The following is a 55742-nucleotide window of genomic DNA, read 5'->3' on the forward strand; positions in this document are numbered from 1 at the left end:
ACTCCATACTCGCAAGCCATGCGATTTCTGCATGGGCAGCATGATTATATTGCACTGCAAAATACCAGTAAGACGATTTATATTACTAATCAGAAGGCAAGGGGACGGCGCCCTGCCCCGGGTTACCGGAAAAGCCTGCGAAGATGATCTTCGTAACGAAATTCGGAGCAGCGCACTCCTCCTCCCAGCGCCCTCCGATAGACTGACGACACTCCTCCTCCTCCCGGTTGTCAGTCACCCTAACGACGCCCACCGGATCCTCCCCCGGTGGGCGTTTGGTTTTCGACAATATCGCAGCGTGGTTTTCCAATGCCTGTTGGACAGCGGTGGCGGATGTGCCTCCCGCAGGTCGCGCCGGTCTAATGGCCTGGCAGCAGGCTCATCGGAGGCAGCAACGACCCCGCAGCCGCTGACCGCCGAACCAAATTTTGCTGCGACCTCCTTGTCGTAGCTGAATATGCCAACCGGCGGCCACTCTGCCTCGCAAGGAGAAAAGGCAACGCGGGCCGGCATACACCAACCATTCTGCCTAATGATTAACCACATAGGCGCGAAATCACGGCGATTAGCACTTGAGACTTGCGCTTAATGCATAGGTGATCTGAAATCTTGTCTCTGCTACGACTTCGCAGCGCAACATATATTGCAGTCATCAAATAGAGGTCAGCGCCGATCGGCGGCAGCTGGCAGATCGCAAGCCCTAGGAAAGGGGACAAAAATGAACTTCTCTCGCTCTTTCAACAACTGGCGCAAGTATCGTCAGACTGTTTCCGAACTCGGCCGCATGACCAACCGCGAATTGCACGACCTCGGTATCGACCGTTCTGACATCCATCGTGTTGCTCGCGAGGCTTCTGCCCGCTAATCCAAGCGACTTGCTATCCTCCCAAGCAAGATCGCCTTGATAAAACGCCCGCTGCCCCTAGCAACGGGCGTTTTCTTTTGCCTGGCTACCAGCTTCCGCGATAGTTGCAGTCAATTCCCCGTCCCTTTTGGCGTGGCTCAGAAAACAATCGCTGCATTCGGAATGAGCATCACATGCACAATTGCATAGCAGATGCCGCTTCTTTGCACTGCACAATATGACAGAGAAGACTTATATGGACGTCAACGATGAGACGGCGATGGGGCCGCTCTGACGATCATTCTGAGGAAAAGAACATGAACCCGATCCGCATTGCAAAGAACTGGATGAGCTATCGCCGCACGCTCAGCGAACTTGGCAGCCTCTCCAACCAGGCGCTCGCCGACATCGGCGTTACCCGCTACGACATCCGCAATATCGCTTCCCGCTCGTTCCGCTAATAGCGGCAAGCGTGAAGCTTCCAAGACGGCGCCTTTGGCGCCGTTTTTGATTCTGAGCCCCTTCACGGCGAGCGCGCCCGCCACGGGCATGGCTGTTAATACCGCACTTCCATCATCCTTTAGGATGGACTCATATTAGTCATTGTGAAAGTATCCGGCATTACCCAAGGGAGACATGCGTAATGTGCCGATATAATCTTCGCATGGAGGACGGACTCTGGACCGTTGTCGATGCCACGACACAACGGCCGGCGGAGTTGAACAACGTGCAGATGGCTCGGATGACGTGGCGCGAAGCATGCGACATGGTCGATATCCTGAACAACCTCGATCGTATAAGCTCCCTGTCCGAATGCTACGAAGCCTCGGCCAAGGCCATGGCATAAATGCCGCCTTTGCGGCACAGCGTATCGGGCTGATATCTACCTCGACATCGGTCTGCCTCTAGAGGCCGAGCGCCTTTATCTTCTGAACAGCAAAGTCCACGAAAGCACGTGTCTTGGCTGAGACGTGCCTGCCCTCTACGTGGACCACGTGGATCGGCAGTGGCTCTTCCTCGTACTGATCGAGCACCGTCCTCAACCGACCGGCAGCAAGATGCTCCGCCACCTGATAGGACAAGGTCCGCGTCAGGCCCCACCCCGTCAACGCCGCGGAGATCGATGCATCGACGGTGTTGCAGTACATGCGCGGGTGAAGCTTGACGGGCGTATGGTTGGGCGCGAAGTGCCAGTCCAACGGCGCCGATGATCCCGTATTGACGATGGTCACGTGCCGGGTGAGATCCGCCGGCGTTACCGGCTCGCCATGACGCGCGAAATAGGCCGGCGCGCCGCAGACAACGCGGCGCACGCCGCCGACTTTGTTCGCCTGCTGGTCCGAGTCCTGCAGGTGGCCGATACGAATGGCGACGTCGATGCCCTCCTCCACGAGATTGACCATCCTATCGAAGAACAGGACGCGCCCGGTGACCGCCGGGTGCGTGCTGAGAAACGCGGTCAAAATCGGGACGACATGGATCTGACCGAACAATACCGGCGCAGTGATGCTGAGGATTCCGGATGCCGTTGAATGGGATCCACCGGCAGAGGCTTCCGCCTCGTCGATATCACTGAGAATCCTTCGGCAGTCGTCGGCATATCGGCTGCCTGATGGCGTCAGCTTCACCGAGCGCGTTGAGCGCACGAACAGCCTAGCACCTGTAGTTTCCTCCAGATAGGCAACTGCGCGCGTAACGGCCGGAGCGCTCATGTGAAGTTGGCGTGCAGCCTGCGCAAAGCTTGCCGTCTCGGCGACCTTGACCAAAACCCTCATGCATTGAAGCCGATCCATAGGATATCCCGCAATATTCCACAAATTGAAATAGTGACTTTCATATTATCGCAATTCAACGCGCAGCAGGAAACAATTATTGTTTGTTCACCTCAATCGGAGATCAGATCGATGAAGCTGTACTCGCATCCTCTATCGGGCCATGCCCATCGCGCCCGCCTCTTTCTGTCGCTTATCGGCGTCGATGCCGAAATCGTGGAGGTCGACCTAGCGGCGGGAGAACACAAGAGCCCCGATTTCCTGGCGCTCAACCCATTCGGGCAGCTGCCGGTGCTTCAGGACGGCGACACCGTCGTCAGCGACTCCAACGCCATTCTTGTCTATGTCGCCAAGACGTATGCGCCGGAGGGATGGCTGCCGGAGGAGCCGGCAGCGGCGGCTGCGGTTCAGCGGTGGCTGTCGGTCGCGGCGGGCGAGATCGCCTATGGTCCATGCGCGGCCCGTCTTGTGACCTTATTCGGCGCGAAATTCGATACTGAAGAAGTGATCGCGAGAGCTCATCGCATTCTTGGCCTTGTCGATGCCCAACTGACCGGTCGTGAATGGATCGTCTCAACGAGACCGACGATCGCCGACATCGCCCTCTACAGCTACATCGCACGGGCGCCTGAGGGGAACGTCGACCGGTCTGCCTACCGTAGCGTAACGACCTGGCTCGAGCGCATAGAAGCTCTTCCCGGCTTTCAGCCTTTCCAGAAATCACCCGTCGGCATTGTCGAGGCCGCTTAGGGCGCCGCATCGCACCGCACCCGACCAAAAGCCGTGAAGGAGCCAGTTATGCCCACCGAGGCACAGAGCACCACCTCCTCTCCCTGGCATGCCGGAGAGATCGCACTGCAGGAGAAGGTCGGCGTCGCGAAGCGAATGGACGAAGTGGGCCGCCGCGTGCTGCGAGATCACCTGATCGATCAGCATCGGCAGTTCTACCCGCAGCTGCCCTTCATCGTACTTGGGACGGTAGATGAAGACGGCAACGCATGGGCGACACTCCGTGCCAATCGTCCGGGCTTCCTTCAGAGCCCGGACGTCCACACACTGAGTGTCGACCTTCCCCGTGAGCCGCTCGACCCGGCCGACGCGGGAATGGACGACGGCAAGGCCATTGCCATGTTGGGCATCGAGCTCCACACGCGCCGTCGCAACCGGCTGAATGGCACTATCCATCGAACCGGGCAGGACGGCTTCGATGTGCGTGTTGGGCAGGCCTACGGCAACTGCCCGCAATATATCCAGCTGCGCGATTTCGAGTTTACACGGGATCCAATGCAGCCCTCCGGGTACGACCCGGTCAGTTTTGGCAATCTGGAGGGTCGGCCTGCCGAAATGATCGCCAAGGCGGATACATTCTTCGTCGCCTCGTATGTCGGCCGCGACCATGAAGGGCGCCAAATCGATGTTTCGCATCGTGGCGGCCGGCCCGGCTTTGTCCGGATTGGCGAGGACAGTGTTCTGACGATCCCGGACTTTGCCGGCAATCTCTTCTTCAACACGCTCGGCAACATTCTTGCCAATCCGCGGGCGGGGTTGGTCTTCGCGGATTTCGAGAGCGGCGACCTGCTGCAGTTATCGGGCAGCGCCGAGGTCATTCTGGAATCGCCTGAGATAGCGGCGTTCCAGGGGGCGGAGCGTCTGTGGCGCTTTCGCCCGACACAGATCGTCTACCGGCAGGAAGCGTTGCCGCTGCGCGGGCGATCGCGCGCCAATGGTCCATCTCCCAACTCCCTGATGACCGGGAGTTGGGATGAGGCTGACGCGCGGCTTCAGGCGATTGCCCTCGCCAAGAGCTGGCGGCCCTTCCGCGTCACCCGGATCGTCGAAGAGAGCGCCAGCGTGCGCTCGTTCTATCTCGAACCGATAGACGAAGGCGGGATCATTCCGCATGTCTCCGGCCAGCACCTACCGATCCGCATCAAGCTCGAGGGATCGGATGTGCCGGCGGTGCGCACCTATACGATCTCCTCGGCCCCCTCCGACAGTATCTATCGCATCAGCGTCAAGCGCGAAGGGCTTGTCTCGGCGCATCTTCACGATGCCATCCGGCAAGGAGACATCATCGAGACACGCGCCCCGACAGGCGCGTTCACGATCGACCCCGGCGAGAGACGCCCTGCCGTCTTGCTGGCGGCGGGCATCGGGATCACCCCCCTGCTCGCGATGCTGCGGCATGTCGTCTACGAGGGGCTGCGAACCAGGCGGATACGACCGACCTGGCTGATCTATTCAGCGCACAACGCGTCGGAACGTGCATTCAATGCCGAGCTGCAGGCACTCGCCGCAGTGTCCGGCGGCGTCGTTAAGCTGGTCCGGTTGCTCAGCGATACTTCTGATACGGTCGCTGGTGAAGACTATGACAAGCAGGGGCGGGTCGACATGACCCTGCTCAGCAGCGTGTTGCCGTTCAACGACTACGACTTTTATCTGTGCGGTCCAGCCGGCTTCATGCAGTCGGTCTATGATGGCCTGCGTGGATTGAATATCTCCGATAGCCGCATCAATGCCGAAGCGTTTGGACCCGCGTCTCTCCAGCGATCGGGAGATGCGCTCCCGCGATCGCCCGCGCGCGCCGCCGCTGAAGAACCGCAGCCGGTCTATTTCATGCGCTCCGGTAAGGAAGCACGCTGGGAGCCAGGATCGGGCACGTTGCTCGAGCTTGCCGAAGCGCGCGGCTTGGCGCCCGAGTTCAGCTGTCGCCTTGGCAATTGCGGAAGTTGCAGGACGAAAATCCTGTCAGGCTCCGTCGCATACACGAAGGAGCCGACCGCCGACACCGCCGATGACGAAGCGCTGATTTGCTGCGCCGTGCCGGCGGCGAGCGACACGGGCGCTCGGCTGAAGCTGGATATTTGACGGCATCGGTGCCGGCATCGATCAGTCGCCAATTCTTCGGTTTCCTGCGCCAGCCCAGCGTGGTAATCAGCCGCGCATGAACAAGACCTTTTCCCATTCTCCCATCCATGTGGTCGGCGGCGGGCTCGCCGGCTCCGAGGCAGCCTGGCAGATCGCAAATGCCGGCGTGCCGGTTATCCTGCACGAGATGCGCGGCGTGCGTGGCACCGACGCCCACAAGACCGACGGCTTGGCCGAGCTCGTGTGCTCCAACTCCTTCCGCTCTGACGACGCGACCAGCAACGCGGTTGGCGTTATCCATGCCGAAATGCGCATGGCGGGATCGCTGATCATGGCGTGCGCCGACAAGCATCAGGTCCCCGCCGGTGGCGCGCTGGCCGTCGACCGCGACGGTTTCTCGGACGCCGTTACCAAAGCGATCCAAGAGCACCCGTTGATCACGGTCGTTCGTGAAGAAGTAACCGGCTTGCCGCCGACAGAATGGGATCTCGCCATCGTTGCCACCGGCCCGTTGACGGCACCTTCCCTTGCAAGCGCCATCCAGGCCGAGACGGGCGCGGACGCGCTGGCCTTCTTCGACGCAATCGCGCCGATCGTTCATCGGGACAGCATCGATATGGATATCTGCTGGTACCAGTCGCGCTATGACAAGGTCGGTCCCGGTGGCACCGGCAAGGATTACATCAACTGCCCGATGACCGAAGAGCAGTACAACGCTTTCGTCGATGCCCTGATTGCCGGCGATACTGTCGGATTCAAGGAGTGGGAAGGAACGCCTTACTTCGACGGCTGTCTTCCGATCGAGGTGATGGCAGAGCGCGGCCGCGAGACGCTGCGGCACGGCCCGATGAAGCCGATGGGCCTGACCAATGCGCACAACCCGACGGTCAAGGCCTATGCCGTCGTTCAGTTGCGCCAGGACAATGCGCTCGGCACGCTCTACAACATGGTCGGCTTCCAGACGAAGTTGAAATACGGGGCCCAGGCCGAGATCTTCCGCATGATCCCGGGGCTCCAGAAAGCCGAATTCGCTCGCCTCGGCGGCCTTCACCGTAATACCTACATCAATTCGCCCACGCTGCTCGACCCGTCGCTCACGCTCAAGTCCCGCCCGGGCCTGCGCTTTGCCGGGCAGATTACTGGCTGCGAAGGCTATGTCGAAAGCGCCAGCGTCGGCCTCATGGCTGGCCGGTTCGCCGCTGCCGAGCGAAAGGGAGAAGGAGTATCCCTGCCGCCGGCAACGACGGCGCTCGGCTCGCTGCTCGGCCACATCACGGGCGGACACATCGTCAACGACGAGGAGCCGGGCAAGCGGTCGTTTCAGCCGATGAACATCAATTTCGGCCTGTTCCCCGAGCTGGAGCCCGGCTCGATCGTCAAACCCGAAGGCGTGAAGCGTTTCCGCGGCAAGGACAAGACGATCATGAAGCGGCAGCTGATCGCCAAGCGGGCGCTTGCGGATTGTGCCACCTGGCTCGGGCAGGACGTCAAGCTCGCGGAGAGTGCGTAATCGAGCCGGGAGCCTACCGATCTAGCCATCGACAGGCGTCTCGTCGCTGTCGAAATTCTGTGTGGTGAGACCTCCTCGGGGGCGTGACATGGCAGCATTGTTTCAAGGCACGTCCATGCCGGACAGGGATTGGTGGTCTGTGCTGTGGCCTGATCCCCAAGGGCTGCTTCAACAGATTGGCATCCGGCGGGGCATGAGCGTTCTCGACCTTTGCTGCGGCGACGGTTACTTCACCGGCCCGCTCGCAGCACTGGTCGACGGACGGTTGGCGGCGCTCGATCTCGATCCCGCCATGATCGAGCTGGCAAAGGCCGAAGTTGAGCGCAGCGGCGCGTCAGTTCGCCAGTGGATTTGCGCGGACGCCACGTCGGCGCTGGCGAAACACCTTGACGAACCGGTCGATTTTGTCTTGATCGCCAATACCTTCCACGGCGTTCCTGACCAAATAGGTCTCGCATGTTCCGTAAGGGAAGTTCTGAAACCGGACGGCCTGTTCTGCATCGTCAACTGGCACCCGGCTCCGCGAGAGGAAACGGTGGTCCTAGGCAAGCCCCGGGGACCGCGAACCGAGATGCGCATGTCGCCCGAAGCGGTTCGTACCGTTGTTGAGACTGCTGGCTTTTCCATGCAGCGGGTCGTCGATCTGCCGCCCTATCACTACGCGGCCCTGTTCGAGGTGGCCTGACAACACCGCGAGATCGCGCGGGTTTGGATCGGCGGGCACGGAACCGACCCGTATGAGCAAAAGACGCAGCAATCGCCGTGCTTCGCCTTAAGCGTCGCGCCGCAGCCCTGGCATTCGTGGAACCAAACGCAGGCATCGACCGGCACCGTTTCCACTGATCGGTGCCCTCAGATCGGACAGGTCAGAATCGATTGCCGCTGCACCATTGCATCGCTTGCCATAGGGCGCTCGTTAATGCGCGATCGGTCCGTCCGCCTTCTTCCAGGCGTCGATGCCGCCTTGAATATGAAAGGCCAGCGGAAGACCGGCGTCATGCGCTGCCTGCACGGCCATTGCCGATCGTTCGCCGAACGCGCAATAGAAAAGCAGCCTCTTGCGGGTTGAAGTTGCCAGCTCATGCAGCGTACCGCCAGCGCCTATGCTTTCCTCGAGCGAGGGATAGGGGACGTGAAGAGAGCCCGGGATCGTGCCGTTTCGCTGCCGTTCGGCATTCTCGCGCAGATCGACCAAGGCGACGTCGCCGAGGCCGACGACGCCCAGCGCTTGCTGCGCCGTCAGCGCCCAGCCATGGCGCATTACGTTGTCCTGGTTCATCCCGACCTTCATGTTAGCCGGAACGGCTACGTCCATCATCTTCGGATTGGCCAGTTTCAGATTGTTCATCAGATCGGCATATTCATCGGCGGATCTTACCTGCAGGCGTGGATTGAAGGCCTTTTCCTCGCCGATGGTCGAGACCGTATCGCCCTTGTAGTCGTGTGCAGGGAAGACCATCGTCGATTCCGGAAGCTTCAGCAGTCGGCCAAAGATCGACTCGTATTGCGCCCGGGGATCTCCATTCTGGAAATCGGTGCGGCCGGTGCCGCGAATGAGCAGGGTGTCGCCGGTAAAAACGCGGTCGGGCAAAACGAAACTGTAGGAATCGTCGGTGTGTCCCGGCGTATAAATCACATCGAGGGCGAGTCCCTCGATGGTCAGCTTCTCATTGTCCGACAGACGCATCGAAACGACGTCGGCCTTTGTTTGCTCTCCCATCACGGTAATACAATGGGTCTTGTCGCGCAGCGCGCCAAGACCTGTGATGTGGTCGGCATGGAGATGGGTATCTACGGCCTTCACGAGCTTCAGATCGAGCTCGTGGATGAGCTGAAGATAGCGATCAACCCTTTCCAACACCGGATCGATGATCAGCGCCTCGCCGCCATTCCGGCTTGCCAGCAAATAGGAATAGGTGCTCGACACCGGATCGAACAGCTGCCGGAAGATCATCCCCACCTCCTTCGTGGCGGCTTGCTTTGCGATTGCCTATCCGTGCGGTTGCGGCACGATCCTGATATAGGGCTTCGGTGCTCGCCAACCTTGCGGGTACTGCTTCTTTGCGTCGTCGTCGGAGACTGAACCGGCGATGATCACGTCCTCGCCGTTCTTCCAGTTCACTGGCGTAGCGACCTTGTGCTTTGCGGTAAGCTGCAGGGAATCGATGACCCGCAGCACCTCATCAAAGTTGCGCCCCGTGGTCATCGGATAGACCATGACCAGTTTGATCTTCTTGTCAGGCCCTATCACGAAGACGTTGCGGACGGTCTGATTGTCGGCTGGAGTGCGCTCGGTCGGATCGCCGGATACGAGCGCGGGCAGCATGTTGTAACGCTTCGATACCGCGTAATCGACGTCCGCGATCATCGGATAGTTTGGACGATAGCCCTGCGTTTCCTCGATGTCTATCATCCAGCTGGTGTGGCGTTCGAGCGGATCAACGGAAAGACCGATAATCTTCACACCGCGCTTCTCGAATTCGGGTTTGATCCGCGCCATGTAGCCGAGTTCGGTCGTGCATACGGGGGTAAAGTCCTTCGGATGCGAAAACAGCACTGCCCAGGAGTTGCCGATCCACTGGTGAAAACTGATCACGCCTTCGGTTGTCTGAGCTTCGAAATCCGGAGCGGTATCATTGATTGCAAGCATCACGCACCTCCATCGCGTTTGTGAATACAAACTCAAACTAATGCCGGACAGCGTAAATCTTGCGCCTATTTCGGACCGTAGGCAACGGCAAAACGGCCGCGGCGACGCATCGCGCGGGCCGCGCCGACGAGGATCATTGTGAATGCGGGACGGCCGCAGCGAAGGGATATCCCGGTTCGCCAGGACCTTTGCTACTGGCCGTTTGCGACCGTGGGATTGTGCGACGGCAATGCCTTGTCAGGCTCGGCCACGTAGTTGCCGAGCAGCCAAAGTGCGACCTCCGACGCCACCCTGGCGGACGCGAATTCAAAGGTGCCGCTGTGATGTGGTGCGTCGAGGAACTCTATGTTGAGGCCTCGCCCGGTTTCGGAGCCGAGCACACGCGCCCTTCCCGGCTCAAGAACATGGCACGAATAGTGCCGCTGCATATTCCGCATGATGCCGGCCTTGTTGTCATGCAAACGCACGAACACCGCCTGCCCATCGGCAGTCGCCTGCAACTGGCGGATTGCTTCGTTGGGGAAAGCCCGGTTGAACTCGATGATCGCGAGCCCGGTATCGTGCAGGCCATCGTCCTTGTTCTGCGCCGCCATGCGCGTCGAAATGAAGGCGATGAAGATGACGATCGCGAATATAACGCACCAGACGATTATGCTCACATCGCTCTCCGATCAAATCGACAACGGCGTCTTTATAACGCACGAGCCTTGCGCGAGTTTAAACAGGGTCAGATTTTCTTGCGCATCAGCGCAAGCAGCATGCCGGCCTGGCGCCGAAACTGCGATCGCTGGATCTGCCGATCGAACAGTCCCGCGCCTACCTTCTGGGCGTTGGAAAGAACCGGCTCCGCCATGGTGACAGGCAAAAAGGCGGGAAACACCGACTGCGGTATTGCGACACGTCTCGCCTTGGCAAGATGGTCGCGTCCAAGGCCCGCAAAGGCTTCGATCGCGGCAGAGATTCGCGGCTTGTCCTCGCCGGCGAGAAACGCATCACGATCGAGCCCGGTAGCGGACAGGATTTCAAGGGGAAGGTAGAGCTGGCCGCGGTGGCGATGCAACGGCATCAGGAGCAGAAGACCGGCGATGGCCTGCGCAACGCCCGCGTGCCCAGCAGCCTCAGCAGATGCGGTGGCCGCCTCCGGCGCAAGCACGAGACTTGCCAGTTGGATCAGCGCAGACGCCGTCTCGCCGGCATACCCCTCAAGTGAGACCCGCGTCTCCATCGGATCGTCGTAGAGATCGAAGATGCGGGCATCGATCATGTTGACGAGGGTCTGCGATGGCAGGCGGTGGGTTTCAATCGCCGACAACAAGGCGGCGGCAATCGGGTTTGCCTGGGTGGAGCCGTGCGCGCCGCCCTCCAGCAGATCGCGCCAGTACTGCATGCGAACCTCCCCTGGAAGGGGATCGTGCACCAGATCGCGAATGCGCGCGAGCTCGGCGTTGAAAGCGTAGAGAGCTGCCAGAGCGCCCCGCCTTACTTCCGGCGCCAGCAGGCAAGCCAGATAGCGGTCGCGGTCGTTGTCACGCAGCGTCGCCAGGCAAATGTCCTGGTTCGTCAAAGACTGCTCCGCCATTGTCAAACCGCGATCAGTGCCGCGGCGACAGCGCGGGATTCCATGAGCATGATATTGAAGGTGCGGACGGCCGCGCCGGTGTTCATGGGATCCGAGGAAATACCTGCAGCCTTGAGCGCGGCCTTCAGATCAGGCGGGATCGGACGCATGTCGTCTCCCGTCCCGATCAGCAGAACCTCAATCTCGGCTGCTTCATCGAGCACCTTTTGAAAATTCTTGATCGACAGAGGCTTCGACATGTCCATGTCCCAGCCATAGATGCCGGACGGCAGGCAAAGGATCGACCCGCGATGAGACATGTCAGCGAAACGGAAGCCGCCATTGCCGTAGGTATCGATGGGCGCACGTCCAGGAAAATGCGCCTCGCGGATTTCTATGCCTCTTGCCATATTCTCACACTGCCGGATTGCCGGGGTTCGTATCCGGCTCGGCCACTTTCTTGTTCTGATCGTTGTCAATCGCGTCCGGGCGGAGCTTGAAGGCTATCAGCACGGGCGCGGCTATGTAGATGGAGGAAAAGGTGCCAATGGCAACGCCGAACAGCATCACAAAGGCGAACGGGCGGATCACGTCGCCACCGAAAAGGCAGAGCGCCAGCAGCGCCAGCAGCGTCGTTGCCGCCGTCAGAACGGTGCGCGACAGCGTTTGGTTGATGGAAGCATCGATCAGGATCGGCATAGGCATCTTGCGATAGCGCTTCAGATTCTCGCGCATCCTGTCGTAGACGACGACTGTATCGTTGAGCGAATAGCCGACGATCGTCAGGAGGGCCGCAACGCTTGTGAGATTGAATTCCATGCCGGTCAGTACGAAAAGGCCTAGCGTCAGGATGATATCGTGGAGCGTCGCGATAATCGCGCCGATCGCGAATTGCCATTCGAAGCGGAGCCAGATGTAAAGCAGGATGATAGCGAGCGAACCGAGTGTGCCCAACGTCGCGGCCCTGGTCAGTTCGCCTGATACGGCGGGGCCGACAACCTCGACACGCCGGATCTCATAGTCGTCGCTCAATTCATCACGCAGCAACGTCATGGCAGACTGTTCGGCATTCTCGCCGCCGCCTTGCGCCTGGATGCGGACCAATGCCGTCGACGGGTCGGAAAGGCGGCGAGCCTCAATGGCCCCGATGTTCAGATCACCGAGGCGAGCGCGGATATCATCACGATCGGCAGCACCTTGCTTCGCCTTGACTTCCACCAGCGACCCGCCCGCAAAGTCGACGCCAAGATTTGCACCGACTGTCGCGAAGCCGACCATGGCGAGAATGGAAAGCACGGCCGACACCGTGAAGGTGTAGCGCCTGATACCCATGAAACGGATGTTCGCGCGGTCGAAAATGCCCGTCTGAACATCCCTTGGCAGATGCCGCGGGTGCTTGCGATGCAGCCAGGTAACGACAATCCAGCGCGTCAGCGTGAAGGTAGTGAAGACCGTCGTCAGGATTCCCGCGGCCAGTGTCACTGCAAAACCGCGGACGGTATCGCTGCCGAGATAATAGAGAATGACGGCCGCAATGACGATCGTGACGTTGGCATCAAGGATCGTCATAAATGCCCGGGAGAAGCCGTTGTCGATCGCATCCGCGAAGGAGTGACCGGCTTTCGCCTCCTCGCGAATTCGCTCGTAGACAAGCACATTGGCGTCGACGGCCATGCCGATGATCAAGACGATACCTGCGAGGCCGGGCAGCGTGAGTGTCGCGCCGATCACGCTCAGCACAGCAAGAATCAAAAGCAGATTCAGGACCAGCGAAATGCCGGCAATGATGCCCAGCTTGCGATAGAAGGCAAACATCAATCCGGTGACAAGGATCGCAGCGACGAAGCCGGCGATCAGACCGGCGCGCTTTGATTCAGCGCCGAGGACGGGGCTGACGGTGCGCTCCTCTACGGTCGTCAACGTCGCCGGCAGAGCGCCGCTTCGCAAGATCAGCGCAAGATCGCGGGCTCCGTCCTCACTGAAGCTGACCGGCACCTTCCCGGTGCCGTCCAGGATCGGCGCATTGATCAGAGGCGCCGCCATGACCTGATCATCGAAAAGTATGGCAAGGTGCCGACCGATGTTCTGGCGAGTCTTCTGCGCGAGGCGTTCGGTCCCTTCAGCATCCAGCTTGTAACTGATTGCGACTGAATCCGTGTTCGCATCGGCGACGGCCTGAACGTCAACGAGATTGTTGCCCGTCACGAAATCAGTGCGGTCCACGAGATAGGGAACGGGCGGATCGTCGAGCGAGTAGAGAACCTCTGACGTCGCGGGCCAGCGACCGGCAAGGGCCTCCTGCCCCGACATGCTTTCATCGATCAGCCGGACGGAGAGCTGGGCCGGCTCGCTCAGAATATTCTTCAGGCGCTCGACGTCGACCGAACCCAGTGCCTTGACGTCGATACGATCGCGCCCGTCTCCGCGGACTGAAAAACTGCTAATCCCAATGCCGGCGATGCGACGCTCGACAACCTCGATGGACTGCGTCTGAGCGGCCGCGATACCTTGGTCGATGCTAGCGTTCGAAATTCGTAGCGTAAGCTGTCCGTCATTGCCCTTCTGCAGGGAAACATTCTGAACCGAGCCACCGAACCAGCCACTTTTCGTGCTCACGGTCAGCGCGCTCAACGCACTGACGGCAGCATCCACCTGGCTGGCAGCGGTAATCTTGACGGTGATCTCCTGATCGTTGCCGGTCAGGCCAGTGTAGCGAATATTGGCTTCGCGCAACTTACCGCGAACATCCGCGACTGTGCGTTCGAGCTGGTGCTTTACGATATCAGCGCGTTCTATCTGGAAAAGCAGATGGGAACCGCCCTGAACATCGGGGCCAGGAACAATGTGGCTATGAGCCAGCCACAGGGGCAGCCTCGAACGCTGCCCTTCAGACAACAGATTTGGGGCCGCGAGTATCACGGCCACCACCACCAAAACCCAGATCAGGACGGCCTTCAAGCGGGAAAAACGGTGCATTTTCTCTCGACTATTTCCGACCCGGCCCAATCCGGTTCACATCTTGGTTTGCAATACTATGCAGCGTCCGCCTTGACTGGCTCACCCTTGACGCGAACTTCCGAAATGCCGGTGCGGACGATGCGAACGCGAACGCCGTCTGCAATCTCCACTTCGAGTTCTTTGTCGTCAACAACCTTGGTGACCTTGCCGACGAGGCCACCGCCGGTCACAACCTGATCGCCACGACGGATCGCCTTCAGCGTTTCTTCCCGCTTTTTGGCCTGGGCGCGCTGCGGACGGATCAGCAAGAAATACCATACAACCATCAACGGCACGAAAAGAATGATCATTTCGAAGCCGGAACCGAACGGCGACGCCGCGGTATCGGTGGCAGCCTGGGCAAATGCCGGGGTGATGAACATGCTAAACTCCTCAAACTTTCCGGAGGCGGAACTCCGCCTTTTCTCGGGTGGCCGGACTATAATTGCGGTCTTTGCGAATGCAACAGAAACAGCTGGAAACCGTACCGATTCCGCTGCCTCATAACCTTTCCGCTCGTAAAAGGCCATGCTACGCCGCAGGCAAAAGACACAGTACACTGGTTGCAAGCAGAATTCAGGAGGAAGGCCCATGGCCGGAGACGTCAACAACGCCATTCTGACGGAGCTGCGCCGGCTCACAGATGCGATCGATCGGTTGGCGGGGCCGCCGCCCGCATTGAACGACTGGAACGCGGCCGACTGCTTCGTCTGGTCCCCTGCCCGTCAGCATCTTCAGCCGGTTGCACGGCCGAACCGCGTGGCGCTGAAGCTCATCCGCGGTGTCGACCACGTGCGCGATATCCTGCACGAGAATACGGTGCGCTTCGCCGAAGGCTTTCCGGCCAACAACGTTCTCCTCTGGGGTGCGCGCGGCATGGGCAAGTCGTCGCTGGTCAAGGCTGTTCACGAGGATGTGCGGCGCGAGAGCGGCGTGTCGATAAAGCTGGTGGAAGTGCATCGCGAGGATATTGCGAGCCTCCCGACGCTGCTCGATCTTCTCAAGGACACGCCGCACCGTGTCATCGTCTTCTGCGACGACCTTTCGTTCGACCATGATGACACGGCCTACAAATCGCTCAAGGCAGCCCTTGATGGCGGCGTGGAAGGTAGACCGGACAACGTCCTGTTCTATGCGACCTCGAACCGGCGCCACCTGCTTCCGCGCCACATGATGGAGAACGAGCAGTCGACGGCGATCAATCCTTCGGAGGCGGTCGAGGAAAAGGTTTCGCTGTCCGACCGGTTCGGCCTTTGGCTGGGTTTTCACAAATGCAGCCAGGACGACTATCTAACGATGATCGACGGCTATGCCGACCACTTCAGGCTGCCAATCGATCGCGAGAAGATGCATGCGGAGGCGCTAGAATGGGCCACGACGCGTGGCGCACGTTCGGGCCGTGTTGCCTGGCAGTACATTCAGGATCTCGCCGGTCGGATGCGCATTGCACTCGACCGTGCATAATGACAAAAGCCCGGCTTGAGGCCGGGCTTTTGAGCATCCTCGGACGCAATACCTATTCGAGGAAGGTAATCGGGTTGACCGGCGTCGCGTCCTTCCGAACTTCGAAATGGACCTGCGGCTGCTTGACGTTGCCGCTCATGCCGGAGACGGCGACCGTCTGGCCGCGCTGGATCTTCTGGCCGCGGGCAACACTCAAGGTATCGGCGTTGCCGTAGACGGTGACCGTACCATCGTCGTGGCGGACGAGGACCGTATTGCCGAGCTCCTTCAGGCCGTTGCCAGCATAGATGACCACGCCGTTTTCGGCCGCCTTGATCGGCGTACCTTGGGGCACGGAAATGTCGATGCCGTCGTTGCGGCTGCCGTTGACGTTGGCGCCGTAGGCGGCAATGACAGCTCCACGAACCGGCCAGCGATACTTGCCGATGCCGGTAGCCTCGGGTGCGGCGGACGCCACTTCCTTCTTGGCAGCCTCATCCACCGTCTCGGTGGCGACAGGAGCCTTGTAGGTTGCCGGCTGCGCGGCAGCAGTCGACGTTGCGGAGGCGGGCTCGGCGACTGGCTTCGGCTCTGCCTTTGCCGGAATGGAAGCCGTCTTCATGCCATCCTGAGAACCACCCGGAAGATTAAGCTCCTGACCGATGCGGATAGAACCGGCCGACAGGTTATTGGCGGCCTTCAGATCGTCTATGCTGGTGCCCGTCGCCTTGGCGATCTTGGCGAGCGAGTCACCCGGCTTGACGACGTAGGTGCCGCCGGCGCCCTTTGGCCCCTTGCCTGCACCGGCCGCAAGTTTGTTGGACGGATCGGCATTTGCGACTGACTTGTCACGGGCGGAGTTCGCACCCGGAACGACCGCAACGTTCTGTTCCTGCTGCTTGTTCGGTTGCGGCAGATGCCCACCCTTGGAGAGGTCGGCGCTTTGGGCGGCTGCCTTTGCTGCATTGCCTCCGTTGAAGGTCGGGATCAGGATGATCTGGCCCGGCTTGGCGGCAGCGGCAGTCTTGAAGCCGTTGACCCGAAGGATCTCCTTCTCCGGCACACCGTAGCGGTTGGCGAGTGTCGCGATGCTTTCACCCGGGCGAAGTGTGACGGACGGCGCATTGGTTGCCGACCAGCCGGAAACCTTGGGGTTCGTGCCGGTGACGATCGAGTCTGTCTTCGGTGGAACGAGAATGGGCGCCGACTTCTTCGGAGCAGTGGCGGCAGGGAATGGCTGGGCGAGTGCGACTTGCCTTTCACGGGATGGCGCTGCCGGTGCAACGGCGGAGGGAGCCGCAAGTTCGGAGCGCTGGACGGAAACAGGTGCCGAGGCCATGCGGGCGCTGGAGGCGCCATAAGCGGGCTGCGCGGAATAAGGCTGGCTCATTGCCTGGCTACTTGGCGCGTAGCCGCCCTGTGCCAAATCCGCCTGCGGCACCGGATCGGCCTGCATACCTCTGCGAGGGATTGAGTTGGTCGTCATCTGATCCTGACCGGATGACGAGAAGAGACCACCGAAACGTGTCACATCGGAACTGCAACCCGTTGCCGCACTCGCCAGCAAAGCCGCTATCAGGACATTACCGGCAGACTTGCCCACTCTTGGCGAAAGACTGAAACGCATGACTCGACCCACTGATTAACGCAACCATTTGTGGGTTTATTAAAGCGCGTTAGTATTACCACGCGGTTAAGGTGCCGGAATCCGCGAGATTTTTTTGAGGGATTGCTAACCATAGCAACGCTTGCGAGCCGATCGCCCTAGAGTTGAGATGCGAGACGAGGGACGATCGGAAGATAGGGTGTGTCGAACAGCTCCTCGCGCTCGAAGCGGCTGCCCGTTTTCGTGAGCCGCACGAGGCGACACTCCTTGTCGGAAATCATCAATGGAGCGATCATCGAACCGCCGGAAACGAGTTGGTCGGTGTAGAACCGTGGCATCGAATTGAACGCAGCGGTTACGACGATACGGTCGAAGGTCCCCTCTCCCTGCAGACCGGCGCTGCCGTCAGCCTGGCGGATGATGACGTTTCGCAGTCCGAGCGAGTCTATACGGCGCTGCGCATTCGTCGTCAGTGTCTTGTAGCGGTCGATCGTCAGCACGCGCTCGGCCATGCGAGCCATGACGGCGGTCATGAAGCCGCTGCCGGTGCCGACCTCGAGCACGCGTTGCCCGGGTTTGATTTTCAGGTGATGAAGGATCCTGACCGCGAGATCGACGCCTTCGATGAAGGAGCCGCATTCGATCGGGATCGTGCGGCTCGAATAGGCCTGCTCGGCAAATTGTGCCGGCACGAACAGCGACCGCGGCGTCTGCTCGACTGCAGTCAGCAGGTCCAGATCGGACACGCCTTCGGCTCGCAGCCTCAAGACGAGCGCCGCAAAACCTTCCTTCTCCACCAGCCGTGCCGTCAAAATAGTCTACTCCGTACCCGAAAGCGCCCGCGCGACTCGGTCCTGTACGGAATAATCAGTCAGATCCAGTTTCAAAGGCGTTACCGAAATCTTGCGGCTTCTCAGGGCGTGAATATCCGTGCCTGCGACGAAGGCGCCGGCGCGTTCTCCAAACCGGAGCCAGTAATAGGGCAGGCCGCGCCCGTCGGAACGGGCATCGACCTGCAGGTTGAAGGCAAGCCGCCCTTGCGCCGTCACTTCCACGCCCTCGACCTCTTCCGGCCGGCAATTCGGAAAGTTCAGGTTCAGGAAGGTGCCGTCAGGCAGGTCGAGCGATATGAGCTTGTCGAGAAGTGCCGGCGCATGCGCCTCGCAGACCTCCCAGGGGACCACCCTTGCCCCGTCTTGGTGCAGATAGGCTTGGCTCAACGCAAAGGAGCGGACACCCTGCAGCGTGCCCTCGATCGCCCCGGCGACGGTGCCCGAATAGGTCACATCATCGGCGACGTTAGAGCCTGAATTGACGCCCGACAGCACCAGGTCGGGCTTGACGTCCATAACCTGCTTGACGCCCATGATGACGCAATCGGTCGGAGTTCCGCGCAGCGCGAAATGCTTGTCGGAAATCTTCCGAAGCCGCAACGGCTCGGAAAGACTCAGCGAATGCGCAAGGCCGCTCTGGTCCGTCTCCGGCGCGACAATCCAGACATCATCGGACAGCGTCCGCGCAATCCGCTCCAGCGCCGCGAGGCCTTCCGCGTGAATGCCGTCGTCGTTGGTGAGCAGAATGCGCATCGGCTCAGGCCGCCCGTTCGATCTTCGTCAAACCGCCCATGTATGGCAGCAGAGCATCGGGAACGGTCACGGAACCATCCTCGTTCAGGTAGTTCTCCAGAACCGCAATCAGGCAGCGGCCGACCGCCGTGCCGGAACCGTTCAGCGTGTGAACGAACTTCGTCGCCTTGTCTTCCTTGCCGCGATAGCGCGCATTCATGCGACGCGCCTGGAAATCGCCGCAGACCGAGCAGGACGAGATTTCACGATAGGTGTTCTGGCCGGGCAGCCAAACCTCGAGGTCGTAGGTCTTGCGCGAACCGAAGCCCATGTCGCCGGTGCAGAGCGTCATCGTGCGGAAATGCAAGCCGAGGCGCTTCAGCACCTCTTCGGCGCAAGCCGTCATACGCTCGTGCTCGGCAAGCGAACTCTCGGCATCGGTGATCGAGACGAGCTCGCACTTCCAGAACTGATGCTGGCGCAGCATACCACGCGTGTCGCGTCCGGCAGAGCCTGCCTCCGATCGGAAGGACGGGGTCAGCGCGGTGAAGCGAAGCGGCAGTTTCTCCTGGTCGAGGATTTCGCCCGAGACGAGATTGGTGAGCGTCACCTCGGCGGTTGGGATCAACCAGCGGCCATCCGTGGTCTTGAACAGGTCCTCCGCAAACTTTGGCAGCTGGCCGGTGCCGAACATGGCATCGTCACGAACCATCAGCGGCGAGCTGACTTCGGTGTAGCCGTGCTCGCGCGTATGCAGGTCGATCATGAACTGACCGAGCGCACGCTCCAGCCGCGCCAGCGGGCCGGTCAGCACGGTAAAGCGCGATCCCGAGAGCTTCGCAGCCCGTTCGAAGTCCATGTAGCCGAGCGCTTCGCCGATTTCGAAGTGTTCCTTCGGCGTATGATTCCAGCGGGGCTTTTCGCCGACGACTCGGGCAACGGAATTGTCGTGCTCGTCCTTGCCAACCGGCACGTCATCGTGCGGGATGTTCGGAATGCGCGACAGCGCATCGTTCAGTTCGTCCGTCGCCTGCCGCTCGCCCTCTTCCGCGGCCGGAAGCAGCGACTTCAAGTCGGCTACTTCGGCCTTCAGCTTTTCAGCAAGCCCATTGTTTTTCTGGGCCATCGCAGCGCCGATCTCCTTGGAGGCGGCATTGCGGCGGGACAGCATGTCCTGGACGCTCTGGATGGCCGAACGGCGCTTTTCGTCGATCGCGATCAGGTTTTCGGACAAAGGCTCGGCACCACGCTTGGCAAGTGCCGCATCGAGGGCTTCGGGATTCTCACGGATCCATTTTATATCGAGCATCGTCGTTCCAGGTCGTTGTAAAAAAGATAACCCGGCCAAAGCCCGGCTAGGCCTCGACCGGATGCTTGGAAGCGCTCATTGAGGGAGATCGTCAGACGTTGTCCGTCTTGGCAACGTCCGTGTTTCCTTCAGCCTCTTCGACCGCCTCGCGGGCACGCTGGCGCTCCACGAGTCGCGCCGCGTAGATGGAAATCTCGTAGAGAAGGATGGTCGGCAGTGCAAGGCCGATCTGGGACATCGGATCGGGCGGCGTCAGCACCGCTGCCACGATAAAAGCGAGCACGATCGCGAACTTGCGCTTCTCGGCCAGCCAATCGGAAGTCAGCAGCCCAACTCGGGCGAGCAGCGTGGTGATGACAGGAAGCTGGAAGACCAGGCCGAACGAAAACACCAGCGTCATGATCAGGCTGAGGTACTCAGAGACCTTCGGAAGCAGCGAGATCGCGACATCGCCCTCACCCGGCGCCTGCTGCATGGTCAGGAAGAACCACATGACCATCGGCGTGAAGAAGAAATAGACGAGCGAAGCACCCATCAGAAACAGGACCGGCGACGCAATCAGAAACGGCAGGAAGGCCGCTCGCTCGTTCTTGTAGAGGCCAGGGGCGACGAACTTGTAGATCTGCGCGGCGATAATCGGAAAGGCGATGACCAGGCCGCCGAACATGGAGACCTTTACCTGCGTGAAGAAGAACTCCTGCGGCGCGGTGTATATGAGCTGCGCCTTGGACACGTCTAGATGCGCCCAGGTCACCGCCCACTTGTATGGATAGACGAGCACATTGAAGAGATGCTTGGCGAATATGAAGCAGGCGATGAACGCGACGAAAAACGCACCGATCGACCAGATCAGCCGCGTACGCAACTCCATCAGGTGTTCGATCAGCGGCTGCGGCTTGTCTTCGATTTCACCGCTCATGCGTCGTCCTTCTTCTTCTTTGCTGCCGTCTTCTTCGGAGCGGCTGTGGCGGCAACTGCCGCAGGCTTCTTGGCGGCCGCTGTCTTCGTCGAAGTCCGCTTGGGCTTTCCGACCGGAGCAGCAACTGCGGCAGGCGCAGGCTCCGCCTTGGCGCGCGGTTTACGGGCCGCCTTCGGCTTTTCCTGGGCTGCCGCATTTTCAACGCCTGCTGCAACAGGCGCCGGTGCTACGACCGGCGGCGTCTCTGGCAGGCTCATCGACGGCTCAGGAACCGATACGGCAGCTGGCGGAACTTCGGTCTTGTTATCGACCGTCGTCGCCTTCTGCAGGTCAGCCTTGATTTCGTTGCCCATCTGGCGAAGCGGGTTCATTGCTTCGCGCAAGGTGTTGACGGGGTTCAGCTTCTGCGCATCGGTCAGCGTCTGGCGAACTTCGTCCAGATCCGCTTCACGCAGGGCCTCGTCGAACTGGGCACGAAACTCACCGGCGACCTTACGAGCGCGCTGCGTCATCTTGCCGAACGCACGAAGCATCGGCGGCAAGTCCTTAGGACCAACCACCACGATCAATACGACCGCGATGACAAGCAGCTCGGTCCAGCCAATATCGAACATTCAAGGCTCCTGAACGGGAAACGTGGGGGCTACGTTGCCCGGAAGTGGATTACTTCGTTTCGTCGGCCTTGTGATCGACGGTCTTGGCAGTCGTGGACTCAGGCGCGTCTTCGTCGTTCATGCCCTTCTTGAAGCTCTTGATACCCTTGGCGACATCACCCATCAGCTCCGGAATCTTGCCGCGACCGAACAACAAAAGCACGATGACCAGAACGATCAGCCAGTGCCACATGCTAAAAGAACCCATTACGCTAACTCCCTGTTGCGATGTTTCCAGATGTAAGAGCTTCCTACACCAATTCCAACATCAAAGTTCCCCTTGGATTGTCGCTTAATGTCACGGGATCGCCCTCTGTGACAAGAGAATACACATCCGAAAAACTATGATCGGCATTGTTTTCGCGATGCGTGGCGGAACCAAGACAAATCCGATTAGTCTTCGGACCCGCCGCCCGGTGCAAGCAGGCCGAGTTCCTCAAGATCGAGTTGCGTTATTGGATCTTCGTCCTCGGTCAACTCGTCGCTCATCATAGGCGATGGTACATTGAAATTGGCCGGTATGCGACCGGAGAGCAGCCCTGCCCCCTTCAACTCTTCAAGCCCCGGCAGGTCGCGGAGTTCTTCCAGGCCGAAGTGATCGAGGAAATCGCGGGTGGTGCCGAGCGTGACAGGCCGGCCCGGCGTGCGCCTGCGGCCGCGAAACCGAACCCAACCCGCCTCCATCAGCACGTCGATCGTGCCGCGAGAGGTCTGCACGCCCCTGATGTCCTCGATTTCGGCGCGTGTCACCGGCTGATGATAGGCAATGATCGCCAATACTTCCAGGGCCGCGCGCGAGAGCTTCTTCGTTTCGTTCTCGTCGCGCCGGATGACGAAAGAGAGATCAGCGGCCGTTCGAAACGCCCACGCATCGTCTACCTGGACGAGGTTGACGCCGCGATGGGCATATTGCTCCTTCAGGCGCAACATGATGGCGCGGACGTTGAACGTGCGAGGCAAGCGGTCTGCGATGAAGCTTTCGGAAACGGGCTGGGCGGACGCAAAGACCAGTGCCTCGGCGATGCGCTCTGCCTCGGTCTCCGCACGAACCTCGTCGTCTGAATTTTCCACCATTACGCTATCGATGTGTTCTTCTTCCAGATCGGTCACGCCGGTCGCTCCTGTTCGACGACCTGCAGCGTCGCATGCTTGGGGCCTCGCCGCATGTAGAGGGGCTGGAAGGCTCCATCCTGCCGGATTTCGAGTTTGCCTTCGCGGACCAGCTCCAGCGAAGCCGCAAACGCACTGGCAATCGCCGTGACCCTGTCTTCCGGAGACGACATGTAACGCAACAGATAGGATTCGAGTGCAGTCCACTCGCTGACCTCGCCGATAATGCGGGTCAGAAGCTCGCGGGCGTCCGTCAGCGACCAGACGTTGCGGCGCGCGATGGTGACCTGCGTCACGGCCTGACGCTGCCTGAGCGACGCGTAGGCCGTCAGCAGATCATAGAGGCTTGCATCATATGCGGACTGATGCCTGTCCGGGAGGTGCTCTGGGACGCCGCGAGCGAAGATATCCCGTCCGAGGCGGTTGCGATTGACAAGACCGCTCGCGGCCTCGCGCATCGCTTCGAGGCGTTTCAGGCGGAAGGCGAGCGTCGCCGCCATCTCCTCGCCGGAGGGCCCGTCGTCCTTGGCCTGCTGCGGGATCAGCAGACGCGATTTCAGGTAGGCAAGCCAAGCGGCCATCACGAGATAGTCGGCAGCAAGCTCTATCCGTATCCGCCGCGCGCTTTCGATGAACTGCAAATATTGCTCCGCCAGCGCAAGAACAGAGATGCGGGACAGATCGACCTTCTGATTGCGGGCGAGATAGAGCAAGAGGTCGAGGGGACCTTCGAAGCCGGCAACGTCGATCAGCAGGGCCGGATCGGAGGTCGCGCGCTCAGCACCGCTCTCCTGCCACAGCTTGTCCATCGGCGTAGCCGCCGTCTGTGGCCGTTCCGTGTCCTTGGCCGTCGTCACCCTGCCCTGTTCCTTTCGCAATCAGACCGTTGCAAACATCGCATCGAATTCGGCCCGAAGCGAGGCCTCGTCGGCCTTGTCAGCTGTCGGGAAGCGATTCAGCACCGCTTCTGCCCGCAAATGCGACTGGCCTTGCAAGACCGGTACGTTTGCGACCACCTGCTGCATTTCGTCCATGTGGCCATTGCAATGCAGCACGATATCACATCCACCGCCGATGATGTTGGCGGCGCGCTCACCGATCGTACCAGCAAGCGCGTTCATCGACGTATCATCGGAGAGCAACAGTCCTTTGAAGCCGATATGGTCGCGGATGACGCCGTCAATGACCTTGCGTGAGGTCGTTGCCGGACGCTCCGAGTCGATGGCCGCAAAGACAACATGACACGTCATCGCCATCAATTCGTTCTTCATGGCAATGAACGGCGGGAAATCGTGCGCCTCGAGTTCCGTGCGCGAGACGGTGACAACCGGCAGTTCGTGATGTGAATCCGCAAAGCCGCGCCCGTGGCCAGGCATGTGCTTCATCACAGGTAGAAGGCCACCCGCCTTCAAACCGTCGGCAGCGGCACGCCCCATGGCCGTCACAGTTGCTGGATCACCGCCATAGGCGCGATTGCCGATCACGTTGCTGCTGCCTTCCACCGGCACGTCCAGAACCGGCAGGCAATCAACGTTGATCCCGAGGCCCGAAAGATCGAAGGCGTGCAGCCGCGACATCAGCCATGCGGCTCGCAGGCCCTTTTCTCTGTCCTGCCGATAGATATCACCAAGCTGTTGCCCCGACGGATAATGCTGGAAGATTGGCGGCCGGATACGCTGGACGCGTCCACCCTCCTGGTCGATCAGGACCGGCGCGTGCCAACCGACAGCGTCTCGCATTTCCGCGACGAGGTCACTGATCTGTTGCGGCTCGGAAATATTGCGCCCGAACAGAATGAAGCCCCAGGGGTGCTCGGTGTTGAAAAACGCCTTTTCATCGGGAGTGAGGGATAGGCCGCTACAGCCAAGGATCATTGCTTTTGATTCGGTCATACCCGAATCATAGAGGTGCCTTGCGGAATTACGAGCCGCGTCAATCGGCATTCACAAAAAAAGCGGCGGACCAGAGGCCCGCCGCTTTCATTGAATGTTTGCAGAAACTTACTTCGAGATAAGGCAGCTGCCGCCTGCAGCACGGTACTTTTCGCAAATGGCCGCGGCTTCGTCCTTGGAGCCTGCCGGGATACGAAGGCGGTAGAACGTGCCCTTGCCCGCAATATCCGCCTTGCGGATCTCGTAGCTGCGACCGGCAAGCACGCTCGCGAACTTCTTCGAAAGGCTAGCGAAGGTCTTCTTCGCCTCTTCCTCGGAGGGAAGCGATGCGATCTGGACGCCATAACCGCTAGCCGATGCAGTCGGCTGAGCCTGGGTCGCAGCCGGCGAAACAGCGGCAACGTCCTTCGGCTTCTGGGCTGCCGGCGCTTCAACCGGTGCCTTCGCCGCATCGATCACGGGGCGCGCTGCGGGAGCCGGTGCAGTGTCGCTCACCGTCGAGCTCTTCACGGCGCGAACCGGCGGATCGACATTCGCCGGAGTGGCGGCAGCCGCCTTGGCCAGCGCGTTTTCAGAGGGAGCCTGAGCCGCCGTCGGCTTGGTTGCTTCAACCGGAGTCGAACGGATGTCAGCGGCAGCAACCTGTCCCGACGCCGGGAAATTAGCAGCTGTGCCGCCAGCCGGCTTTGAGCCAGCCGTGATCTTCTGCGTCTGAACCGGCGTTGCCTTCGGCAGCGTCGGGGCCGCTTCAGGAGCCGGCTCGTCGCGGGCAACCAGAGTGCCGTCCGGTCGGACGATCATGGTGCGGACCTTGCGGGCGGAAACCGATGGAGCCTGATTGGCACTGTCTGCCTCGTCGGCAGCGGCCGTATCCTCGCTCGGCAGCAGGCGCGGATCCTCGGTGTCTCCGACAGGTGTCGCCATGGGCGGCGTCGCGATATCGCTGTCGTTGTCCTCAGGCAGCGTTTCCGGTGTCAGCGTGCGCTGCACGACGTCCACCGGCTGCTCGTCACTGGATACAAGCGCCTTCTGCTTAGGCGCCTCAGCAGCGGCCCCACCAACGCTGTCGTAAACAGCCTTGTCCTGGTTCGGCACGGTCTTGCCACCGGGGTTTTCCGGTACGACCTTAACCGGCTCGTTGTCCGCCGTGATCACGCGCGGCTCGCCGGAGGCGATGCCGAGGCCTCCATCGCGGGCCAGGAACGTGTAACCTGCATAGGCGACACCGCCGAACACGACGATTGCCGCAGCGGCAGCCAGCATACGCTTCATCGAGCGTGCGCGGCTCATGTCCTCGGCTTCACTCGCCGACTGGATCTGTACCTGAGAAACGTTCTCGCGGCGCTGTACCGGCTCGTTGACGCTCCGGCGGAAGTCTTCTTCCAAAGCGCGCTCGAACTCGTCCAAGCCCTGCAATGGTGCCTGCTTGGCGACGGACGCTGCCGGTGTTGCAGTCGGCGCGACGGATACGGGCGCACGGGTCCGCCATTCCTCGACGACCGGTTTCGCGGGCATTTCCACCGGATTTGCGGGTGCAAGAAGGTTGGCGATCTCGGCGTCGACGTCGAAATCGAAATCGGAGGTCGCTACGACTGGCTCCGGCTGCTCAATAGGAGGCAGCACGGGCACGTGCATCTCTTCGACGGCTTCCGGATGATATTCCGCATCCGAGATCATCGACGGATCGAACGGGAGATCGTCTCCGGCATCGGCCGTGAATGCGGGTGTAACAGGCGCCTTCGCGACGAACGCTGCCTCGGCCGGGGCCTGGTGGATCGGGGCGGCAGCAACGACCGGAGCGGGCGCCGGCTGGAAAGCGGGCACCGGGGCAACCGGCTGAGGTCTGACCACCTCGACATGCTGTGCCTGAACTCGCGCCGGCTCGACCGCTTGCGGTTGCACCTTCACGGGCTCAGCAAAGTCAAAGTCGGCAAGCTCCAGCTCGATACCTTCAAGATCGAGTTCAAAGTCATGCCCAGCGAAAGGATCGTCACCTTCCGGTTCGGCCTTGGCCGTGGGAGCGGCCAGAGGCGGCTCGACCGGCTTCGGCAACGGCGCCACTACGCGGGCGGGCTCCGGCGAGTGCGGAATCTCTGCGACATCGGCCGCAGGCGTGTTCTGACGCTCAGGAACAGGGTAATGCGATACGTCGGCGAGGAGTTCGTCGATATCGAAGGCAATATCGTCGCTCTCCGTCGGCGCGGCTTCGGTCAGCGCGGCATCGGCCTGAAGGGCACCGTCATCCTTCGCTGCAGCAGCCAGATCGAAGGCGCTGTGATCGATGACAGGTTCATCGAACGGCGCCCCTTGAGGCACCTCAGGCGCATCGTAAACCGCCTCGGCTTCTTCGTGCCGATCGATTTCAGCAGGAAAGCCTGCGGCAACGGGCACTTCGAAAACAGCAGCGCTCTCCGACGCAGCGGCGACTGGCTCCGGCGCTACAACAGGAATAATCGGCGCGGGTGAAGGCTCATCGCGACGTGCCGGATGGAAGTTGGCGATCGGCAACCGAATGCTGGCCGCAGACCACTGCGGCGCCTTGGCGGGGGCCACCGGAGCAGCGGAGGCCGGCGACGCTCCGATCGACATCTCGAGTTCTTCGATCAGATCCCGTGCGCCACCAGAAATCTGCTCGCCCTCACGGACGGCATTCGACGCCCAAGCGGCAGGGGTCAGGTTGGAAGCCGCGTCCAATGACCGATGGGCCACCGGCTCGCTCGCGACTTCAGGCTCGACAGCAAATTCGGGCTCGGCCTGGTTGACCGGCGAAAGATCGGCTTCGACAAGAGCCTCAAAGGCAGCCGGTTGCTCGAAAGGGGGTTCAGGCAGATCGAAGGAAGCCTCAGACTGAGGCGCATCGTAGCGCTCGAATTCGCGCAACAATTCATCCTCGAGATTGAAGGCCGGCTCCTGTCGGGGGGCATCTTCGACGGTATTTGCTGCTACCCGCGGCTCGAAGCCGACGATGCGGGCAAGTTCCGCCAGAGGATCATCGTCAGCAAAGAGGTCCGTATTCTTACGCGTGTCATACGCCCGCTGTTTGTCTGCCATACTCATCCCACTCGCAACTGCTAAGGTTTATGCCAGAGCATTGTGGGTAAATGGTGACGCTACCGCATCTCATCCGGCGCAGCGGTACCCGCAATGGCAAGTCCCGACTTCAAAACCGACGCAACGGCGTACACCAGCCCTAATCTGGCTATACTCGATTCTCGGTTCTTATCGTTAATAAATCGTAAGTCTACTTGATCCTTACCTTTATTCCAGTGCGCATGGAAAGAACTCGCCAGATCATAGAGGTAAAATACGACGCGGTGAGGTTCCTGTGACTGCGCCGCAGACTCGACCAAGCGTGGAAACTCCGCGGCCTTCGCAACCAGCTGCAATTCCGCGGGATCCGAGATGCCCGCAACAGCATTAGCAAGGTTGGCCGGCGTCACGTCGAGGTCAGGAAATACCTCCTTCGCCTGCCGGAAAACAGACATGCAGCGCGCATGTGCATACTGCACGTAGAACACCGGATTATCCTTCGATTGCTCCGTTACTTTGGCGAAATCGAAGTCCAGCGGTTCCGAACTCTTCCGGTAGAGCATCATGAAACGAACCGAATCGCGACCGACCTCCTCGACGACGTCGCGGAGCGTGACGAATTCGCCCGAGCGCTTCGACATCTTGACCGGCTCGCCATTCCGGAACAGCTTCACGAGCTGGCAAAGAAGGACAGTCAGCTTTGCCTTACCTTCGGAAACGCCGCGAGCGACCGCTTCCAGGCGCTTAACGTAGCCGCCGTGATCAGCACCGAGAACATAGATCATCTCGTTGAAATCGCGGTCGAATTTGTTCTTGAAGTAAGCAACGTCGGCAGCAAAATAGGTGTAGGAACCGTCCGACTTGATCAGCGGGCGATCCATGTCGTCGCCGACTTCCGTCGAGCGAAACAGCGTCTGCTCGCGATCTTCCCAATCCTCGGGCAACTGGCCCTTCGGCGGCGGCAATGTGCCCTTGTAGACGTGTCCCTTGAATGTCAGGTCGTTGATCGCCGTGCGGATCGCGGCGGCGCCATTGGCATGCAGCGTGCGCTCCGAGAAGAAGACGTCGTGATGCACGTTCAGAGCATCCAGATCATCGCGGATCATCGCCATCATCGCATCAATGGTGCGATCCTTGACGAGTGGCATCCACTGCTCTTCCGGCATGTTGTGCAGCTTGACCCCGTAATCATTCGCGAGCGACTGACCGACCGGGATGAGATAGTCGCCAGGATAAAGGCCGGGCGGAATCTCTCCGATCTTCTCTCCGAGCGCTTCGCGGTAACGCAGGAACACGGAGCGCGCCAGCACGTCGATCTGCGAGCCGGCATCGTTGATGTAGTACTCCTTGACGACATCAAAGCCGGCAAAAGAAAGCAGGTTGGCTAGGGCGTCGCCGACAACGGCGCCGCGGCAATGGCCGACATGCATAGGACCAGTCGGGTTTGCCGACACATACTCGACGTTGACACGCTTGCCAGCGCCAATCGTCGAGCGGCCGTAGTCTGTACCGGCCTCAATCATCGAGGCAAGCAGGCGCTGCCAGTAACCGACGGAGAGCCTGATGTTGATGAAGCCGGGTCCAGCTACCGAGACGTCAGCGACGTCGGCGTCTTCCTTCAACTTCTCCGTGATGATCTCAGCCAAGGCGCGCGGATTGGTGCCGAGCGGCTTTGCGAGCACCATCGCGGCGTTGGTTGCAACATCGCCGTGGCTCGGGTCGCGTGGCGGTTCGATCGCGATGCGGCCGAAATCCACCTCGGATCGCTTCTCCTTGACCAGATCGATCTGTTCAAGGGCGGTTTTAATCCGGGCGTCGAAATCGGTAAAAAGGTTCATCGCACTCTTCCATGCATAGGCTTTGCCACAAGGCATTTGTCCGGTCGTAGCCGGGCGACCGCTGCCTATCGCAAATCTGGAGTGTGGTCAAACAATCGCCTGTGGGCACTGATCGCGTAGGTGTCGGTCATCCCCGCCAGATAGTCGCCGACATGGCGCGCCCTCGCCGGTTCGGCAAGCCCTGCGATGTGATCCACCCAATAGTGGCTCTGCATCTCCTTTGGATTGGCCATATAGGCCCCGAAGAGATCGGTCACAATCTGCCCAGCACCGGCACGAATACGCATGATCTCGGGGTGCCGGTAGATGCGCTTGAACAGCATCGCCTTGATCTGCCGGTCAGTCTCGGACATCTCGTCGGAGAATGTCGCGATTACCCGATTGGCCAGGCGAACATCCGTTGCGCTTTTCGGCTTGATCTCCGCAAGACCCCGTTGGGCAACGGAAATGACGTCTTCGACCATCCGTGTGATCTGGCGGCGCATGATCTCGTGGGTAAAGCGGCTGGGCTCAAGGTTCGGATAGCGTTCCCGTACCTCGGCCATCAGACCGGCCAGAAACGGGATCTCCTCCAGCATCTCAAAGCTCAGGTAGCCGGAGCGAAGCCCGTCGTCGATGTCATGCGTGTTGTAGGCAATATCGTCAGCGATGGCGGCCACCTGTGCCTCAAGGCTGGCATAGGTATCCAGTTCCAGGTCGTGGATCTCGCAATAATCCAGGATCGGCTGTGGAACTGGCCCGCGTGTGCCGGCACCGTCCTTCGTCAGAAGCGGGCCGTTGTGCTTGACCAGCCCTTCAAGGCTTTCCCATGTCAGATTGATGCCATCGAAATCGGCATAGCGGCGCTCCAGCTTAGTGACGATGCGCAGCGATTGGGCGTTGTGATCGAACCCGCCGTAGGGCAGCAGAACCTCGTGCAGCGCATCCTCGCCGGTGTGACCGAAGGGCGTGTGGCCGAAATCATGGACGAGCGCCACGCCCTCAGCGAGATCTTCGTCCAGCTTCAATGCCCGGGCCAGCGCGCGGGCAACTTGCGCGACCTCGATCGTGTGCGTCAAACGGGTGCGATAATGATCGCCATCCTGGGCGATGAAGACCTGCGTCTTGTGCTTCAGCCGGCGAAATGCGGTCGTGTGAACAATACGATCCCGGTCACGCTGAAAATCCGACCGTGTCGGGCTGAAATCCTCGGGATAAAGCCTGCCGCGAGTCTTCCAAGGGTCCGCTGCATAGACGGCCCTCTCGCTGTCGCCATAACCCAAAGCATGCCTGTCGATCGTCATTCGTCACCATTACTTATATGCGGCAGCCCGCCCATTGACGCCGCCCTGCACTCTTCATACCTATAAGAGCATAAACGGCAAAGTGATGCTTTAGCAGTCACTTTGCCCGAACTGGCGCTTTCGTGGTATAGAGCGCAAGTGGCTATGAAATCTGCCGCTTGAAACGAGCGGCTAACAGATATTCTCTCCGGATCTTGACCCCGGCAGGAGCAAACATGACGGACACAAGTGTAACCCTTTCCGATGCCGCGGCAAAACGAATCGCAGCGATCGTCGGCACCGAACCCGGGAAGAGCGCGCTGCGCGTTTCCGTAGAAGGCGGCGGCTGCTCAGGCTTTTCCTACAAGTTCGACCTTGCAGATGACCCGCAGGACGACGACACGATCGTCGAAAAGAACGACGCCAAGGTGCTGATCGACAGCCTCTCGTTGGTCTACATGGCCGGATCCGAGATTGACTTCGTCGACAATCTCCTTGGCCAATCCTTCCAGATCAAGAACCCGAACGCAGTTGCAAGTTGCGGCTGCGGCACAAGCTTCTCGATCTAATCCCTATCCCTGGTATCCACATCGAACCGCCGAAAGATTCCCTTGCGGCCGGTTTTATCGTCTTGTCCGCGATCGAAAGAGCGCGATACAAGAAGCCGACGAAGCGGAATAGGACACCCCATGAAGATCGCGACCTGGAACATCAATGGCGTCAAGGCGCGCATCGACAATCTCACGCAATGGCTGAAGGACTCCGATCCCGATATCGTCTGCCTGCAGGAAATCAAGACGATCGACGAGGGCTTCCCGAGGCTCGAAATCGAAGCGATGGGCTATCATGTCGAGACACACGGCCAGAAGGGCTTCAATGGCGTCGCGATCCTTTCCAAGACCAAACCTGACGAAGTGAGCCGCGGGCTGCCGGGCGATCCGCTCGATGAGCAGGCTCGCTTCCTGGAAGCCGTCTTTTCGCTGCCGGGCAACCGCGTCGCCCGCGTGTGCTGCCTGTACCTGCCGAACGGCAATCCTGTTGAAACCGAGAAATACAGCTACAAGCTCGCCTGGATGGAACGGCTGCGCTCATTCGCGGCCGACCGTCTGGCCTACGAGGAAATCCTGATCCTCGCAGGGGACTACAACGTCATCCCGGAGCCGCATGACTGCTTCGACCCGAAGGCCTGGGAGAACGACGCGTTGTTCCTGCCGCAGACGCGCCAGGCATTCCGCAAACTAGGAGGCCTTGGACTGACGGATGCCGTGCGCGCGACGACCGATGCCGTTCAACTCTACTCGTTCTGGGATTATCAGGCGGGTGCCTGGCAGAAGAACAACGGCATTCGCATCGACCACCTGTTGCTTTCGCCCGAGGCTGCCGATCGCATGACATCATCAGCGATCGAAAAGCACGTTCGTGCCTGGGAGAAGCCGTCAGACCACGTGCCAGTCGTAGCCTACTTCGATTTCGCGGCCTGAGCTTTTTCGTTCAGATTGGCGACAGCGCTCAGCGCGCTTTAATCGGCGCCGTTGACAGCGATCTTGTGAGAAAGCGCCACGGCCGAGCGGCGATCGCTTTCCGTTGCGACGGAGAAAGCCTGCTCCTGCAGGGTCTCCATCCAACCGCAGTCCGTGGGCTTGCAGCGGTCGAGCGCCGCGGTCATTAGCGCGAGCCCGTTGGCTGCCTGCCCTTCCTGGAAGAGGATATTGCCGAAGACGGCCATGGCACCGGGATGGCCGCTCTTGCGGGCCTGGTTGAGCCACTTCTTTGCCTGCTGCGTGCTGGTGCTGCCGCCTTCGCCCGCCAGCATCATCTGTGCCAGCTGGAACTGCGCCTCGGGCACCCCGAAGGTAGACGCGACCTGGAAGTAGAGTTGACGCGCCTGGTTGAGATCGGTCTTTACAGGGCTATCGGGAATTCCGTGCTTGTAATAGTTGGCAAGCGACAGAAGGGCGTTGACGAAGAATCCTGTATCTTCAGAGCCAGGCTCGACGCCCTGCTGCGCAATCTCGCTGTAGATCTTGAAAGCTTCGAAATCATCCTGCGCGACGCCATCGCCGTCGGCATACATGTTGGCGAGCGCCCAGCGTGAGCCCGTGTGTCCCTTTTCCGCCGCGTATTTATAGGCTTCGACCGCCTCTTCCTTCTGGCCGTTCTTGTAGGCTTTGAAACCGAACTTGAAGAGGTCGAACGGGCCAGACTCCTTCGATACACCCGACTTTATGTCGAATGCACCCGCTGGGGAGACAATTGCCGCGCAACAGGCAATGGAAATCCCCATGAGCATCATTCTGAAAGGTCTGAACTCGGACGTCAGCATTTCACTCGGTTTCTTTCGATTCCACCCGTGCGGACTTTCGATCCGCGGATGCATTCCTCCCGGCGAGCGATCCCGCGGTGGGCTCAATGGCCCCTTTGCCCGCGTCGCATCCAGCCTTCCGCCCTCCTGCGAGAGCTTCAATTCCAAGCGCATCGACACTGTCCGCCCGCTGCCCGGCGCGGCTCCCCCGCGATGCCATTCGCCTCACTCCCGCGGCCCGGCTCCGCGCCTTTCCGCAGTCGAGAAAAAGGTAATCACCAATTGTGACCAAACCTGTATCGTTGTTACCGGAAGCCGATTCCGACAACGCCAATCGGTTTGAATGCGAGAAGAAAGAGAGGTTCGGAAGCGCAACGTCAGAGCGAAGTTCTGAGACGGAATAGCCTTGCGGGAAAAGGGAAATCGCGCTGGCCGCGGCATCGTTGCCGCAGGCCTTACCCACCCTGACTGTATCCGCTACGAATTCGCTCATCGTACTCTTTTACGCGCACCTTACGCCTGTCATTCCCTCGCCCGCATATAGCGCTGCGCCTAGTTTGTGGCGGGAAATGGACAATTTCAGCTTGGCATCATCTTACGCAAATGCTGGTAAAAAACTGTTGCTGAATCGTCACAAAACGAGACAGGGAAACGCCATGCTTAACGACCCGTACACAAAGAAAAGCCCGGCAGTTTTGCCGGGCTGATCTGCGGTTCATCTTTGAAACCTAGAATTTCACCTTGATGCTGGTCGAGACAGCGGCCACGAGATCATTGCCGAAGTCGTAAGAGACGTCGGTTCCGTAGGGAACACCATTCTCCACCAGCACTCCGGAGGAACCGCTCGTCAGAACGCCGAGGGCACCGGCAAGGCGCCATTCAATGTTGTCGGTCGGGTTATAAGCAGCGCCGACCCCAACCGTCCAGCTGTCCGTCTGCGAGCCATAGCCGTGGCTCGTACCGCGGTCCCAAGTCAGGCTAACAGCGCCGGTCCACTGCTCATTGAACTTGTGACCAATGCCGCCGGTAATGGTCCAGCCATCTTGATAGAGCAGATCAAGAGACGTGAGCTGAGTTCCGCTCGTGGCGGTGCAAGCCCTGCCCTTCGTGTATGTAGGGCAGAGTGAGATCGACTGGAGGACACTCCAGTTGGTCCATTTCACAGAACCAAATGCCAGCCAATCTGGCGCAATACCACTCTGAAGCTTTAGCTCCAGCGAGTCGGGAGCTTCCGCCTCGCCGAAGACATTCGTGACTGCGCCATAGGGCGCGGCATTCAGCGGTGCGACTGGCGCCCGGACCTGCGTCAGGTCAACCGTACCACTCAGGCTGTCATACTTCACACGGCTGTTATAGACCAAGCTCGCGCGCATCGCGTATTCTGGAATTTCATATGCGATGCCAGTCCGCCATCCCCAAGCATTGTCTTCAAGGTCCAACCGACCTACGCCCGTTCCGGTGCCGAATGCGATTGGAACCGTGCTAACTAGGCGCTCCTTGAAGCCTTCCACTTCCTGATAGAAGGCGCCGCCAATCAAGCGAAGCTGGCCAGGGCCCACATCAAACTTGTACGAGCACGTCGTGGCATAGTTATGCGTCTTGATCTTCGTTTCGATGTTGTTGTTGGCACCTGCCCAATTGATGCCGGGATTCGTGTGTGCGCCAAATGGCTCGGAGTAGTCGAAGAGGCAGTCCACATCTTCATACCCGGCCTTGAAACCGACGTAGGGGACTGCATAATTCTCTGTGTCGTCCGCCGAGTGGGACCGATTGTTCAGGTTTCCGCCGCCGGGCCGAATGGAAGGATCAGTGTCCCTCACATTCTTCAATTCGCGCTGCGGCATGACATAGATCACGGCCGACTGCGCTGAAAAGCGCGACTGATCAAACAGCAGATCGATATTATAGCCGCTGCGGTCAAGACCGCCCGCGAAGGACGGCTGCGCCAGCGTTGAAAATAGAACCAGCGACACAATGCTGGCCGAAGTCATACGAGATGCCAAGGTGTCTCCCCCACTCGGGCAATTGCAATGGCGGGACTGTGCCGACGATGCCGATAAATGGCAACTTTGTGATCGGGCGTGATTAGAAACTGCACCAACAGATGCTTTACGTAAAAATTTGACGGGCACGTCAATATTCCAACAATTTAGAAGAAAATTCCACGAAAGGTAAAACTACCCAAGCAATTGAGGTCGACCATTCCACGATAACGCCGCCCTGTAACAGAGAAACAACAGTCATATTTTTCGCCAAACGGCTCAAGAAAACGTGTGAAATCAAGGATTCCCGTCAGCGATCCCGGCAAGCCTGGCCTTGAAATCCATCAATCTCGACCGAGCCTGAAAAAAGGCGCCCGATTCGCAATCGGACGCCTTAGAATATATTACTACCAAGCGTTGATTTTATGCCGCCTCAGACACACGCGATAGTGCAACCCGCAGGCTGGCGATCTGGCCTTGCAATTCCTCGAGGCGATCACGTTCAGCGGCGACCACCTCAGGGTTGGCATTCGCGACGAACTTCTCGTTCGAGAGTTTGCCGTTGATGCGGGCGATCTCACCGTCGGCCTTGGCGATCGCCTTCTCGAGGCGAGCTTTCTCCGCGGCAAGGTCGATCAGGGTGCCGAGCGGCAGGCAGACAGTTGCCTCGGCAACGATGATCTGCGCGGCTCCCTTCGGTGCCTCGCTGCCCAGCGAGATGGCGTCGACACGGGCAAGACGCTTGATCGCGGCGTCGTGCCGAACGAGCCGCTCGCGCGTCAGGCTGTTGGCGTCCACAACGACCAACGGAGCAACGGCAGACGGCGGAACGTTCATTTCGGCGCGAACCGAGCGAATGCCGGAAACCAGATCGATCAGCCAGTTGATCTCATCGGCCGCCGCATCGTCGGCGTAGGACGGCGCCGGCCATTCGGCATGGCAAACCAGCGTGTCGCGTTCGATGCCCTCGCCTGCGGTGTGCGCCCAGAGTTCTTCCGTCATGAACGGCATGAAGGGATGCAGGAGCTTGTAAATTTCTTCCAGGATGTAGGCCGCGCAGGCCTGCGCTTCCTTTTTAGCACCCTCGTCCGTGCCGTTGAAGACTGGCTTCAGCAGCTCGAGATACCAGTCGCAGACCTGATTCCAGACGAAGCGATAGAGCGCCCCTGCTGCATCGTTGAAGCGGTAGGATTCCAGGGCTTCCGTTACGTCACGTTCCGTACGGGCAAGCTCCGTCAGGATCCAGCGGTTGATCGTCAGTTCAGCTGCTTCCGGCACGAAATGCGGATCGCTCTTGGCGCCATTCATCTCGGCAAACCGCGTCGCATTCCAAAGCTTTGTGCCGAAGTTGCGGTAGCCGGCAATGCGGGCTGGATCGAGCTTCACGTCACGACCCTGGGCTGCCATGATCGCCAGCGTGAAGCGTAGCGCGTCGGCGCCGTATTCATCGATCAGTTCCAGCGGATCGATGACGTTGCCCTTGGACTTCGACATCTTCTGGCCGTTCTTGTCGCGGACCAGCGCGTGGACATAAACCGTGTGGAACGGCTCGACCGGAACGCCATCGTCATCCTTCATGAAATGCAGGCCCATCATCATCATGCGGGCAACCCAGAAGAAGATGATGTCGAAGCCGGTGACCAGAACGTTGGTCGGATAGTAGCGGTCCAGCTCCGGCGTCTGTTCCGGCCAGCCGAGCGTCGAGAACGGCCACAGCGCGGAGGAGAACCAAGTGTCGAGAACGTCTTCATCGCGCGTCAGGATTTCGCCGGGCTTGAAGTTCTCGAGCAGGTCTTCGACGTAGGCCTTCATCGGGCCTTCGTGCGAGAGATAGTGCTGGATCGCCGCCTGCAGCGCTTCTTCTTCGGTCTTTTCAACGAAGACCTGACCATCCGGACCGTACCAGGCCGGGATCTGATGGCCCCACCAGAGCTGACGGGAAACGCACCACGGCTGGATGTTCTCCATCCACTCGTAATACGTCTTGTCCCAACTGCGCGGAACGAGCTTAGTCCGGCCTTCACGGACCGAGGCGATCGCCGGTGCCGCGAGCGTCTTGGCGTCGACGTACCATTGCTCCGTCAGGCGCGGCTCGATCGGGACACCACCACGGTCACCGTGGGGAACCATGTGTTTGTGCGGCTCGACCTTGTCGAGCAGGCCGCCTTCTTCAAAGATACGAACGATGATCTTGCGGGCCTCGAAACGATCCTTGCCCTCAAGTTCGTCCCAGGCGCCGTGCAATGCGGCGGCATCCGGAATCCCCTCCAGGAAATCCTCATTATCCTTGAGCGTGATCCGAGCGTCGGCAGTGAGCACGTTGACGACTCGCAGACCGGCACGCTTGCCAACATCGAAGTCGTTGAAATCATGTGCCGGCGTCATCTTGACAGCGCCGGTTCCGGCCGTCGGGTCCGGATAATCATCGGCGACAATCGGAATTCGCCGACCAACGATCGGCAGGATGACATGCTTGCCGACGAGCGGCTTGTAGCGCTCATCCTTCGGGTTCACCGCGACGCCCGTGTCGCCAAGCATCGTTTCCGGGCGAGTGGTCGCGACGACGATATAGTCACGCGTTTCCCATTCCGTTGCCTTGCCGTCGTCATCGAAGGCGATGGGATGCTGATAGGTGACGCCGGGCTCCAACGGATAGCGGAAGTACCAGAGATTTCCGTTGACCTCGTGCTGCTCCACCTCGATGTCGGAGATCGCCGTCAGGAGTTTCGGATCCCAGTTGACAAGGCGCTTGTCCCGATAGATTAGGCCTTCCTTGTAAAGCGTTACAAAGACTTCAAGAACGGCCTCCGAAAGCCCCTCGTCCATCGTGAAGCGCTCACGCGACCAATCGCAGGAGGCGCCGAGGCGCTTCAACTGGTTGAAGATAAGGCCGCCCGATTCCGCCTTCCACTCCCAGACCTTATCGATGAAGGCTTCGCGCCCCATGTCGCGGCGACCTGGCAGCTGCTGTTCCATCAGCTTGCGCTCGACAACCATCTGGGTGGCGATGCCAGCATGGTCCATTCCCGGCTGCCAGAGCACATCCTTGCCACGCATGCGCTCGAAGCGGACCATGATGTCCTGCAGCGTGTTGTTCAGCGCGTGCCCCATGTGCAGCGAGCCGGTCACGTTCGGCGGCGGGATGACGATGGTAAAAGTCTCGGCGCCCGGCTTGGCGTTGGCGCCCGCGCGGAAGGCGTCCGCCTCATCCCATTTCGCAGCGATTTTCGGTTCAACGGTAGCGGAATCGTAGGTCTTGTCGAGCATTTGGGGACCAAAATCTGGAGGTTCTTAGATGCGGGTTGTAAATAGGATGGCTACGGGCAAGTCAATAAAAAAGCCGCCCCGGAGACCGGAGCGGCTTTTGAGCAAAGGCGTTTCCGATCAGCGGCGCGGGCCACGCGCCACGCGTTCGATCTCTTCGCGCACGAGACGTTCGACCAGCGTCGGCAGATTGTCGTCCAGCCATTCGCGCAGCATGGGGCGCAGCATGTCTTCGGCGATCTCATCAAACGACCGGCGCTCGGCACCATCGATTGCGGCGGCAAGCTCCTCAAAGGAACGAGCGATCTGCAGTCCGGCGTCGTGCGAGAGCAGCGCTGGCTGCTGCTCGTGCTCAACAACGCTTGGCATTGTTTCTTTCGCAGCCTCGGCGACAGCGGCAACTGCTACCTCGGCCGCGGGAACGACAGCTGGTCGCGGCTCCATGGCAACGACCGGAGGTAGCTCGAATGGAACCTCTACCGGCGGGCGAACAGCAACAATTTTCGCCGCAGGAACTGAAAAGGGTGCGGTAACGGCTTCCGTAGGGCGCGGGGACAGCGGTGCCTCGCCGACAGCGTCCGGCGTTTCAGTCCTCACCTCGGTGGCTCTTGCTTCCGGCGGCCGAAATGCCGGCGGCACTTCGCGCTGCAACTGCGCAGCGTTCCTCTCCGAGGCGGCACGGACGCGCGCAGCGACATCGGCAAGAGACATGGCGCGCGGCTGTGCCTCCGGCACGGGAGCCGACCCTGCCGAGTTGGCCGCGACGAAACGCGGATCGGGCTGAGCGACCGTTTCAGGGAATTCCACGCCAGCGTAGGTCTCGTCCACCGTCAAATGAATGTCCGAGCCGCGATCGTCCTCGTCAGCACCATAAACCGCCGGCAGTGACGCGGAGAGTGCCCTGCCCGCACCGGGGTCATTGCTCTCGATGATCTGGCGGATCGACGCCAGAATCTCTTCCATGGACGGTTCACGCGCTACGCTTGGCTGAGCCATATCTATCCCCGTTACTCCGAAAAACGACCGGATTGCGTGGAATGGGCATCCGAATCACCCATACCTTAGGATAGCCGAGGATTTAAAAAAATCATCGCGAATCAAATGAATGATGCCATGCACAGCTTTTCTGCCACGCTGCCTGGCGCTCGGATTCCATGGCGGGAAAGAAAACGGGCGCCAGAGGCGCCCGTCGAGAATCGGTCATCGGAGCTTTGGCTCAGAATACGAATTCACGCGCCTTGGCAAAGCCGGGCAGCGGCTTCACGGAGGCGTTGAAATAGACGTTTTCGGAAATTGTGCCGCGCTCGCTCACGAAAACCTTCGCACGCGCCGAACCGCCGTAGCCCTGTACGGTGACCAGACGGCCACCATCACGAAGCTGCGACAGCAAGGAGGAAGGAACCTCCTCGACCGAGCCGCTGACGAAAATGAGATCATAGGGAGCGCCTGACGCGTTGCCCGCATTGAGCGGCCCCGTGACGACCGACACATTTGTGTAGGCGGCGAGGTTGGTCTTGGCTTCCGCCGCCAGCGTTTCCTCCTCTTCAACGGCGATCACCGTATCGGCAAGCTGCGAGAAAAGAGCCGATACATAGCCACTGCCAGCGCCGATCTCGAGGACGACGTCATCCTTCGTGACAGCCGCAAGCTGGAGCAGCTTTGCAAGCGGCGACGGCTGCATGAGGTAGCGCGCCGGCTTGCCGGCCGCTGCAGGACAGATTTCAACATCACGATCGATATAGGCGAGCGGCTTGGCCTTCTCAGGAACGAAAGCCTCGCGCGGCACCGTGAGGAAGGCCGTCAGCACTGAATGCGAGGTGACGTCCGTCGTGCGAAGCTGGTTGTCGACCATGTTTGCGCGTGCTGATTCGAAATTCATCATGTCCTCTCGCCCGTAGAAGCGGCTTTGTCTGCACGTCTCTTAATCTCAGCACACCGGCCTTTCAAGGCTTCGCGAATGCCTGCGCCAAGAATTCCAGTACGAGTGTCGCGGAAGTGACCCGACCGCAATCCTTCATGGAACAAACGCGGGCGCCGTGATATTGTTGCAACCGGAGGAACAGAGGAGGAGTAGGCCATGCCTAATATCATCGAATATCTCTCGTTGTTCGACTTCTTCATCATCGCAACACTGGTCGGCATCTTTTGCTGCGGTCTTTTCGATCGTGAAACGAGCTGACTGCCTGCCTTCAGGCCGTTGTCAGGTTCTGCCCCAATAGTGTCGTTCCCTTGGGATTCGACGGACGGGACATGGCAATCAAACCAATCTTGCTGGGCAGCCTTTTCATCTGCGTGCTGCTCGCGATCATTCTCCTGATTCCCTTTGTGCGTGTCGGCGCGCCGAATGTCGCGACGTCGGGCGTGTCGCCAGTGCCGTCACTGCAGCGAGTGAACTGAACGCCAACGGGGGCGTTTTCGCTGGGTGACAAATGGACCGCCACTGCAAGGTTCTTTTTAGGCAAGAACAAACGACGAAACATAGCTCTAAGCACCAATAGCGGCCGTCAAACAGGAGCTGTAGCGTATCGACGCCGACCTTGGAGCCTCCCCAGCCCCTCCCCGGTCGACAACCCGGCCGGGGCCCTTGATAGCCGCGGCCGGGGCCGCCCGGCGGGCCTATTGCAGTTCCGTTTCCTCTTCTATGTCGACGAGAATGCCGTAGCGCAGCGCTTCTTCCTTTGCCTCTTTCAGGGCCTCGTCGATCAGTATCACCAGCACGTCGGCGTGCCGCTCGCGCTTCGCCATTTCCCGCGCCACGCTCAGGGCAAAGATCAATTGCGGCATTTGGGTCGCCGGCATGGGAGGCGCTCCTAACAACTCAACACAAAGCTTAGGGCCTATCGAAAATTCGGCAATCCGACGATTTGGGTATGGAAGACATGCGCCAGCGCTAGTGTTGTGTGGATTCTCACTATGCCGATGGAGCAATTGCCAAAGCAGGTGAACTTGGCGGCGCGGGAACGGACGCAACAAAGAGAGTGCTGTCGACACTGAAGGCTCTTACGTCGAGGCGGCAACCCAGAAGCCGGGAGGGCCAGCCTACTTGGCTAGCCCCTCCAGCATTTCGGGACAGTGAACATACCCCCGCCGAGTCTGCCACGGGCAATGGACCTGTTCAGCAAGTGGGTCCGGTGCCTCAAAGCCCCACCGTCCTCCGCAGACTTGCAAGAGACACAATAGCCCCGTAGCAGGGGCTATCCTAGACGGACCTAGGTCCTAATCCGATTGGAGTAGGTGGTTGCCGAGGTTAGGCTCGAAGTTTCGTCGGATGAAACCAGCACGTTGAATTCGCCGCTGTTGTCGACCGAATGGCGGCCTGAAGACGCGACCACAACACCGCGGCACTGTGGGAAACACAGCCGCAAAATCAATGACTGCAGAATGTATGGGAAGGTTTGGAGGCCTCGCCCGGAATTGAACCGGGGTACAAGGATTTGCAGTCCTCTGCGTCACCACTCCGCCACGAGGCCTCACGACGCTTCATGACCGAAGCGTTGGCGGGCATTTAGAATGAATAGAAATCGAGTGCAAGGGGGTAGTTGAAAAACCGGCGGTATTTTGGATCGTCATGCCGCCGGTTCCGTAATCAACCACTAGTAGGGCGAATAGCACTGCCGCCGCGGACCGTAATAGGGCTGATAGGTGTTGTCATAGGCCCGATAGGACCGGTAGCGGCTGTAACACCAGTCGACGTGCGAATTGCCCACCGGTCTGGCCTGCGGCTGCGAAGCGATCAGACCGCCGATGAGTGCGCCGGCAGCAAGACCGCCGAGCAGCGCGCCAGTATCGTTGTAATCGTTGCGGTAGTAGCTGTCGCGATAATAGCGATTTCCGTAGTACCGATTTCCGTAGTCGCGATTCCCGTAGTGGCCATGGCGGTAGCCGCCACAACGATAGATGTTGCAGCGGTCGAAGCCGCGGCTGTTTCTGACGCCGGAATCTCCAAACCCACCGCGACTCTGAGCGGAATGCTCATCGCCTGAGTTTTCGGCAAAAGACGGACCGACGCCAGCGAGGCTCGTCGCAATTGCCAACATCAATACCGCAAGTTTTTTCATTCCGGCACCTTCTAATTTCGTACGCACTTCGCGTGAAGAACGCTCAGGATAATAACGTCCAAAAAGCTTCCAAGTTCCGCCTTACGCCTTCCATCTCCGGGCGAAAAGAATCGCGGCTGGTGCAATTGTGACACTTTTATTGCAAGTCCCGCTATTTTATGACGACCTTCAAAAATAGCTATGGATGGATGGAATGCTCAGCTGGTTTCGTAAACTTCTTCCTCGCGAGGATCAGTTCTTTGATCTCTTTGCACAGCACTCCCGAACAATCGTCGGCGCGGCGGAAGCGCTCAACGAATTGCTTGCAGGCAAGGATATCGAACACCATTGCGACCGGATCGTCGCGCTCGAAAACGATGCCGACAACATCACGCGCGAGGTGCTGCTTGCGGTCCGCCGGAGCTTCATCACGCCTTTCGACCGTGTTGATATCAAGGATCTGATCCAGTCGATGGATGATGCGATCGACATGATGCATAAGACCGTCAAGACGATCCGTCTCTTCGAGCAAACCGAATTCGATCCGCGCATGCAGGAAATGGGAGCGGCGATCGTCCAGGCAGCACACCTCATAGCCGAGGCGGTCCCCCTGCTCAGCCGCATCAACTCCAATGCCCCGCGCCTGATGGCGATCACCGAGGAAGTCACCCGCGTCGAAGGACGCTCCGACGAACTGCACGACAATGGTTTGAAGGGACTCTTCGTACGGCATGGCGCGTCGAATGCGATGGCCTATATCATTGGCAGCGAAATCTACGGCGAACTCGAGAAGGTCGTCGATCGCTTCGAGGACGTTGCCAATGAAATCAGCGGCATCGTGATCGAGAACGTCTAGATGGACGCCACCCTCGCCTTTCCATTGCTGGCGGCTCTCATCGCGGTCGCTCTCTTCTTCGACTTTCTGAACGGCCTGCACGATACCGCGAACTCGATCGCGACGATCGTTTCGACGCGTGTGCTCAGGCCGCACCACGCGGTCGTCTGGGCCGCTTTCTTCAATTTCATCGCGTTCCTGTTCTTCGGCCTGCACGTGGCTGAGACCTTGGGGACGGGCATCATCGATCCCAACATCGTGACGCCGCTGGTGATCTTCTCGGCGCTGATGGGCGCAATCATCTGGAATATCGTCACCTGGATCTTCGGTATCCCCTCCAGTTCCTCCCATGCGCTGGTCGGCGGGCTGGTAGGCGCTGGCCTCGCAAAGGTCGGCTTCAGCTCGATCGTATGGGGCGGATTGCTAAAAACAGCCGGCGCGATCGTCATGTCGCCGCTGATCGGCTTCATCCTGGCGCTCTTCCTCGTTCTTGCCGTTTCCTGGATCTTCGTTCGGCAAACGCCGTTCGCCGTCGATCGGACGTTCCGCCTCATGCAGTTCGTTTCCGCCTCTCTCTACTCGCTGGGCCATGGCGGCAATGATGCGCAGAAGACAATGGGCATCATAGCAGTGCTCCTCTATTCGCAGGGTTATCTCGGCGGAACCTTCCACGTACCGCTCTGGGTGGTCCTGTCCTGTCAGACAGCCATGGCAATGGGAACGCTCTTCGGCGGCTGGCGAATCGTTCACACGATGGGATCGAAGATAACCCGCCTTAACCCGATGCAGGGATTCTGCGCGGAGACCGGCGGCGCGCTGACGCTCTTTGCGGCCACGTGGCTCGGCATCCCTGTTTCCACGACGCACACGATCACCGGCGCCATCATCGGCGTTGGCGCGGCACGGCGCGTTTCAGCCGTCCGCTGGGGCCTGGCGGGCAACATCGTCGTCGCCTGGGTCATTACGCTTCCGGCAGCGGCACTCATTTCCGCATTCTTCTACTGGGCTGCAGGCCTGTTCAGCTGATCAAGGGGCGGGTTTCCGCCCCTTCTTCCACCAGACGGACAATCGCCGCCGCATCCGCCGGACGAGAGGAAGGTCGTGCGATAGAATAAGGAACCCCAGCGGAAGCATCCAGAAGCCGAGGACGGGCAGGAATCCCAAAAAACCGCCCAGGATCAGCACAACGCCGATCGACATCCGGGCAAGGCGCGACCGCGGGAATGGGAAACTTACGGACCCCAGAATGAGACGGCCCGTGGTGTGGTCGATGCCAAATCGCTTGGCGGCCGGTTTTCCAGTGGTATCATGTGCTTCAGTCATCCACAGGAGATGGGGTTATACAGAACGAATACAAGCGGATGTCATTTTTTTGAAAAAACCGCTTGGCAAATCGGGCAAGCATTTGTATTAGGCCACTCACACCGCGGCGAGCGGTGATCCCTGGTAGCTCAGCGGTAGAGCATTCGACTGTTAATCGACAGGTCGCCGGTTCGAATCCGGCCCGGGGAGCCAGATTCAAAAGGGCTGCGTCACAAGCGCAGCCCTTCTTTTTTCCTGCGTTTACAAACACTTAGCGTCACGCCATCGAGCTGGATCAAGAGCTGCATTTGCCCGCCTCTTGCTGTTTTGGCTACATTTTGGGATACATTGCGGACTACATCGGGACTAAAGCCGAAGGAAGCCACCCCTCATGGCCAATGACGATATCTCGCGATACGTGGTCAAACACCCCACCAGCGGCATTTATCGGTACTACAGACGCGTTCCGATCGAGGTCGCGCCGCTCGATCGCCGCGTTCACGTCAAGCAATCCCTGAAGACGAAGAACCACAAGGAAGCGCTCAGCCGCGCCGAGGACGTCCACCAGGCGCTTGAGACGCTTTGGAAAGCCCTTCTGCATGGCGAGGGCAAGGAATCGTCTGTGGCGCGATACGAGGCCGCACTGAAGGCAGCCCAATCGCTCGGGTTCACCTACAAGCCGGCGGCCGACGTCGGAGAAGCTGACCTCGTCGAGTTCGAGCGTCGCATCGCGGTGGCCGAAGATGCCTTCGGCCAGTCCGAGACGATTGTGGACGCGGTCATGGGAACGGCCGACGAGCCCGCCCCTACCCTGAACGATGTCTGGACGCTCTACGAGGAGCATAACGAGGCGGGGATGACAGGTATGTCTCCCGACCAGTTGCGCAAGCACAAGAACTCACGCCTGCGTGCAATCGAATACGCCAAGAGCCAACTTGGCGAAGACATGGAGCTTGGCCGGATCGTTCGCGCTGACATTCTCCGCTACCGCAGCTGGTGGACCCAGAAGGTGAAGACAGAGAACCTGAAGGCTTATACGGCGAATCGCAGCTTCAGCGACATGCTCGGCATGCTGACGGTGATCGATGAAGCACTGCACACGAACTACAAGGAAGTCTGGACAAAAAGCCGGATTAAGGAAACCAACGCCAACAAGCTCGACAAGCGCCGGCCCTTCTCAGTCGACTGGATACAGAGCAAGATCCTTGCTCCCGATGCCCTGCAGACCATGAACCTCGACGCGCGCTGCATCGTCTACATCATGATCGAAACAGGTATGCGGCTCGGCGAGGTCTGCAACCTTCGCCCCCAGGACATCGTCCTCAATGACGAGGTGCCGCATCTGGAGGTCGCGGAGCGCACCGATCGGCGCCAGAAAACGGAGTATTCGATCCGCCGCATCCCGCTCGTTGGCGTCGCGCTATGGGCCGCGAAGCAGTATCCGGAAGGTTTCCCGCGCTACCAGGACAAAGCTGATGTCGCGTCTGCCCTGATCAACAAGATGATGAAGAAGGAGGAGCTGCGCCCTACCCGGCTTCATACGCTCTACTCCTTCCGCCACACGTTTCAAGATCGCATCGAGAACGCCGGCGTCTCCGATCGGATGCAGGCCGACCTCATGGGGCATGAGTTCGGCCGTCCGGTCTACGGCGACGGCTCGGAGATGGAGCGGCGCCGAGCGCTGCTAGAATCGATCAAGTTTGAGTGGGAAGAGCTCGAGCTGGCTCGCGATTAGCGGTGGAAAAGGCTCGCCTCCAGACGTCTATCCCGCTACCGGTGATGGCTCCAAATTGGTCAAGGCGTTCCAAACTCCGCTCGTTAGTGAGCTTGTGTGATGCGTTTTGCTTTATAATCGAGAAGTTGCGCGTTAACTTTTCTTCTGAGTTCGTTTCGCGTCCTCCATGTATCCAGCTCGGCCGCATCGGCCTCACTTGGAGTTACCGATACTAAAAGTGCGCCCCAAAAATCCATTTCCTTGACCTTGCTGACGCCCTTCGCGAAAAGATCAGCATCGCTTGTACTTGACACGTTGCCGTATGCCGTTGCCGCGTCCATCGTATCAAGCAGGGCGATAGCCTCTATTAGGCGCGCTTCCTGCGGCGTTGGATTGTCCGGCAGTTTCTCCCACGCGCTGGCTGGAGTTTTGTCGCCTGCAAGCAAGATCTGATTTATGTACGCTATTGTCGTAAGTCGATTTGAACGGTCATTTCGCGGCTGAGGGCTTTGAACCATTTGAGCGCGTTCCTTTTTACTCTTCGTGGAAACACGAGGTTTCGACGTAAATTTCGCCGATTCAGGTACGCTCAGAAGGCCGTCCACTAATTGATAGGTCTTCAAAGAGAGATCGAGAACTTGAAGACCCATCAGCACGTCGGCGCGCCAGCCCTCGGCCTTAGCCCGCTGAATCGCGTCCTGAAGCTTTGCATCCGCCTCCGCGATTGCCTCCCAGGCATCCTCGCGGTTCTGCTCCATAACGGAGATGGCTTTGACCGACGCTATCTCGCGATCAATCTGTGCAATTTTATTGAGTGAGGATTTCGGCGCATTGGTGTCTGCTAGTAGATCCGCAAGATTTGATGCCAAGCCGCTATCCCAATTCGCGGCGAGTGCACGGCTAAGCGAGACTACGGCCTCAAGCCCCCGAAGGCCTTGGATGGCCTCAGCTCGTAAATTGAACTGGTTGACCTCCTTCAACAACGTCTCATGATCAGTCCGATGCTGTTTGCTGGCGTCGTTGATATCCGGTGTACCGGGAGCGCCTGGCAAATCGCCAGCGATCACCTGGCCTCCATCTTCAGTCAATTCGATTTTGAAGAGATCTCCCGCTTCAATCGGCACCTTTTTTAACGCGCGGCTCCAACTTTGGTGCTCCACACGCCTGGTAACGTCTATATCTCCGGTGCAATCAATCCCCGGCAGGGGACCATCTAAAGGCCTATCCACCCGTAATCCTGATCGAGGTTCGCCGCAATCGACCTTACCCCTTTCACGAGTCGTGACTGTTCTTACGAAGCTCATCCAAGGGTAAGATCCGTCTTCAATTACAGAATCCTTCTTACCTGAAACTCTCTCCATGATGAGCTTCTCTTCTGCCGATTGTGTGCCCTCAAGTTGCCCTCTGATTGATACGAGGCTTCCGACGGTTGCGCCCTCAGCCAGCCGAAACCTCTGGTCATATTCGGAAACGATAACGCTTATCTCTTCGTCAGGCTCGTTGATTGACCGCGCCGCTGCTATTTCGATGAGCATTGCACTTGATATTGTCGGGACGACGAAATCACTTCGCCTGAATAGCGCATTCCGTTCGCTTCGAAGATTGAGCATAAGCGTTCGGATATCTGCTTGAAGCTGCGAAGCCCTTGCCTTCTTGCCCTCAGCCTTCGCGCGCTTCAGTGAATCAATGAGCCCGTGCATTGTGTCGAGCTGGCCGAAGACGGTCTCCGACCTGGAGATGTCTCGATCTTCGTTCATGATTTCTCTGGTCTGCTCGGGCAAATCCTGAACTAGAACGATTATAGTCTCGATCCCCTTCTCGATGCCATTCAGACGCTTGTGCACGGCACGCAACATTTCCAATGACGCGAGGGTGGCCTCAAGATTGAGATCCGGCCCCTTGTTTCCCATCGAAACGATGCCTTGGACGACGCTAATTCCCATCCCTACAGTCACAGGGTCGACGAAAGCTTGGGCTGGCGATGAGAAAAAAAATGGAGTGGTGGCGGTTATCATCGCCATAACCCATATGTGCCGTTTTAGCTGAGGAACCATTCTCCCTCCCCCTCAGAAGCCAAGTGCTCAGGAAAGCATGTTACCACTTCTCATCGAATTACCAACGTCACCTTTCTTGCTATGCGCGAAAGATCACGAAAGGCGCCACACGCTCGCATGACTTACGTTGGGGTTAGTTCCGACCAAGTTTTGGGACTTCCCGGTGCGATACCCAAAAGGAACGGTTGAGCACTTATCGCCCAGCAGCCTGCGTGATTGGACCACCGACCTGACCCTACTAATTGGAAGCACCAGTTTTCCTGAACGCTCAGCGCTGCCATCCGCGCAGTCCCGCATTGTACGCCGCTGCATGGCATGGCAGAACAATGCCATTACGCCTTCGACCCAAGATTGGAGCTGGTGAAGAGGGTTTAACTTTGAATGCGCTAATTGTTTTTCTTTAATAATTGGCCCCACTACAACGAATCTGTGGCTCAATTCGGGGCCCATTTTGGGGCTCAGCGCGCGCTATATAGTCGAACCCCAATTTCCTGCTTGGCAAGCTCGGTTGTGATCAATTGACTTTGTATGATAGCGCTTGATCAGGGACGATCACGGGGACTCATATGCCGGACTGGCTGACGAACATCTTTTCGCTAACACATCAGATCAGTTCGAGGGTAGCGCTGCCAATCCTCATAACGACGGCCTTAATCCTGTTTCTGCCGGATCCCTATGCCGGGGCGCTAGGGATAGATCAATTTCGAAATACCTATCGGATCTGGATTGGTGTTTTTCTCCTGCTATCTGCTGCCGCCCTCCTTACCAATTTCGCCTGGGCAATTTGGGATTTGGTGAAACGCCCTATCTGGGACTGGTATTTCATCCAAGCAAACAAGGGGCTGCTGCGCCAATTGACGGCAGATGAAAAGATTGTCCTACGACGGTTTATTCACGACGGAGAAGCCTCAGTCTCAGCGCAGTTGTCAAATGGCACTGTAAGCCTGCTTGAACATAAGAGGATCTTATCTCGAGCATCCTCGATATCCGCGCCGTTCGGGGCGTTCCCCTATATTATGCAGCCTTGGGCGCGGGAATATCTAACGAAGTATCAGTATCTTTTGGACTAAAACAACGCCTTCGATGCGATTAAGAAATCGAACCAGCTTATTTCTGTCCTCGATCTTGAGACGTAGCCCTGCCTTCAGCCAAGGCGGCCTCCTTCTCGGCAGCGATTTGTTTTACCTTAGCAAGTCGCTCCAACCGCTTTTCGCGTGCAACGTACCATTCCTCAAAAAGCATTTCTAAAAGGTCGATCAACGCCTGCGCCTCCCCTGGATCGACCTCAACAATTTGATTGATGTCGCGCTCCATATGGGCGCCGATGTTCCCGACGCCTCTGACTGCGTCGATGGCTTCGATCGTCTCAGGCTCAACCCCTTTCGGGGCATGGCCGTCATCCAATTGCCTTTTCAGCTCTTTGATTTCATCAACAAGCCGTGACTTGGTTATGCCACAGAAATCTCTGATCATTCCCTGTAGGCAACGCCGCGCTAGTGTCGCCGATGCCTTGGGGCTCGTATCCCGAATGAGGCACGCTTCATAGTAGTCTTCCCTGATCGGCCTTGGAATGTAGTCCGGTTGAGGCACCGACGAACTATCAGGCCGGAGATTCCAACTCTGTATAGGAGTGGCTATCTGCATTATGCCGTTCGGGTTTGATCTCAACGGCCCCATTTGCGCCTTCACGTAAATCTCGTTGCAGGCGGGATTGACGCACCGCAGCGCAGACACCTCAAGCCCAACATGGCCGTGCTTCGTCTGGCCGACCCTTAAGATGCTGACTTGGTGGTGGCTCGTGTCGTCTATCGCAACCTGGTGATGCTTGCAGAAAGGGCAGGTCCACTGAAATGGCTTCATATAGCAAATTTTTCTCTTCTGAATTTCCCGCGACAATTTCCACTTGATAATCATAGAAAGCAAGCGGCCACGGCGATAGCCTCCCGTCCCGAACGTCGACGGCTTCGGCAAAACCCAGCAAAACCGGGATAGGCGCATCTTGTTTGTTCGCGCCTGTTCCGCTTCTGTCCATTGAAACGGTCCGCAATCGGCCCGTTAAACTGCAGATAGCGCTCTTGCCTTAGGGGGTGGCGCAGATATGCCCGTTAGACCCCACACGAGGCCATCGAGTTCGTCTAGGGGGATTCCAAGTTCCCTACCGATATCATTTTTCGTAACGCGCTCGTGCCAAAGCTGAGCAAACACTTTCTTCCAGACAATTGAAGTTTCGCGTTGAATACCGTTCGGCTCTCCGTTTCGGTATCCCCTCTTCCCCAGTTCGATACATATGGATTTATATTGCCATTCGGACAGGCGCCCTAGAACATGAAGGCGATACGCCATGGCCATCGCCGAAACTCGCCATCTCGACTTCATCTTGATCACAACGCTCGTATCGATGAAACGAGGCGCTCTGGCACGAACGTCGTTCGCAGGCATCAAAAAGGCAGAGGCGAAAGCGTTTGCCTCACGCTCGGCAACCCTCGAATTTCCTTGTGGACCACCGTGCTGATGCAAGACTAGGTGACCTAGCTCATGCACAGAGTCGAACAGACTATGCTCAGCAGTCTTGAAATTGTTCAGAAAAATGTACGGGCGCTCATCTCGCCAAAACGAAAAGGCATCGACTGTCCTGGTATTTTCGGAGAGTGAGAGAACGCGAATGCCCTGTGTTTCCAACAGGCCAATCACATTTCCTATAGGCTTCTCACCTAGACCCCAATGTTCTCGCAGTGATCTAGCGGCAGCCTCAACGTCTGTCTCGTAGCTGAGGTCCAATAGGTTAGGTGCTGGAAGGGAAAAACGCTTCTCAACCCATTCGCTAAGCTGCAGTCCTAGCGACCCAGCAGAAATCGCCGCATCACGTTCCCTGGCGCTCATTTTCGTCAAGCTTCTAAAGCTGACGGCTTCGGTGTTGAGTTCTTCGGGGTCGTCTGCGTAAAAGAAACCTACCGGATAGGCGAGCGCAGCGGCGATGCGAGCGACTGTACCCTCATCGGGCTGATTGTCACCCTTCTCAAGACGCGTAATTGTCATCGCTGACAGCTTGGTTAGGTCGGCTAAGCCCTTTGCCGTGAGCCGCCGACGCATTCTGGCGAGACATAGCCTTTTACTGTTGAACATTCCCGTTCCCGACTAGCTTCGAGCGATCACGAACGGATCGAAATCGTCTGCCCGCTCTCCATCATCCAGAGCAAGTTTGTCAAGTTCCATGTCAGAGCCATCGGAGAGATAGATGCGCTCCACGTAAGCACTGAAGGTCCGGCCCTCCACGACGGGACGCGTCAACTCCGCAGCGCCGCGCTCGTCGACCATCAGATAGTACGTAGCAAGGCCATCCGCTTCGAGCTTGGCAAACTCGGGCAAATCAACGCCGAAAAGGTTGCCCATGCATGCCCGTTCTGCGCCAGCGCCTTTTGGCGAGCGCGGCTTGGGTTTTTTTTCATCGTGAGCGGCGATGTCCACGTTGGAAAAAACCAACCGAAGGCCACGCTTCGTGTTGCGAATGGCTTCGATACCCTCGCTGCGATCGACTTCCCACTCCTCGCCCACAAAGCGGTCCCGCAGGCCCCACGATCCCTCTTGATAAGCGAATGTGCCAGCAGCATTCGCTGGATGAAAATCTGTAGCGTTGGACGCCGCGCTCCGCGCCACATCGCGCACCTCAAGAAGGAGATGCCGGTCGAGGCCAAGCTCAACAAGGCGCGCATCTACACTCCACTCGTCACGTACAATGCTGGTTTCAACAATCATGCTTTTTCCGCCATGTTGATTTTCTTTCCCTACTAGTAGGTTACAAAAATCAACATGGCAAGGGGCTGATGGAAAATCGCCGACCTCTTTGTGGGGATAACATTGCGCTTGGAGCGGGCATAGCAGTCTGATATGCATCCTAAACGCACTCAGCAAGTCTAACTTAATGAACATTTCCGTTTGCAAACAATACGATATTGCATGTCTCGCGCTCGCAGACGAGACGTTGGGCGTCCTCGGATGGGTTGGCTTCGTCCTAGGGGTTTTGGGCCTCGGCGTTACAATTTGGCAGCTGCTCAAGTTAAAGAGCGCCTCGGAGCATGTGAAGCACGCCGTAGATAGGCTGTCTGCGCACGTCGATAGCGTCAACCTCGCTTATCTAAGCGCTCAGATGAATACCATTACACATCTCGTTCAGCGGGGAGACTATGGACTTGCACAGGTCGTATTCATTCCGATTAAGCGGACACTCAGACTGCACGCGAATTCTAGGGATTTGGACGCCGACAGTCTTGATTCGCTTAAACGAACGCTAGGAAAAATCGATAAGCAGATCGAGTGGGGCAGGATCAGCCACCCGAAATTCAGCCAAACAGCGGCAAATAGACTTATAGACGACCTCCTTTCCGAAGTGACCCTTTGGGAAAGCGCGGTTTCCGGTAAAAGTCGGAAGGAGATTCAAATTGAAAACGCTTGAAGACCTCATCCCAAAGCTGTCCGACAAGACGCGCGACGGCTCGATCAGGTGGATGCCCGGACCCAATACACAATACAAAACCGAATTCGGGAAATTCCGGGTGCATGTATGGAAGTGGCAGGAACCCGAGGACGAAACAGAAGGCATTTCTATAGGGCTTAGGACCGGCGACGACAACAATCCATTCCTCGATGTGATTGCCTTTGATACCTACTCTTCTCGTTACTCGCGCCTTGATGATCTCTATTCAATGGCTCGGAGAAGTGCACTGCAGATTGACCTCATCATCGAAGATGCTGATGCTGAACTGGACAAGATGTTTCCGTCTTAGGGCACTTTAGATGGCGCCCCATGCCGGAGTGCGACAAGTAAGCGAAATCATGACGTTGCAGAATTGTGAGGCATCATAGATGCCCTTTTGATAGTTATCCGTTTCTTTCGTGATGTCTCACAGATTTACGGACCATGAGCACTTACGATCCGAAATATAAATGGCGCCGAACGAAGATCGACGACAACGACGTGCCGACCGATAACGACTGGTCCGGGGTTGACGGGGAGATTGACGTTGGGCGAATTCAGAAGCAGCCGCACGGCCCGATGAAAGGCAAGTGGCTCTGGTCGGCTCATGGGCCGAGAGTGGCTAAGAGGCTGCTACCGCATCAGGGCTATGAAGCCCAAGGCCGGGAGGCGATGCGGAAGGTCGAGGACTATTATGATCGGCTGCTGGCAGCCAATGGCTTACGGCCGTGTGTCTAGCGACCGCTGCCCGCGATTGGCCTTGGGACGCCTCTCGCCCCGTAACTGTATGTATTCTTCCTTGACCATCAGCATCTCAGCGGCCAACGCTGCGGCTACGAAAGCCGCCCGTGCTTGCTCTGGATCTCTGTGCCCTTCCATCGCCTCAAGGCACATGGTCTGCGCAACCACCCATTCCTTGCCACGATGATCTTCCGGCCACCGGTAAAGCAGGCTGTAGGCCAGATCGCTTAGCGTGCAGTGCCGGCGCATGTTGATGCCCTGGCGCTTCTCGACGCACACCAACACGTCGCGGATTGAGATATGTTCACCTACGTATTCAGTCATCCCGTCACCTCTGGCCGAATCAGTTGAGCATTAAATCCGGACAGTCAAGACTCGTTTTTAAGATTGTTCTAATTTGTCTATTAGATGACAAGACAACGCTTTGGTTGGCGTTTGCGGAAGGGCTCGCCAAGACATGGCACCCCGATCGCCGAAACGATTGGTGCGACTATCAGGAAGAGGTACCCTGCTTTTCGATACAGGAAACAATCGCAGAGCCAGACGTAGTTGAACCCTTGGCGGTCAGAAGGTGCGGTTTATCGGCAATGCCGTCATCAATCGCGATCTGTTTCTTCGCTGAAGCGAACGCCTCGACAAACAGCTTGGCCTGATCACCTTCCAATTCGACTTCGGATGCAGCGAGATTATTACCGACTGAACCCGTTTCGCCTTCAGCGGTGAAGAGCAGCTTTCCGTCGAATGCAAATTTCATCGTCGGCTTGAAATCAGCGAGACGCTGATCGTAATCGAATCCCGGGATTGCACGAACCCTCAGACCCTTCTTGGCGCTGTCGCAAAGCACGAGAACGCCGGAGCGAAAGGTTGTCATGAAGTTCACCGAAACACTCTCGCCGCCCGAGAAGGGATCGGATTCCTTTTCGACAGACCAGCTTTGAAGGCCAGCCTGACTTTGGAAAGTTGTCGCGAAAATGATTGCTGCTGCCAGCGGAAGAGTACGAAACATCAAAACCCCCTATCGATGTATCCGCATAGTGCGCTAGTGGTTCTAATAAAATCAACTACCAATAGCAGTAAATTCTCGATACTCACCGGCCCAAAGCAGCCATCAAGACGCGACGGATTACATCTGCGAACGTCACGCCGAGCGCTACACCGGCTATACCGATAACGCCGAGCGCCCCAAGACCCATCAGCTTCCAGCGCTGAACTTCCTCGACGGTTGGTTTCATTTCCTTCACGTCGTCTTGAACTGATGCCGTAGAGAGTTCCATCTTACTTACGCGGTCGACAATCTCATCCATGCGCCGATGCGTCGAGGCGCGGCTGACGTCCGCCTTCTCTTCCGATCGCCGGATACCCTCCAGGATCATGTCGACCTTTGCGGTTAGCATGCCGATCTCGCGATGCATCGTACCTTCGTCCGTTGGCGTCAATTCCCCTGCCCCTTCAAATGCAAATGCTATGGGTTCAGCGAGTGCCGAACTTCGTCTGGATGTCTTCGTATAAGGCCGCGCAGCGCCCTGTCCGAGCGTTCTGCCGATCGAGCGCGCCTCGTTCCCGAACAAGCACCGACCGCAATTCAGAGCCAACCTCAATCGAAGCATGAGGCTCCTGCTTCCGGCAGTCATCAGGCCATTCAGGTAAGGCAATGCCGGCCTGGATCTGGCCCTGAGCCGTCACTGCCTTGTTCAGGCGCTCAGTGGTGCAGGATGAAATCCCGATCGGCAGCATCAGCAAGGCAAGCACGGTTCTTCTCGGATAGCTGAAGCTCATAGGCTTTGATCTCGTTCTCGAGGGTATCTTTGGCAGCTTGCTCGGAAGCCTCGGCAGCAGCCAGCCGTTTGCGGTGATCATCCAGCGCCTGGGAGGCAGCGTTGCGCTGTCGTTCCATCTCGGCGGCTTTTGCATCCGCCGCTGTCTTCTCGGACAGCAGGACATATCCAGAGAGGATCGCCTTATCGTGCGAGAAGAGCCACAAGCGGAAGCCGAGGAAAGCTGCCGCGACGATCAGAGCAACCCCGGCGATCTTCCCCAATGGGCTGGCGAGAAACGCAAGCATCAACCCGCCCCCTCATCTTTCTTGGTCGCCTTGGGACCGGCGATTGTCGTCTGCTTGCTGATCCAGTCGAGACCGAACGCACCGGCGAAGATGATGCCGATCGGATAGATGAAACTCTCAAGGATCTGAACCTTGATCGGCTCGCTGCTGAC

At 58.8% G+C, this 55742-nt stretch carries 57 protein-coding genes and 2 tRNA genes (1 of these 59 only partly in view); 19 read left to right on the forward strand and 40 right to left on the reverse strand.

Features of this window, described 5'->3' with window-relative positions:
* Window positions 1–718: 718 nt before the first annotated feature.
* The 3 genes from IB248_RS08875 (at window position 719) to IB248_RS08885 (ending at window position 1691) form a co-directional block, all read left to right on the forward strand.
* Window positions 719–865, forward strand: coding sequence for a DUF1127 domain-containing protein (locus tag IB248_RS08875; protein ID WP_018859364.1), 147 nt, complete (start codon window positions 719–721; stop codon window positions 863–865).
* Between the two features lie 296 nt (window positions 866–1161).
* Window positions 1162–1305 (forward strand): DUF1127 domain-containing protein, encoded by a 144-nt coding sequence (locus IB248_RS08880; protein ID WP_018859365.1) that lies wholly within the window; start codon window positions 1162–1164, stop codon window positions 1303–1305.
* 182 nt (window positions 1306–1487) lie between these two features.
* Window positions 1488–1691: a hypothetical protein gene (locus IB248_RS08885; protein ID WP_026372073.1), complete on the forward strand. Its 204-nt coding sequence runs from the start codon at window positions 1488–1490 to the stop codon at window positions 1689–1691.
* 58 nt (window positions 1692–1749) lie between these two features.
* On the opposite strand, the gene IB248_RS08890 is transcribed toward IB248_RS08885, so the two are convergent.
* Window positions 1750–2637 (reverse strand): LysR family transcriptional regulator, encoded by an 888-nt coding sequence (locus IB248_RS08890; protein ID WP_026372074.1) that lies wholly within the window; start codon window positions 2635–2637, stop codon window positions 1750–1752.
* 111 nt (window positions 2638–2748) lie between these two features.
* On the opposite strand from IB248_RS08890, the gene IB248_RS08895 reads away from it, so the two are divergent.
* From IB248_RS08895 to IB248_RS08910, 4 genes are all read left to right on the forward strand, one after another.
* On the forward strand, window positions 2749–3366 hold the full coding sequence (locus tag IB248_RS08895; RefSeq protein WP_018859368.1) for a glutathione S-transferase: 618 nt from the start codon (window positions 2749–2751) through the stop codon (window positions 3364–3366).
* A 48-nt stretch (window positions 3367–3414) separates the two neighbouring features.
* Window positions 3415–5484, forward strand: a complete 2070-nt coding sequence (locus IB248_RS08900; RefSeq protein ID WP_192240726.1) for a pyridoxamine 5'-phosphate oxidase family protein — start codon at window positions 3415–3417, stop codon at window positions 5482–5484.
* A 76-nt stretch (window positions 5485–5560) separates the two neighbouring features.
* Entirely contained in the window at window positions 5561–6994 is a 1434-nt protein-coding gene (gene trmFO, locus IB248_RS08905; RefSeq protein ID WP_018859370.1) for a methylenetetrahydrofolate--tRNA-(uracil(54)-C(5))-methyltransferase (FADH(2)-oxidizing) TrmFO, read from the forward strand.
* Between the two features lie 88 nt (window positions 6995–7082).
* Window positions 7083–7679 (forward strand): class I SAM-dependent methyltransferase, encoded by a 597-nt coding sequence (locus IB248_RS08910; RefSeq protein ID WP_018859371.1) that lies wholly within the window; start codon window positions 7083–7085, stop codon window positions 7677–7679.
* Here the strand turns inward: IB248_RS08910 and IB248_RS31635 are convergent.
* The 8 genes from IB248_RS31635 to yajC all read right to left on the reverse strand — a co-directional run bounded on the left by IB248_RS31635 (window position 7652) and on the right by yajC (window position 14582).
* Complete coding sequence (locus IB248_RS31635; protein ID WP_312867262.1) at window positions 7652–7834, reverse strand: GDCCVxC domain-containing (seleno)protein; 183 nt, start codon at window positions 7832–7834, stop codon at window positions 7652–7654. The two genes, IB248_RS08910 and IB248_RS31635, sit on opposite strands and share 28 nt — an antisense overlap.
* 76 nt (window positions 7835–7910) lie before the next feature.
* On the reverse strand, window positions 7911–8948 hold the full coding sequence (locus IB248_RS08915; protein WP_192240727.1) for an MBL fold metallo-hydrolase: 1038 nt from the start codon (window positions 8946–8948) through the stop codon (window positions 7911–7913).
* Window positions 8949–8984: 36 nt separating this feature from the next.
* A complete protein-coding gene (locus IB248_RS08920; protein WP_192240728.1) occupies window positions 8985–9644 on the reverse strand; it encodes a peroxiredoxin in 660 nt (219 codons plus the stop codon).
* A 191-nt stretch (window positions 9645–9835) separates the two neighbouring features.
* Window positions 9836–10303, reverse strand: a complete 468-nt coding sequence (locus IB248_RS08925; protein ID WP_192240729.1) for a hypothetical protein — start codon at window positions 10301–10303, stop codon at window positions 9836–9838.
* A 68-nt stretch (window positions 10304–10371) separates the two neighbouring features.
* Window positions 10372–11223 (reverse strand): phytoene/squalene synthase family protein, encoded by an 852-nt coding sequence (locus IB248_RS08930; protein ID WP_192240730.1) that lies wholly within the window; start codon window positions 11221–11223, stop codon window positions 10372–10374.
* Window positions 11224–11225: 2 nt separating this feature from the next.
* Window positions 11226–11612, reverse strand: coding sequence for an Mth938-like domain-containing protein (locus IB248_RS08935; protein WP_113470175.1), 387 nt, complete (start codon window positions 11610–11612; stop codon window positions 11226–11228).
* A gap of 4 nt (window positions 11613–11616) precedes the next feature.
* On the reverse strand, window positions 11617–14178 hold the full coding sequence (secDF, locus tag IB248_RS08940) for a protein translocase subunit SecDF (protein WP_192240731.1): 2562 nt from the start codon (window positions 14176–14178) through the stop codon (window positions 11617–11619).
* A 56-nt stretch (window positions 14179–14234) separates the two neighbouring features.
* Window positions 14235–14582 carry a preprotein translocase subunit YajC gene (gene yajC / locus IB248_RS08945; protein ID WP_018859378.1) on the reverse strand — a complete coding sequence of 116 codons (348 nt, stop codon included), beginning with the start codon at window positions 14580–14582 and terminating at the stop codon, window positions 14235–14237.
* 208 nt (window positions 14583–14790) lie between these two features.
* Between yajC and IB248_RS08950 the strand changes: the two genes are divergently transcribed.
* Window positions 14791–15663 carry an ATP-binding protein gene (locus tag IB248_RS08950; protein ID WP_018859379.1) on the forward strand — a complete coding sequence of 291 codons (873 nt, stop codon included), beginning with the start codon at window positions 14791–14793 and terminating at the stop codon, window positions 15661–15663.
* Window positions 15664–15715: 52 nt separating this feature from the next.
* Here IB248_RS08950 and IB248_RS08955 read toward each other — a convergent pair whose 3' ends face one another.
* From IB248_RS08955 to IB248_RS09015, 13 genes are all read right to left on the reverse strand, one after another.
* Window positions 15716–17269, reverse strand: coding sequence for a peptidoglycan DD-metalloendopeptidase family protein (locus IB248_RS08955; protein WP_026372075.1), 1554 nt, complete (start codon window positions 17267–17269; stop codon window positions 15716–15718).
* 137 nt (window positions 17270–17406) lie between these two features.
* The gene (locus tag IB248_RS08960) at window positions 17407–18060 is read right to left on the reverse strand and encodes a protein-L-isoaspartate(D-aspartate) O-methyltransferase (protein ID WP_018859381.1); all 654 of its coding nucleotides are present in this window, start codon (window positions 18058–18060) and stop codon (window positions 17407–17409) included.
* Window positions 18061–18066: 6 nt separating this feature from the next.
* A complete protein-coding gene (gene surE / locus IB248_RS08965; protein ID WP_018859382.1) occupies window positions 18067–18834 on the reverse strand; it encodes a 5'/3'-nucleotidase SurE in 768 nt (255 codons plus the stop codon).
* Window positions 18835–18838: 4 nt separating this feature from the next.
* Complete coding sequence (gene serS, locus IB248_RS08970) at window positions 18839–20122, reverse strand: serine--tRNA ligase (protein WP_018859383.1); 1284 nt, start codon at window positions 20120–20122, stop codon at window positions 18839–18841.
* A gap of 91 nt (window positions 20123–20213) precedes the next feature.
* Window positions 20214–21041, reverse strand: coding sequence for a twin-arginine translocase subunit TatC (gene tatC, locus IB248_RS08975; protein ID WP_192240732.1), 828 nt, complete (start codon window positions 21039–21041; stop codon window positions 20214–20216).
* Complete coding sequence (gene tatB, locus IB248_RS08980) at window positions 21038–21655, reverse strand: Sec-independent protein translocase protein TatB (RefSeq protein WP_018859385.1); 618 nt, start codon at window positions 21653–21655, stop codon at window positions 21038–21040. The genes tatC and tatB overlap by 4 nt, the downstream gene beginning before the upstream one ends.
* Before the next feature lie 49 nt (window positions 21656–21704).
* A complete protein-coding gene (locus IB248_RS08985; RefSeq protein WP_007532194.1) occupies window positions 21705–21902 on the reverse strand; it encodes a twin-arginine translocase TatA/TatE family subunit in 198 nt (65 codons plus the stop codon).
* A 185-nt stretch (window positions 21903–22087) separates the two neighbouring features.
* Entirely contained in the window at window positions 22088–22768 is a 681-nt protein-coding gene (gene scpB, locus IB248_RS08990; RefSeq protein ID WP_051085621.1) for an SMC-Scp complex subunit ScpB, read from the reverse strand.
* Window positions 22769–22800: 32 nt separating this feature from the next.
* A complete protein-coding gene (locus IB248_RS08995; RefSeq protein ID WP_192240733.1) occupies window positions 22801–23661 on the reverse strand; it encodes a ScpA family protein in 861 nt (286 codons plus the stop codon).
* A gap of 21 nt (window positions 23662–23682) precedes the next feature.
* Window positions 23683–24696 (reverse strand): beta-N-acetylhexosaminidase, encoded by a 1014-nt coding sequence (gene nagZ / locus IB248_RS09000; RefSeq protein ID WP_192240734.1) that lies wholly within the window; start codon window positions 24694–24696, stop codon window positions 23683–23685.
* A 108-nt stretch (window positions 24697–24804) separates the two neighbouring features.
* Window positions 24805–27747 (reverse strand): SPOR domain-containing protein, encoded by a 2943-nt coding sequence (locus IB248_RS09005; RefSeq protein ID WP_018859389.1) that lies wholly within the window; start codon window positions 27745–27747, stop codon window positions 24805–24807.
* A 59-nt stretch (window positions 27748–27806) separates the two neighbouring features.
* Complete coding sequence (argS, locus tag IB248_RS09010) at window positions 27807–29564, reverse strand: arginine--tRNA ligase (RefSeq protein WP_113470171.1); 1758 nt, start codon at window positions 29562–29564, stop codon at window positions 27807–27809.
* 65 nt (window positions 29565–29629) lie between these two features.
* Window positions 29630–30847 (reverse strand): deoxyguanosinetriphosphate triphosphohydrolase, encoded by a 1218-nt coding sequence (locus IB248_RS09015; protein ID WP_018859391.1) that lies wholly within the window; start codon window positions 30845–30847, stop codon window positions 29630–29632.
* 215 nt (window positions 30848–31062) lie between these two features.
* On the opposite strand from IB248_RS09015, the gene erpA reads away from it, so the two are divergent.
* Entirely contained in the window at window positions 31063–31395 is a 333-nt protein-coding gene (erpA, locus tag IB248_RS09020; protein WP_018859392.1) for an iron-sulfur cluster insertion protein ErpA, read from the forward strand.
* Between the two features lie 120 nt (window positions 31396–31515).
* Entirely contained in the window at window positions 31516–32307 is a 792-nt protein-coding gene (gene xth / locus IB248_RS09025) for an exodeoxyribonuclease III (RefSeq protein ID WP_112641435.1), read from the forward strand.
* A gap of 38 nt (window positions 32308–32345) precedes the next feature.
* Here the strand turns inward: xth and exoR are convergent, their stop codons facing one another.
* From exoR to IB248_RS09050, 5 genes are all read right to left on the reverse strand, one after another.
* On the reverse strand, window positions 32346–33149 hold the full coding sequence (exoR, locus tag IB248_RS09030; RefSeq protein ID WP_192240735.1) for an exopolysaccharide production regulator ExoR: 804 nt from the start codon (window positions 33147–33149) through the stop codon (window positions 32346–32348).
* A 707-nt stretch (window positions 33150–33856) separates the two neighbouring features.
* Window positions 33857–35131, reverse strand: a complete 1275-nt coding sequence (locus tag IB248_RS09035; RefSeq protein WP_026372078.1) for an OmpP1/FadL family transporter — start codon at window positions 35129–35131, stop codon at window positions 33857–33859.
* 402 nt (window positions 35132–35533) lie between these two features.
* On the reverse strand, window positions 35534–38377 hold the full coding sequence (locus IB248_RS09040; protein ID WP_018859397.1) for a valine--tRNA ligase: 2844 nt from the start codon (window positions 38375–38377) through the stop codon (window positions 35534–35536).
* A gap of 117 nt (window positions 38378–38494) precedes the next feature.
* Window positions 38495–39370: a DUF2497 domain-containing protein gene (locus IB248_RS09045; protein ID WP_192240736.1), complete on the reverse strand. Its 876-nt coding sequence runs from the start codon at window positions 39368–39370 to the stop codon at window positions 38495–38497.
* Between the two features lie 220 nt (window positions 39371–39590).
* A complete protein-coding gene (locus IB248_RS09050) occupies window positions 39591–40256 on the reverse strand; it encodes a protein-L-isoaspartate O-methyltransferase (protein ID WP_192240737.1) in 666 nt (221 codons plus the stop codon).
* Window positions 40257–40624: 368 nt separating this feature from the next.
* Here IB248_RS09050 and IB248_RS09055 point away from each other — a divergent pair, with 368 nt between their 5' ends.
* A complete protein-coding gene (locus IB248_RS09055; protein WP_018859400.1) occupies window positions 40625–40771 on the forward strand; it encodes a hypothetical protein in 147 nt (48 codons plus the stop codon).
* A gap of 219 nt (window positions 40772–40990) precedes the next feature.
* Here IB248_RS09055 and IB248_RS09060 read toward each other — a convergent pair whose 3' ends face one another.
* The 3 genes from IB248_RS09060 to IB248_RS09070 form a co-directional block, all read right to left on the reverse strand.
* The gene (locus tag IB248_RS09060; RefSeq protein WP_018859401.1) at window positions 40991–41173 is read right to left on the reverse strand and encodes a hypothetical protein; all 183 of its coding nucleotides are present in this window, start codon (window positions 41171–41173) and stop codon (window positions 40991–40993) included.
* Window positions 41174–41770: 597 nt separating this feature from the next.
* Window positions 41771–41844: transfer RNA gene (locus IB248_RS09065), tRNA-Cys, on the reverse strand.
* A gap of 123 nt (window positions 41845–41967) precedes the next feature.
* Entirely contained in the window at window positions 41968–42432 is a 465-nt protein-coding gene (locus IB248_RS09070) for a BA14K family protein (protein WP_192240738.1), read from the reverse strand.
* A gap of 193 nt (window positions 42433–42625) precedes the next feature.
* Here IB248_RS09070 and IB248_RS09075 point away from each other — a divergent pair, with 193 nt between their 5' ends.
* Together IB248_RS09075 and IB248_RS09080 are read left to right on the forward strand one after the other, a co-directional pair.
* Window positions 42626–43267: a DUF47 family protein gene (locus tag IB248_RS09075; RefSeq protein WP_113470110.1), complete on the forward strand. Its 642-nt coding sequence runs from the start codon at window positions 42626–42628 to the stop codon at window positions 43265–43267.
* Window positions 43268–44272: an inorganic phosphate transporter gene (locus IB248_RS09080; RefSeq protein ID WP_018859404.1), complete on the forward strand. Its 1005-nt coding sequence runs from the start codon at window positions 43268–43270 to the stop codon at window positions 44270–44272. It begins immediately after the preceding gene.
* Here the strand turns inward: IB248_RS09080 and IB248_RS31640 are convergent, their stop codons facing one another.
* On the reverse strand, window positions 44273–44569 hold the full coding sequence (locus tag IB248_RS31640; RefSeq protein ID WP_025659101.1) for a hypothetical protein: 297 nt from the start codon (window positions 44567–44569) through the stop codon (window positions 44273–44275).
* Between the two features lie 117 nt (window positions 44570–44686).
* Here IB248_RS31640 and IB248_RS09085 point away from each other — a divergent pair.
* A tRNA-Asn gene (locus IB248_RS09085) sits at window positions 44687–44761 on the forward strand.
* Between the two features lie 178 nt (window positions 44762–44939).
* On the forward strand, window positions 44940–46283 hold the full coding sequence (locus IB248_RS09090) for a site-specific integrase (RefSeq protein WP_169683951.1): 1344 nt from the start codon (window positions 44940–44942) through the stop codon (window positions 46281–46283).
* 83 nt (window positions 46284–46366) lie between these two features.
* Here the strand turns inward: IB248_RS09090 and IB248_RS09095 are convergent, their stop codons facing one another.
* Complete coding sequence (locus tag IB248_RS09095; protein ID WP_192240739.1) at window positions 46367–48277, reverse strand: hypothetical protein; 1911 nt, start codon at window positions 48275–48277, stop codon at window positions 46367–46369.
* A gap of 605 nt (window positions 48278–48882) precedes the next feature.
* Between IB248_RS09095 and IB248_RS09100 the strand changes: the two genes are divergently transcribed.
* A complete protein-coding gene (locus tag IB248_RS09100; protein ID WP_169683953.1) occupies window positions 48883–49386 on the forward strand; it encodes a super-infection exclusion protein B in 504 nt (167 codons plus the stop codon).
* Between the two features lie 37 nt (window positions 49387–49423).
* Here the strand turns inward: IB248_RS09100 and IB248_RS32370 are convergent, their stop codons facing one another.
* The 3 genes from IB248_RS32370 to IB248_RS09115 are packed head-to-tail and all read right to left on the reverse strand — an operon-like array spanning window position 49424 to window position 52069.
* Window positions 49424–50314: a DUF4145 domain-containing protein gene (locus IB248_RS32370; protein WP_348644152.1), complete on the reverse strand. Its 891-nt coding sequence runs from the start codon at window positions 50312–50314 to the stop codon at window positions 49424–49426.
* 57 nt (window positions 50315–50371) lie between these two features.
* Window positions 50372–51439 (reverse strand): ImmA/IrrE family metallo-endopeptidase, encoded by a 1068-nt coding sequence (locus IB248_RS09110; RefSeq protein WP_169683954.1) that lies wholly within the window; start codon window positions 51437–51439, stop codon window positions 50372–50374.
* Window positions 51440–51451: 12 nt separating this feature from the next.
* On the reverse strand, window positions 51452–52069 hold the full coding sequence (locus IB248_RS09115) for a hypothetical protein (protein ID WP_169683955.1): 618 nt from the start codon (window positions 52067–52069) through the stop codon (window positions 51452–51454).
* Between the two features lie 166 nt (window positions 52070–52235).
* Between IB248_RS09115 and IB248_RS09120 the strand changes: the two genes are divergently transcribed.
* From IB248_RS09120 to IB248_RS09130, 3 genes are all read left to right on the forward strand, one after another.
* Window positions 52236–52766, forward strand: a complete 531-nt coding sequence (locus tag IB248_RS09120) for a hypothetical protein (protein ID WP_169683956.1) — start codon at window positions 52236–52238, stop codon at window positions 52764–52766.
* Complete coding sequence (locus tag IB248_RS09125) at window positions 52753–53097, forward strand: hypothetical protein (RefSeq protein WP_169683957.1); 345 nt, start codon at window positions 52753–52755, stop codon at window positions 53095–53097. Before IB248_RS09120 ends, IB248_RS09125 begins: the two co-directional genes overlap by 14 nt.
* Window positions 53098–53231: 134 nt before the next feature.
* Window positions 53232–53525 carry a hypothetical protein gene (locus IB248_RS09130; RefSeq protein ID WP_169683958.1) on the forward strand — a complete coding sequence of 98 codons (294 nt, stop codon included), beginning with the start codon at window positions 53232–53234 and terminating at the stop codon, window positions 53523–53525.
* Here IB248_RS09130 and IB248_RS09135 read toward each other — a convergent pair.
* The 5 genes from IB248_RS09135 to IB248_RS09155 form a co-directional block, all read right to left on the reverse strand.
* Window positions 53508–53852, reverse strand: a complete 345-nt coding sequence (locus tag IB248_RS09135; RefSeq protein ID WP_169683959.1) for a DUF982 domain-containing protein — start codon at window positions 53850–53852, stop codon at window positions 53508–53510. The genes IB248_RS09130 and IB248_RS09135 overlap by 18 nt on opposite strands.
* 169 nt (window positions 53853–54021) lie before the next feature.
* On the reverse strand, window positions 54022–54534 hold the full coding sequence (locus tag IB248_RS09140; protein WP_169683960.1) for a hypothetical protein: 513 nt from the start codon (window positions 54532–54534) through the stop codon (window positions 54022–54024).
* 82 nt (window positions 54535–54616) lie between these two features.
* Entirely contained in the window at window positions 54617–54940 is a 324-nt protein-coding gene (locus tag IB248_RS09145) for a DUF1515 family protein (RefSeq protein ID WP_169684004.1), read from the reverse strand.
* Between the two features lie 287 nt (window positions 54941–55227).
* Window positions 55228–55590, reverse strand: coding sequence for a hypothetical protein (locus IB248_RS09150; RefSeq protein WP_169683961.1), 363 nt, complete (start codon window positions 55588–55590; stop codon window positions 55228–55230).
* Window positions 55590–55742 carry the 3' portion of a hypothetical protein gene (locus tag IB248_RS09155; protein WP_169683962.1) on the reverse strand. It continues 93 nt past the right edge of the window, so 153 of the gene's 246 nt are visible here — the last part of the coding sequence; its start codon lies beyond the right edge, outside the window — the gene reads right to left on this strand; the stop codon is at window positions 55590–55592. Before IB248_RS09155 ends, IB248_RS09150 begins: the two co-directional genes overlap by 1 nt.

The organism is Rhizobium sp. RHZ01 (genome assembly GCF_014851595.1).
Classification (GTDB): domain Bacteria; phylum Pseudomonadota; class Alphaproteobacteria; order Rhizobiales; family Rhizobiaceae; genus Rhizobium; species Rhizobium altiplani.

Excerpts from the sequence above, each read along its gene's own strand:
- IB248_RS08875 (WP_018859364.1), top strand. The coding sequence starts at position 719 with ATGAACTTCTCTCGCTCTTTCAACAACTGGCGCAAGTATCGTCAGACT.
- IB248_RS08880 (WP_018859365.1), top strand. The coding sequence starts at position 1,162 with ATGAACCCGATCCGCATTGCAAAGAACTGGATGAGCTATCGCCGCACG.
- IB248_RS08885 (WP_026372073.1), top strand. The coding sequence starts at position 1,488 with ATGTGCCGATATAATCTTCGCATGGAGGACGGACTCTGGACCGTTGTC.
- IB248_RS08890 (WP_026372074.1), bottom strand. The coding sequence starts at position 2,637 with ATGGATCGGCTTCAATGCATGAGGGTTTTGGTCAAGGTCGCCGAGACG.
- IB248_RS08895 (WP_018859368.1), top strand. The coding sequence starts at position 2,749 with ATGAAGCTGTACTCGCATCCTCTATCGGGCCATGCCCATCGCGCCCGC.
- IB248_RS08900 (WP_192240726.1), top strand. The coding sequence starts at position 3,415 with ATGCCCACCGAGGCACAGAGCACCACCTCCTCTCCCTGGCATGCCGGA.
- trmFO (WP_018859370.1), top strand. The coding sequence starts at position 5,561 with ATGAACAAGACCTTTTCCCATTCTCCCATCCATGTGGTCGGCGGCGGG.
- IB248_RS08910 (WP_018859371.1), top strand. The coding sequence starts at position 7,083 with ATGGCAGCATTGTTTCAAGGCACGTCCATGCCGGACAGGGATTGGTGG.
- IB248_RS08915 (WP_192240727.1), bottom strand. The coding sequence starts at position 8,948 with ATGATCTTCCGGCAGCTGTTCGATCCGGTGTCGAGCACCTATTCCTAT.
- IB248_RS08920 (WP_192240728.1), bottom strand. The coding sequence starts at position 9,644 with ATGCTTGCAATCAATGATACCGCTCCGGATTTCGAAGCTCAGACAACC.
- IB248_RS08930 (WP_192240730.1), bottom strand. The coding sequence starts at position 11,223 with ATGGCGGAGCAGTCTTTGACGAACCAGGACATTTGCCTGGCGACGCTG.
- IB248_RS08935 (WP_113470175.1), bottom strand. The coding sequence starts at position 11,612 with ATGGCAAGAGGCATAGAAATCCGCGAGGCGCATTTTCCTGGACGTGCG.
- secDF (WP_192240731.1), bottom strand. The coding sequence starts at position 14,178 with ATGCACCGTTTTTCCCGCTTGAAGGCCGTCCTGATCTGGGTTTTGGTG.
- yajC (WP_018859378.1), bottom strand. The coding sequence starts at position 14,582 with ATGTTCATCACCCCGGCATTTGCCCAGGCTGCCACCGATACCGCGGCG.
- IB248_RS08950 (WP_018859379.1), top strand. The coding sequence starts at position 14,791 with ATGGCCGGAGACGTCAACAACGCCATTCTGACGGAGCTGCGCCGGCTC.
- IB248_RS08955 (WP_026372075.1), bottom strand. The coding sequence starts at position 17,269 with ATGCGTTTCAGTCTTTCGCCAAGAGTGGGCAAGTCTGCCGGTAATGTC.
- surE (WP_018859382.1), bottom strand. The coding sequence starts at position 18,834 with ATGCGCATTCTGCTCACCAACGACGACGGCATTCACGCGGAAGGCCTC.
- serS (WP_018859383.1), bottom strand. The coding sequence starts at position 20,122 with ATGCTCGATATAAAATGGATCCGTGAGAATCCCGAAGCCCTCGATGCG.
- tatC (WP_192240732.1), bottom strand. The coding sequence starts at position 21,041 with ATGAGCGGTGAAATCGAAGACAAGCCGCAGCCGCTGATCGAACACCTG.
- tatB (WP_018859385.1), bottom strand. The coding sequence starts at position 21,655 with ATGTTCGATATTGGCTGGACCGAGCTGCTTGTCATCGCGGTCGTATTG.
- IB248_RS08985 (WP_007532194.1), bottom strand. The coding sequence starts at position 21,902 with ATGGGTTCTTTTAGCATGTGGCACTGGCTGATCGTTCTGGTCATCGTG.
- scpB (WP_051085621.1), bottom strand. The coding sequence starts at position 22,768 with ATGGTGGAAAATTCAGACGACGAGGTTCGTGCGGAGACCGAGGCAGAG.
- nagZ (WP_192240734.1), bottom strand. The coding sequence starts at position 24,696 with ATGACCGAATCAAAAGCAATGATCCTTGGCTGTAGCGGCCTATCCCTC.
- IB248_RS09005 (WP_018859389.1), bottom strand. The coding sequence starts at position 27,747 with ATGGCAGACAAACAGCGGGCGTATGACACGCGTAAGAATACGGACCTC.
- argS (WP_113470171.1), bottom strand. The coding sequence starts at position 29,564 with ATGAACCTTTTTACCGATTTCGACGCCCGGATTAAAACCGCCCTTGAA.
- IB248_RS09015 (WP_018859391.1), bottom strand. The coding sequence starts at position 30,847 with ATGACGATCGACAGGCATGCTTTGGGTTATGGCGACAGCGAGAGGGCC.
- erpA (WP_018859392.1), top strand. The coding sequence starts at position 31,063 with ATGACGGACACAAGTGTAACCCTTTCCGATGCCGCGGCAAAACGAATC.
- xth (WP_112641435.1), top strand. The coding sequence starts at position 31,516 with ATGAAGATCGCGACCTGGAACATCAATGGCGTCAAGGCGCGCATCGAC.
- exoR (WP_192240735.1), bottom strand. The coding sequence starts at position 33,149 with ATGCTGACGTCCGAGTTCAGACCTTTCAGAATGATGCTCATGGGGATT.
- IB248_RS09040 (WP_018859397.1), bottom strand. The coding sequence starts at position 38,377 with ATGCTCGACAAGACCTACGATTCCGCTACCGTTGAACCGAAAATCGCT.
- IB248_RS09045 (WP_192240736.1), bottom strand. The coding sequence starts at position 39,370 with ATGGCTCAGCCAAGCGTAGCGCGTGAACCGTCCATGGAAGAGATTCTG.
- IB248_RS09050 (WP_192240737.1), bottom strand. The coding sequence starts at position 40,256 with ATGATGAATTTCGAATCAGCACGCGCAAACATGGTCGACAACCAGCTT.
- IB248_RS09055 (WP_018859400.1), top strand. The coding sequence starts at position 40,625 with ATGGCAATCAAACCAATCTTGCTGGGCAGCCTTTTCATCTGCGTGCTG.
- IB248_RS09060 (WP_018859401.1), bottom strand. The coding sequence starts at position 41,173 with ATGCCGGCGACCCAAATGCCGCAATTGATCTTTGCCCTGAGCGTGGCG.
- IB248_RS09070 (WP_192240738.1), bottom strand. The coding sequence starts at position 42,432 with ATGAAAAAACTTGCGGTATTGATGTTGGCAATTGCGACGAGCCTCGCT.
- IB248_RS09075 (WP_113470110.1), top strand. The coding sequence starts at position 42,626 with ATGCTCAGCTGGTTTCGTAAACTTCTTCCTCGCGAGGATCAGTTCTTT.
- IB248_RS09080 (WP_018859404.1), top strand. The coding sequence starts at position 43,268 with ATGGACGCCACCCTCGCCTTTCCATTGCTGGCGGCTCTCATCGCGGTC.
- IB248_RS31640 (WP_025659101.1), bottom strand. The coding sequence starts at position 44,569 with ATGACTGAAGCACATGATACCACTGGAAAACCGGCCGCCAAGCGATTT.
- IB248_RS09090 (WP_169683951.1), top strand. The coding sequence starts at position 44,940 with ATGGCCAATGACGATATCTCGCGATACGTGGTCAAACACCCCACCAGC.
- IB248_RS09095 (WP_192240739.1), bottom strand. The coding sequence starts at position 48,277 with ATGATAACCGCCACCACTCCATTTTTTTTCTCATCGCCAGCCCAAGCT.
- IB248_RS09100 (WP_169683953.1), top strand. The coding sequence starts at position 48,883 with ATGCCGGACTGGCTGACGAACATCTTTTCGCTAACACATCAGATCAGT.
- IB248_RS32370 (WP_348644152.1), bottom strand. The coding sequence starts at position 50,314 with ATGCGCCTATCCCGGTTTTGCTGGGTTTTGCCGAAGCCGTCGACGTTC.
- IB248_RS09110 (WP_169683954.1), bottom strand. The coding sequence starts at position 51,439 with ATGTTCAACAGTAAAAGGCTATGTCTCGCCAGAATGCGTCGGCGGCTC.
- IB248_RS09115 (WP_169683955.1), bottom strand. The coding sequence starts at position 52,069 with ATGATTGTTGAAACCAGCATTGTACGTGACGAGTGGAGTGTAGATGCG.
- IB248_RS09120 (WP_169683956.1), top strand. The coding sequence starts at position 52,236 with ATGAACATTTCCGTTTGCAAACAATACGATATTGCATGTCTCGCGCTC.
- IB248_RS09130 (WP_169683958.1), top strand. The coding sequence starts at position 53,232 with ATGAGCACTTACGATCCGAAATATAAATGGCGCCGAACGAAGATCGAC.
- IB248_RS09135 (WP_169683959.1), bottom strand. The coding sequence starts at position 53,852 with ATGACTGAATACGTAGGTGAACATATCTCAATCCGCGACGTGTTGGTG.
- IB248_RS09140 (WP_169683960.1), bottom strand. The coding sequence starts at position 54,534 with ATGTTTCGTACTCTTCCGCTGGCAGCAGCAATCATTTTCGCGACAACT.
- IB248_RS09145 (WP_169684004.1), bottom strand. The coding sequence starts at position 54,940 with ATGCATCGCGAGATCGGCATGCTAACCGCAAAGGTCGACATGATCCTG.
- IB248_RS09150 (WP_169683961.1), bottom strand. The coding sequence starts at position 55,590 with ATGCTTGCGTTTCTCGCCAGCCCATTGGGGAAGATCGCCGGGGTTGCT.